54 protein-coding genes (2 of these 54 cut by a window edge) are annotated in these 57,671 nt (G+C 37.0%); 24 read left to right on the plus strand and 30 right to left on the minus strand.

Annotated elements, in window-relative coordinates:
- The 5 genes from rbbA to ppk1 all read left to right on the plus strand — a co-directional run.
- Positions 1-1,879, plus strand: the 3' portion of a protein-coding gene (gene rbbA, locus KNQ97_RS09865) for a ribosome-associated ATPase/putative transporter RbbA (protein WP_130114134.1). Its footprint begins 878 nt before the window's first position; only the last 1,879 of its 2,757 coding nucleotides appear in the window; the start codon falls outside the window, past its left edge; the stop codon is at positions 1,877-1,879.
- 1 nt (position 1,880) lies between these two features.
- On the plus strand, positions 1,881-3,005 hold the full coding sequence (locus tag KNQ97_RS09870) for an ABC transporter permease (protein ID WP_130114133.1): 1,125 nt from the start codon (positions 1,881-1,883) through the stop codon (positions 3,003-3,005).
- 141 nt (positions 3,006-3,146) lie between these two features.
- On the plus strand, positions 3,147-4,739 hold the full coding sequence (locus KNQ97_RS09875; RefSeq protein WP_253612165.1) for a Na/Pi symporter: 1,593 nt from the start codon (positions 3,147-3,149) through the stop codon (positions 4,737-4,739).
- A gap of 49 nt (positions 4,740-4,788) precedes the next feature.
- The gene (locus tag KNQ97_RS09880; protein ID WP_004907087.1) at positions 4,789-6,057 is read left to right on the plus strand and encodes an MgtC/SapB family protein; all 1,269 of its coding nucleotides are present in this window, start codon (positions 4,789-4,791) and stop codon (positions 6,055-6,057) included.
- A 112-nt stretch (positions 6,058-6,169) separates the two neighbouring features.
- Positions 6,170-8,248 (plus strand): polyphosphate kinase 1, encoded by a 2,079-nt coding sequence (gene ppk1, locus KNQ97_RS09885; protein WP_004907085.1) that lies wholly within the window; start codon positions 6,170-6,172, stop codon positions 8,246-8,248.
- Positions 8,249-9,144: 896 nt separating this feature from the next.
- On the opposite strand, the gene KNQ97_RS09890 is transcribed toward ppk1, so the two are convergent.
- The 5 genes from KNQ97_RS09890 to KNQ97_RS09910 all read right to left on the minus strand — a co-directional run bounded on the left by KNQ97_RS09890 (position 9,145) and on the right by KNQ97_RS09910 (position 12,176).
- Positions 9,145-9,891, minus strand: a complete 747-nt coding sequence (locus tag KNQ97_RS09890) for an ATP-binding protein (protein ID WP_004985725.1) — start codon at positions 9,889-9,891, stop codon at positions 9,145-9,147.
- A gap of 10 nt (positions 9,892-9,901) precedes the next feature.
- Positions 9,902-10,456, minus strand: a complete 555-nt coding sequence (locus tag KNQ97_RS09895) for a DUF1376 domain-containing protein (protein ID WP_057692702.1) — start codon at positions 10,454-10,456, stop codon at positions 9,902-9,904.
- A 68-nt stretch (positions 10,457-10,524) separates the two neighbouring features.
- On the minus strand, positions 10,525-10,773 hold the full coding sequence (locus KNQ97_RS09900) for a hypothetical protein (RefSeq protein WP_031977698.1): 249 nt from the start codon (positions 10,771-10,773) through the stop codon (positions 10,525-10,527).
- Positions 10,766-11,947: a site-specific integrase gene (locus tag KNQ97_RS09905; protein WP_004985718.1), complete on the minus strand. Its 1,182-nt coding sequence runs from the start codon at positions 11,945-11,947 to the stop codon at positions 10,766-10,768. The genes KNQ97_RS09900 and KNQ97_RS09905 overlap by 8 nt, the downstream gene beginning before the upstream one ends.
- A 13-nt stretch (positions 11,948-11,960) precedes the next feature.
- Positions 11,961-12,176, minus strand: coding sequence for a hypothetical protein (locus KNQ97_RS09910; protein WP_004985715.1), 216 nt, complete (start codon positions 12,174-12,176; stop codon positions 11,961-11,963).
- 110 nt (positions 12,177-12,286) lie between these two features.
- On the opposite strand from KNQ97_RS09910, the gene KNQ97_RS09915 reads away from it, so the two are divergent.
- Positions 12,287-12,505: a helix-turn-helix transcriptional regulator gene (locus tag KNQ97_RS09915; RefSeq protein WP_010588955.1), complete on the plus strand. Its 219-nt coding sequence runs from the start codon at positions 12,287-12,289 to the stop codon at positions 12,503-12,505.
- Between the two features lie 524 nt (positions 12,506-13,029).
- Here KNQ97_RS09915 and KNQ97_RS09920 read toward each other — a convergent pair.
- Positions 13,030-13,380: an HPF/RaiA family ribosome-associated protein gene (locus tag KNQ97_RS09920; RefSeq protein ID WP_001019316.1), complete on the minus strand. Its 351-nt coding sequence runs from the start codon at positions 13,378-13,380 to the stop codon at positions 13,030-13,032.
- A gap of 252 nt (positions 13,381-13,632) precedes the next feature.
- On the opposite strand from KNQ97_RS09920, the gene puuE reads away from it, so the two are divergent.
- From puuE to KNQ97_RS09945, 5 genes are all read left to right on the plus strand, one after another.
- The gene (gene puuE / locus KNQ97_RS09925; protein ID WP_174757667.1) at positions 13,633-14,598 is read left to right on the plus strand and encodes an allantoinase PuuE; all 966 of its coding nucleotides are present in this window, start codon (positions 13,633-13,635) and stop codon (positions 14,596-14,598) included.
- 97 nt (positions 14,599-14,695) lie between these two features.
- The gene (uraD, locus tag KNQ97_RS09930; protein WP_000477669.1) at positions 14,696-15,199 is read left to right on the plus strand and encodes a 2-oxo-4-hydroxy-4-carboxy-5-ureidoimidazoline decarboxylase; all 504 of its coding nucleotides are present in this window, start codon (positions 14,696-14,698) and stop codon (positions 15,197-15,199) included.
- Positions 15,196-15,519 (plus strand): hydroxyisourate hydrolase, encoded by a 324-nt coding sequence (gene uraH / locus KNQ97_RS09935; RefSeq protein ID WP_002068956.1) that lies wholly within the window; start codon positions 15,196-15,198, stop codon positions 15,517-15,519. Before uraD ends, uraH begins: the two co-directional genes overlap by 4 nt.
- Positions 15,520-15,543: 24 nt before the next feature.
- A complete protein-coding gene (locus KNQ97_RS09940) occupies positions 15,544-16,911 on the plus strand; it encodes a nucleobase:cation symporter-2 family protein (protein WP_078202421.1) in 1,368 nt (455 codons plus the stop codon).
- A 121-nt stretch (positions 16,912-17,032) separates the two neighbouring features.
- Complete coding sequence (locus KNQ97_RS09945) at positions 17,033-17,758, plus strand: outer membrane protein OmpK (RefSeq protein ID WP_001176274.1); 726 nt, start codon at positions 17,033-17,035, stop codon at positions 17,756-17,758.
- Positions 17,759-17,811: 53 nt separating this feature from the next.
- Here KNQ97_RS09945 and hpxO read toward each other — a convergent pair whose 3' ends face one another.
- Positions 17,812-18,969 (minus strand): FAD-dependent urate hydroxylase HpxO, encoded by a 1,158-nt coding sequence (gene hpxO, locus KNQ97_RS09950; RefSeq protein WP_031999740.1) that lies wholly within the window; start codon positions 18,967-18,969, stop codon positions 17,812-17,814.
- Positions 18,970-19,168: 199 nt separating this feature from the next.
- Between hpxO and alc the strand changes: the two genes are divergently transcribed.
- Together alc and KNQ97_RS09960 are read left to right on the plus strand one after the other, a co-directional pair.
- On the plus strand, positions 19,169-20,179 hold the full coding sequence (alc, locus tag KNQ97_RS09955) for an allantoicase (protein WP_052796282.1): 1,011 nt from the start codon (positions 19,169-19,171) through the stop codon (positions 20,177-20,179).
- Positions 20,176-20,679, plus strand: coding sequence for an ureidoglycolate lyase (locus KNQ97_RS09960; protein WP_253612197.1), 504 nt, complete (start codon positions 20,176-20,178; stop codon positions 20,677-20,679). Before alc ends, KNQ97_RS09960 begins: the two co-directional genes overlap by 4 nt.
- Positions 20,680-20,800: 121 nt before the next feature.
- Here the strand turns inward: KNQ97_RS09960 and parE are convergent, their stop codons facing one another.
- Both parE and KNQ97_RS09970 read right to left on the minus strand, forming a co-directional pair.
- Positions 20,801-22,684 carry a DNA topoisomerase IV subunit B gene (gene parE / locus KNQ97_RS09965; protein ID WP_000195974.1) on the minus strand — a complete coding sequence of 628 codons (1,884 nt, stop codon included), beginning with the start codon at positions 22,682-22,684 and terminating at the stop codon, positions 20,801-20,803.
- A gap of 14 nt (positions 22,685-22,698) precedes the next feature.
- Positions 22,699-23,280 (minus strand): YqiA/YcfP family alpha/beta fold hydrolase, encoded by a 582-nt coding sequence (locus KNQ97_RS09970; protein WP_001021725.1) that lies wholly within the window; start codon positions 23,278-23,280, stop codon positions 22,699-22,701.
- Between the two features lie 211 nt (positions 23,281-23,491).
- On the opposite strand from KNQ97_RS09970, the gene KNQ97_RS09975 reads away from it, so the two are divergent.
- Complete coding sequence (locus tag KNQ97_RS09975; RefSeq protein ID WP_001139636.1) at positions 23,492-24,835, plus strand: alpha/beta fold hydrolase; 1,344 nt, start codon at positions 23,492-23,494, stop codon at positions 24,833-24,835.
- 48 nt (positions 24,836-24,883) lie between these two features.
- Here the strand turns inward: KNQ97_RS09975 and KNQ97_RS09980 are convergent, their stop codons facing one another.
- The 4 genes from KNQ97_RS09980 to KNQ97_RS09995 form a co-directional block, all read right to left on the minus strand.
- Positions 24,884-25,417: a hypothetical protein gene (locus KNQ97_RS09980; protein ID WP_000770991.1), complete on the minus strand. Its 534-nt coding sequence runs from the start codon at positions 25,415-25,417 to the stop codon at positions 24,884-24,886.
- 149 nt (positions 25,418-25,566) lie between these two features.
- A complete protein-coding gene (locus KNQ97_RS09985; RefSeq protein ID WP_228153825.1) occupies positions 25,567-25,971 on the minus strand; it encodes a hypothetical protein in 405 nt (134 codons plus the stop codon).
- Between the two features lie 371 nt (positions 25,972-26,342).
- On the minus strand, positions 26,343-26,960 hold the full coding sequence (locus KNQ97_RS09990; RefSeq protein WP_000569740.1) for a hypothetical protein: 618 nt from the start codon (positions 26,958-26,960) through the stop codon (positions 26,343-26,345).
- A gap of 216 nt (positions 26,961-27,176) precedes the next feature.
- Positions 27,177-27,530, minus strand: coding sequence for a DUF5991 domain-containing protein (locus KNQ97_RS09995; protein WP_000787570.1), 354 nt, complete (start codon positions 27,528-27,530; stop codon positions 27,177-27,179).
- A gap of 144 nt (positions 27,531-27,674) precedes the next feature.
- Between KNQ97_RS09995 and KNQ97_RS10000 the strand changes: the two genes are divergently transcribed.
- Positions 27,675-28,331, plus strand: coding sequence for a haloacid dehalogenase-like hydrolase (locus KNQ97_RS10000; protein ID WP_103235928.1), 657 nt, complete (start codon positions 27,675-27,677; stop codon positions 28,329-28,331).
- Between the two features lie 164 nt (positions 28,332-28,495).
- On the opposite strand, the gene KNQ97_RS10005 is transcribed toward KNQ97_RS10000, so the two are convergent.
- The 12 genes from KNQ97_RS10005 to gshA all read right to left on the minus strand — a co-directional run bounded on the left by KNQ97_RS10005 (position 28,496) and on the right by gshA (position 43,278).
- The gene (locus tag KNQ97_RS10005; RefSeq protein ID WP_103235929.1) at positions 28,496-29,224 is read right to left on the minus strand and encodes an RND transporter; all 729 of its coding nucleotides are present in this window, start codon (positions 29,222-29,224) and stop codon (positions 28,496-28,498) included.
- 318 nt (positions 29,225-29,542) lie between these two features.
- A complete protein-coding gene (locus tag KNQ97_RS10010) occupies positions 29,543-30,268 on the minus strand; it encodes an SH3 domain-containing protein (protein WP_253612167.1) in 726 nt (241 codons plus the stop codon).
- A gap of 117 nt (positions 30,269-30,385) precedes the next feature.
- The gene (locus tag KNQ97_RS10015) at positions 30,386-31,186 is read right to left on the minus strand and encodes a hypothetical protein (RefSeq protein ID WP_253612168.1); all 801 of its coding nucleotides are present in this window, start codon (positions 31,184-31,186) and stop codon (positions 30,386-30,388) included.
- Between the two features lie 51 nt (positions 31,187-31,237).
- Complete coding sequence (locus KNQ97_RS10020) at positions 31,238-31,972, minus strand: lysozyme inhibitor LprI family protein (protein ID WP_253612170.1); 735 nt, start codon at positions 31,970-31,972, stop codon at positions 31,238-31,240.
- A 655-nt stretch (positions 31,973-32,627) separates the two neighbouring features.
- The gene (locus tag KNQ97_RS10025) at positions 32,628-33,536 is read right to left on the minus strand and encodes a hypothetical protein (protein ID WP_000800314.1); all 909 of its coding nucleotides are present in this window, start codon (positions 33,534-33,536) and stop codon (positions 32,628-32,630) included.
- Between the two features lie 170 nt (positions 33,537-33,706).
- On the minus strand, positions 33,707-33,895 hold the full coding sequence (locus KNQ97_RS10030; RefSeq protein ID WP_000266124.1) for a hypothetical protein: 189 nt from the start codon (positions 33,893-33,895) through the stop codon (positions 33,707-33,709).
- A 191-nt stretch (positions 33,896-34,086) separates the two neighbouring features.
- Entirely contained in the window at positions 34,087-34,617 is a 531-nt protein-coding gene (locus KNQ97_RS10035) for a hypothetical protein (protein WP_103235933.1), read from the minus strand.
- Between the two features lie 2 nt (positions 34,618-34,619).
- Entirely contained in the window at positions 34,620-37,058 is a 2,439-nt protein-coding gene (locus KNQ97_RS10040; protein ID WP_253612171.1) for a hypothetical protein, read from the minus strand.
- 2 nt (positions 37,059-37,060) lie between these two features.
- Positions 37,061-37,594: a hypothetical protein gene (locus tag KNQ97_RS10045; protein WP_000866182.1), complete on the minus strand. Its 534-nt coding sequence runs from the start codon at positions 37,592-37,594 to the stop codon at positions 37,061-37,063.
- A 7-nt stretch (positions 37,595-37,601) separates the two neighbouring features.
- Positions 37,602-41,003, minus strand: coding sequence for a type VI secretion system Vgr family protein (locus tag KNQ97_RS10050; protein ID WP_103235935.1), 3,402 nt, complete (start codon positions 41,001-41,003; stop codon positions 37,602-37,604).
- Positions 41,004-41,170: 167 nt separating this feature from the next.
- Positions 41,171-41,686 (minus strand): disulfide bond formation protein B, encoded by a 516-nt coding sequence (locus KNQ97_RS10055; RefSeq protein WP_103235936.1) that lies wholly within the window; start codon positions 41,684-41,686, stop codon positions 41,171-41,173.
- A 14-nt stretch (positions 41,687-41,700) separates the two neighbouring features.
- Entirely contained in the window at positions 41,701-43,278 is a 1,578-nt protein-coding gene (gene gshA / locus KNQ97_RS10060; protein WP_000082281.1) for a glutamate--cysteine ligase, read from the minus strand.
- A 168-nt stretch (positions 43,279-43,446) separates the two neighbouring features.
- Between gshA and KNQ97_RS10065 the strand changes: the two genes are divergently transcribed.
- From KNQ97_RS10065 to KNQ97_RS10085, 5 genes are all read left to right on the plus strand, one after another.
- Positions 43,447-43,986 (plus strand): DUF924 family protein, encoded by a 540-nt coding sequence (locus tag KNQ97_RS10065; RefSeq protein ID WP_000999587.1) that lies wholly within the window; start codon positions 43,447-43,449, stop codon positions 43,984-43,986.
- A gap of 59 nt (positions 43,987-44,045) precedes the next feature.
- Positions 44,046-44,609 (plus strand): hypothetical protein, encoded by a 564-nt coding sequence (locus tag KNQ97_RS10070; RefSeq protein WP_000876371.1) that lies wholly within the window; start codon positions 44,046-44,048, stop codon positions 44,607-44,609.
- Between the two features lie 13 nt (positions 44,610-44,622).
- Positions 44,623-45,933 (plus strand): DUF445 domain-containing protein, encoded by a 1,311-nt coding sequence (locus KNQ97_RS10075; protein ID WP_001055481.1) that lies wholly within the window; start codon positions 44,623-44,625, stop codon positions 45,931-45,933.
- A 27-nt stretch (positions 45,934-45,960) separates the two neighbouring features.
- Positions 45,961-47,115, plus strand: coding sequence for a pyridoxal phosphate-dependent aminotransferase (locus KNQ97_RS10080; RefSeq protein ID WP_000939862.1), 1,155 nt, complete (start codon positions 45,961-45,963; stop codon positions 47,113-47,115).
- 106 nt (positions 47,116-47,221) lie between these two features.
- Positions 47,222-48,589 carry an MATE family efflux transporter gene (locus KNQ97_RS10085; protein WP_253612173.1) on the plus strand — a complete coding sequence of 456 codons (1,368 nt, stop codon included), beginning with the start codon at positions 47,222-47,224 and terminating at the stop codon, positions 48,587-48,589.
- A 56-nt stretch (positions 48,590-48,645) separates the two neighbouring features.
- Here the strand turns inward: KNQ97_RS10085 and KNQ97_RS10090 are convergent, their stop codons facing one another.
- Positions 48,646-49,479, minus strand: a complete 834-nt coding sequence (locus KNQ97_RS10090; RefSeq protein WP_000787755.1) for an SDR family oxidoreductase — start codon at positions 49,477-49,479, stop codon at positions 48,646-48,648.
- Positions 49,480-49,675: 196 nt separating this feature from the next.
- Between KNQ97_RS10090 and KNQ97_RS10095 the strand changes: the two genes are divergently transcribed.
- The 3 genes from KNQ97_RS10095 to phoR all read left to right on the plus strand — a co-directional run bounded on the left by KNQ97_RS10095 (position 49,676) and on the right by phoR (position 52,681).
- Positions 49,676-50,347 (plus strand): TetR/AcrR family transcriptional regulator, encoded by a 672-nt coding sequence (locus KNQ97_RS10095; RefSeq protein WP_000224581.1) that lies wholly within the window; start codon positions 49,676-49,678, stop codon positions 50,345-50,347.
- A 255-nt stretch (positions 50,348-50,602) separates the two neighbouring features.
- On the plus strand, positions 50,603-51,313 hold the full coding sequence (phoB, locus tag KNQ97_RS10100; RefSeq protein ID WP_000650776.1) for a phosphate regulon transcriptional regulator PhoB: 711 nt from the start codon (positions 50,603-50,605) through the stop codon (positions 51,311-51,313).
- 9 nt (positions 51,314-51,322) lie between these two features.
- A complete protein-coding gene (gene phoR / locus KNQ97_RS10105) occupies positions 51,323-52,681 on the plus strand; it encodes a phosphate regulon sensor histidine kinase PhoR (protein WP_000273191.1) in 1,359 nt (452 codons plus the stop codon).
- Between the two features lie 69 nt (positions 52,682-52,750).
- Here phoR and KNQ97_RS10110 read toward each other — a convergent pair whose 3' ends face one another.
- The gene (locus tag KNQ97_RS10110; RefSeq protein ID WP_253612174.1) at positions 52,751-53,947 is read right to left on the minus strand and encodes an alpha/beta fold hydrolase; all 1,197 of its coding nucleotides are present in this window, start codon (positions 53,945-53,947) and stop codon (positions 52,751-52,753) included.
- A gap of 237 nt (positions 53,948-54,184) precedes the next feature.
- Between KNQ97_RS10110 and KNQ97_RS10115 the strand changes: the two genes are divergently transcribed.
- The gene (locus KNQ97_RS10115; RefSeq protein ID WP_253612176.1) at positions 54,185-54,943 is read left to right on the plus strand and encodes an AcfC family putative adhesin; all 759 of its coding nucleotides are present in this window, start codon (positions 54,185-54,187) and stop codon (positions 54,941-54,943) included.
- Positions 54,944-54,969: 26 nt separating this feature from the next.
- Here KNQ97_RS10115 and KNQ97_RS10120 read toward each other — a convergent pair whose 3' ends face one another.
- From KNQ97_RS10120 to KNQ97_RS10130, 3 genes are all read right to left on the minus strand, one after another.
- On the minus strand, positions 54,970-56,190 hold the full coding sequence (locus KNQ97_RS10120) for an acetamidase/formamidase family protein (protein WP_031977912.1): 1,221 nt from the start codon (positions 56,188-56,190) through the stop codon (positions 54,970-54,972).
- A gap of 428 nt (positions 56,191-56,618) precedes the next feature.
- Positions 56,619-57,470, minus strand: coding sequence for an archaetidylserine decarboxylase (gene asd, locus KNQ97_RS10125; protein WP_031977914.1), 852 nt, complete (start codon positions 57,468-57,470; stop codon positions 56,619-56,621).
- Positions 57,467-57,671, minus strand: the final stretch of a protein-coding gene (locus KNQ97_RS10130) for a sulfurtransferase (protein WP_000174475.1). Its footprint extends 644 nt past the window's final position; only the last 205 of its 849 coding nucleotides appear in the window; the start codon falls outside the window, past its right edge — the gene reads right to left on this strand; the stop codon is at positions 57,467-57,469. Before KNQ97_RS10130 ends, asd begins: the two co-directional genes overlap by 4 nt.

Raw genomic sequence — 57,671 nt, forward strand, 5'->3', positions numbered from 1 at the left:
AGATCATGTTAATTTTAAAATTAAGCGTGGTGAAATATTTGGTTTCTTAGGCTCGAATGGTTGTGGTAAATCCACCACCATGAAAGTGCTGACGGGACTTTTAGAAGCCTCAGAAGGTCAGGCGTGGCTGTTTGGTGAGCCTGTAGAGGGCAACAATATTGAAACTCGTCGCCGTGTCGGCTATATGTCGCAGGCATTTTCCCTATACAGCGAGCTGACCATTGTGCAGAATTTGGTCTTACATGCCAAATTATTTCATGTACCAAAAGAACAGATTGAGCCACGTGTACAGCTCATGCTGGAGCGTTTTGACCTGGAAGAAGTCAAAGAAAAACTGCCCGATGATTTGCCTTTGGGCGTGCGTCAGCGTTTATCGCTTGCAGTGGCATTGGTGCATAATCCTGAAATTTTAATTTTGGATGAACCAACTTCGGGGGTTGATCCGATTGCTCGTGATAATTTTTGGCGATATTTAATCAATTTATCACGCAATGATGGCGTGACCATCTTCATTTCTACGCATTTTATGAATGAAGCTTTGCGTTGCGACCGTATGTCGATGATGCACGCTGGGCGGGTACTCGATAGTGCATCTCCTGCACAATTAATTGAAAATCGTCAGGCTGAAACGCTTGAAGAAGCCTTTATTGGTTACTTGATTGATGCAGGTGCAGGCACGAAAGATCAGCCAACAGATGCTGAAGCAAATATTAGCGAAGTTTCCGACAATAAAGAAATTGACACAACACCGAAAAAATTTAGTTTGCTGCGTTTATTCAGTTTTGCATGGCGTGAAACTTTGGAACTGGCACGAGATCCCATTCGAGCGACCATGGCATTAATGGGGTCACTGATTTTGCTGTTGGTGATGGGTTATGGCATCACCATGGATGTAGAAGATTTAAAATTTGCGGTACTGGATCATGATCAAAGCAGTTTGAGTCAGAATTACAGCATGAGTATTGCGGGGTCACGCTATTTTATTGAAAAACCACCGTTGCAAAGTTATGACGATATCGATCGGCGAATGCGTAGCGGTGAAATTTCCTTAGCGATAGAAATTCCGCCTAATTTTGCTCGAGATGTGGCGCGTGGCGAACAGGTGCAAGTCGGGGTGTGGATTGATGGTGCAATGCCACAACGTGCAGAAACCGTACAAGGTTATGTACAGGGGATTCACACTTACTGGCTCATGCAAAAGACGTTGGAACAAAGCGGTGATGCAACATCAAGTACAGTGAATGTCGAAACGCGCTATCGCTATAACCCTGATATTAAAAGTTTACCTGCGATGACCCCCGCGGTGATGCCTTTATTGTTGTTACTGATTCCTGCCATGTTGACGGCTTTATCGGTGGTACGAGAGAAAGAACTCGGTTCAATTGTCAATTTATACGTCACGCCTGTGACACGCAGCGAATTTTTAATCGGCAAACAGATTCCGTATATCGTGTTGGCGATGTTGAACTACTTTATGATGTGTTTGATCATCGTGACTTTATTTGATGTACCTGTCAAAGGCAGTTTTTTTACCCTCACAGTTGCTGCATTTCTGTTTGTGATTTTTGCCACAGGGATGGGTTTATTGGCATCCACAGTGACCAAAAGTCAGATTGCGTCAATGTTTTTGGTGATGATTGGGACGTTGGTACCTGTCATGCAATTTGCAGGGATTATTAACCCTGTTACCTCCTTAGATGGTTTTGGGCGTTGGTTTGGTGAAATTTATCCTGCAACACACATGGTCAATATTAGCCGTGGAATTTTCAATAAAGGTTTAGGTTTTTCAGACCTAACACACGCTATATGGATTATGGCACTGTTGATTCCAGTCATCATGTTTGCAGCCATTGCCTTGCTGAAAAAACAGGAGCAATAAGATGTTCAAAAAAGTACAGAATATCTATCAGCTCGGATGTAAAGAACTTTGGAGCCTGTGGCGTGATCCTGCCATGTTGGTGCTGATTATTTACACCTTTACCATCTCAGTATATACCGCATCAACAGCGGTCAAAGATACCTTGAATATGGCACCGATTGCGATTGTGGATGAGGATCACTCTACCTTGTCGGAACGGATTTCTTCAGCCTTTTATCCGCCTAATTTTATCAGTAAAACCACCACGCTTGGCACGATGGATGCAGGCATGGACGCAGGTGAATTTACCTTTGCGGTCAATATTCCGAGTAATTTCCAGTCGGATGTACTGTCGGGTGATGCAGCAGAAATTCAGGTTAATGTGGATGCAACCCGAATGACCCAAGCCATGTCTGGCGCAGGTTATATTCAGCAGATCATTCAATCTGAAGTAAATGAATATGTACTTCGCAATCGTGAAATTAGCCAGCTACCGATAGATTTGGCAATACGTTCCCGTTTTAACCCGACACTGGAAAATATATGGTTTAACAGTGTGATGCAAATCATTAATAACGTGGCGATGCTTTCGATTATCCTCACGGGGGCAGCACTGATTCGTGAGCGTGAACATGGCACCATTGAACATCTGATGGTGATGCCCGTGACGGTGTTTGAAATCATGATGTCCAAAGTCTGGTCGATGAGTTTAGTGGTCTTGATTGCGGCATTTGTCGGTTTAAAAGTCGTGGTTCAAGGGGCATTGCATGTGCCGATTGAGGGCAGTTTAGCGCTGTTTTTCTTTGGTGCTTTTCTGACCTTGTTTGCCACCACTTCGATGGGAATTTATATGGCCACCGTGTCGAAATCTATGCCGCAGTTTGGCTTGCTAATGATGTTGGTACTAATTCCAATGCAATTGTTGTCAGGTGGGTCAACTCCACGTGAAAGCATGCCGGAAATAGTGCAGCATGTCATGATGATTGCCCCAACTACACACTTCGTCTCTTTGGCTCAGGCCATTTTATACCGTAATGCAGGATTCGATGTGGTGTGGCCATCATTTGTATGGTTGTTAGGTATTGCGTCAGTGTTTTTTTATGTGTCTTGGAAGCGCTTTAAAGACACGATTCATACCATGGCGTAAAGGGTTTCCCTTTTGCAGGCAGATGACTCCCCGAATAGTCTGCCTGCTTTTTTTTTATTCTTTGATAATAATTCAATGGCGCAAGATTTAAATAAATGTCATTGAATAGCATAATTTTTTTGAAATTTATAGGGGAATGTAGTGCTTCAAATTCTCTCTGAACTATGTGGCGGTGTCGGTCTATTTTTAATTGGTATGACGTTACTGACTGATAGCCTTAAAGAAATTGCAGGTCAGACCTTGAAGGAGTTACTGACAAGGTTTACGGCAACACCGTTTAAAGCCATGCTGTCAGGTTTGAGTATGACATTGCTGGTGCATTCATCTACAGCAACAATTGTCGCCGCCATTGGTTTTGTCGGAGCAGGGGTACTCAGTTTCACGCAAGCCATGAGTGTGGTGATTGGTGCCAATATCGGCACAACCAGTACTGGTTGGATTGTGGCATTTTTGGGCATGAAATTTTCCATTTCCATGTTGGCATTACCGATGATTGCTTTAGGCGCTCTGCTTAAACTCATCGCTAAAGGCCAAATGGCCTTATTGGGCCTTGTGATTGCAGGCTTTGGTCTGATTTTCTTTGGCATCGATGTTTTGCAAAAAGCCATGGCGGGGTTTGCTGTACACTCAGATTTATCCTTTTTTGGTTATGACAGCTTGTGGTCACAATTGGTTTTGGTGCTGATCGGCATCATTATGGCAATGCTGCTGCAGTCCTCTAGTGCATCTATTACAGCGACTATGGCTGCCTTAGTCAGTGGTGCGATTGACTTGCCGCAGGCGCTATATATGGTGATTGGGCAAAATATTGGTGCAGTCAGCATTACCGTGATTTCGGTGATTGGCGCTTCGATCAATGCCAAACGAACAGTTGCTGTGAACGTGATTTTTAATCTCGTGAGTGCGATTGCTGCATTTTTCCTGTTAGCACCGTTTTTTCTTTGGTTGATTAAACACAGTGCATTTTTCAGCAGCATTGATCAAGTGATTATGCTCGCGATGTTTCATACAGCATTCAGTGTGTTGGGGGCATGTATGTTTATGCCAAGTCTGAAATTTTTAGAACAGAAAATTATCCAATGGTTGCCAAGTAATAATCCTGCCATTTTAGACAGTCTGGATGATGCAAGTTTGCAAGTACCTGCCATTGCAGTACAGGCCGCGGAAAAGGCGGTATATTTCAGCATATTTGAGATTTTTAAAATTCTACAAATGGTTTTTCAGACCGGTACATTACCTAGACATCAACAGTTGAATACGCTGAATGAGATTATTCAGCATATTGAGCAGTATTTAGAAAAAATAGCGATTCCTGAGCATCCTGCACTCAAACAAAAATTCTTATCATTACTGCGAGTAATGGTCTATGTACGTGTCTTACATAATGATTTAGAGCGTTTAGATAATGCCATATTGCTACGAACACAGCCGGCAATTTTTCAGTTAGCACTAGATTATTGCAATATTTTAGAAAGTTACTTTTCACATATAGAACAGTTAGCAGATCGGTCAGTCATTGAAAATCTTAGAGCCGATTTAAATCAGTTAAAAAAATGGACCAGTAGCCATCGTGCCGAAACGCGTAAAAAAGTCATGGAATATACCGAAGTAAATCAATTAAGCGCATCCAAAGGGGTGGAATTATTAGCTGCACAGCGTTGGATGGATCGCTTAATTGCACATAGCTATCGTTTCTCTAACGTGATGTATGAGCGTCTTTTAGAGGAGTCTTGATGAATGTGGTTCATCGCATTTTTTATCCAGCTGTGTTGAGGCTAAGAAATTGAATACTGTATTACTAGATTTGTCCTTTCAAGAATTATTGAGAGTCATGGTATCTGCATTAGGCTGCGGTTTATTAATCGGTTTAGAACGGGAAAGGCATAATCGTAAAGAAAGTGAACCCAGTTTTGCCGGACTGCGTTCATTTACCATTTGCGCCTTGCTTGGGGCAGTATGTTTTTTACTACATCTTGCAGTAGGTATCTTAGGTGCATTTTCAGTCACGACTTTTTGTGTTTATAGCCTGATTAAACAAAAACAGGATATTGGTGCGACCACTGAACTGGCATTTTTGATGACCTATTTGATTGGTGCATTATGTGTGTTTAATGTGCCGCTTGCTGCAGGGTTAGCGGTAGTGTTGTGTCTGATTTTAATGGGCAAGCAGTCATTGCATTATTTTGCTGGCAATTGGATTCAGCATTTTGAACTGCGTGACGGTTTGTTTTTACTGGCACTGATTTTAATTGCCTTGCCACTGATGCCGGATCAGGCAATGTGGGGCACAGTACTCAATCCATATGTGATTCTAAAACTGCTGATCATGATTTTAGGCGTACAGTCCTTGGCACATATTGCTAAACGTCTCTTGCCAAACAATAAAGCCTTGATGTTGTCATCTTTGGCATCCGGTTTTGTTTCTAGCACCGCAACTATTGCCAGTTTGGGCATGGAAGTCCGTTCAGGCAAAGCAGAAGCCAAATCTAATGCTGGTGCAGGCTTAATTTCCTGTATTGCGACCCTGTTACAGCTGCTGATTATTGTCGCAGGGATTAATTTTGCTTGGTTTAAGGTTTTATTGTTGCCTTGCAGTATTGGCATTGCAGTGCTTTTGATCATTGCCTTGATGTTAATTCATTCATCCAAAGCGACGATGGGTCAACAGGCTACACCACAAAATGATATTACGCATATGGACAGTCGGATGTTCAGCATTAAGGAAGCCTTGATCATTGTGGTAACACTGACAGTGATTCAAGCAGCGGTATATGGCTTGAATGTAGTGTTGGGTGATAGCGGTTTGATTATTGGGGCATTCTTCGCTTCTTTATTTGAAGTGCATGCCGCCATGGCAACGGTGGTGATGCAAGGAACACCACAGCAGATGACGTTGGTCTACGCTATGATGATTGGTTTGGCTGCACATGCATTTTCTAAAAGCATCAATGCATTTTTAACTGGTGGCGGGAAATATTTTCTATATTTTGCCCCCGCACAAATGCTGCATATGGCGATTTTAATGGCGGTACTTTGGATGGTTATTCAGTAAATTTAGGATTTATTTTCAATATTTTAGAATGATATTTAAGTTTTTGTTTTGTAATTCTATTTATTTTTAGCCAACTAAAAATGGCATTGCTTTTAAGAAATATGGGTAGTATATGAATTCCGTAGTTACACAAGCCTCCCCCCCGGTATATGGTCAAGTTGAGCGATATATTAATCGCGAGTTGTCAATTTTAGATTTTAATTTACGTGTCTTAGAACAAGCGGTCGATCCTTTAAATCCACTCTTAGAAAAATTGAATTTTTTATTAATTTTTTCTAGAAATTTAGATGAGTTTTTTGAAATTCGTGTTGCAACTATGTTGGAACATTTTGTTCAAGAGCGAGACATACAAACGGCTGATGGTTTATCCCCACAAGAAATTTTACATCAAATTTCGGAGACAGCACATGCTGCGATTGAACGCCAATATCAAATTTTAAATGAGCAAATTTTTCCGCAGTTAAGAGAAGAAGGCATCAGCTTTTTAAGACGTGGAGAGTTAACTCAAGCACAATCTAATTGGGTCAAAAAATATTTTCAGGAACAGGTTGCACCAGCCTTAACACCAATAAGTTTAGATCCTGCGCATCCCTTTCCACGCTTGGTCAACAAATCACTTAATTTCATTGTGACTTTGGAAGGTAAGGATGCCTTTGGCCGTCAGATCGATTTGGCAGTGGTTCCTGCACCACGTTCATTGCCACGTGTGGTGCGTTTGCCAGATGAGTTGACCGAAGGCAAAGAGCATCATGTGATGCTCTCTTCAATTATTCATACTCATGTGTCTGATTTATTTCCGGGAATGACGGCAACGGGTTGCTATCAATTTAGAGTAACCCGAAATGCAGATTTAACGTTAACTGAAGATGTTGAAGACTTAGCGGAAGCCTTAAAAGACGAACTCAGTTCACGCCGTTTTGGTCGGGCAGTACGTTTGGAGGTCAATAAAAATTGTCCAACACATATTTATGAATACTTACTCAAAGAATTCGATTTGGATACGCATCAATTGTATCGTGTCGACGGGCCTGTTAATTTGGCTCGATTGGTCTCGGATTTTAAACGCCCATATTTACGCTATGAGCCACATACTCCTGTGATTCCAAAAATACTGAAAAAATCTGCAAATATTTTCAGTGCGATGCAGAAACAAGATATTTTATTGCATCATCCTTTTGAATCATTTTCCCCTGTAATTCGATTATTACGTGAAGCCGCGCAAGATCCGCATGTTTTGGCCATTAAACAGACCTTGTACCGTAGCGGTGCAAATTCAGAAATTGTGCAAATTTTGGCTGAGGCGGCAAGAAATGGTAAAGAAGTCACCGCAGTGATTGAATTACGGGCACGGTTTGATGAAGAGTCCAATATCGCTGTTGCCAATGTTTTACAGGAAGCGGGTGCCGTGGTGGTATATGGCATTGTCGGCTATAAAACTCATGCCAAAATGATTTTGGTGGTACGCCGAGAAAATCAAAAACTGGTGCGCTACGCACATTTAGGTACAGGAAATTATCATGCTGGCAATGCCAAAATTTACACTGATTACGGTTTATTAACGACCAATCAAGATTTGTGTGAAGATGTACATCGTATTTTTCAAGAATTAACCGGTATGGGCAAAATGGTGAAGTTAAAGAAACTTCTACATGCACCATTTACTTTGCATAGTCAGTTGATGAATTTTATTGAAAACGAGATTGTGCTTGCGAAAGCAGGGAAACCGGCAAAAATTATCATTAAGGTCAATGCACTAACCGAAGTTCAATTGATTAATAAATTATACGAAGCTTCTCAAGCTGGTGTGCAAATAGAATTAATCATTCGTTCTATTTGTTGTTTACGTCCAGGCCTAATTGGCTTATCAGAAAATATTCGTGTTCGCTCAATTGTAGGGCGTTTTCTTGAGCATACTCGTGTCTATTATTTTTACAATAATGGTGATACACGTGTGTATTGTTCTAGTGCTGACTGGATGGAGCGTAATTTATTTAAACGTGTTGAAGTGTGCTTTCCTATTGAAAATACTAGACTCAAAAAAAGAATTTATCAGCAAGGGTTAGAAAATTATTTAATGGATAATCAACAAGCATGGCTATTACAAAGTGATGGTAGTTGGAAGCGTAACTCATGCATAGAAAATGAAAAGCCACATAATGCGCAGCACTTTTTGTTAAGCGTTATAAAGTAAATGCTTAACTTAAAGTTAACTCTTTTTAGGCCTATTCAACAACATTTAAGAAATTATGATCTTTCGATACAGGTGGAATGCCACTAATTTTAAAGTAGCAAGCACTTTGCCACCTTTTGTCAAATAAAGTTATAGGCAGATATAATATTTTAAGTTGTTGGATGGTCATTGTTTTTTGATTTAACACATTTAAATAGGATAAACATTTTTGGGTACTTTATATTTTGATCAAGTCTTACCTGTCCAGATGCCGAAGTTGATCTTTTTGCCTTGGTAAAAATATTTCATTTGGCTTATTTTATTTCATAGCGAATGAGTACGATGAAACAATAATGACATAATTTGAATATATCTAAATTATGTCGGTTTTCATTTGATCTAAATTTTTTAAATTCTTTTCATATCATTATATGAAAAATTTCTGTATTAGCTGATAGTAATACGGTAGAGAATAATTAAAAAACTGCTGATTAAAATGATAAGAGTAAAGGGAATTAAAAATTTATTAGATGTGAGCTTCATTTTTTCATTTTCCTATCACAAGATGCTGTTTTATATATTATAATTATACTATAAGTTATGTTGAAAATAACAAAAAATATGTAATTTTTTAACATGATTTTAAAAATTTAACTGAAATTGATAAGGGTTATTTTCGATTTTTATTTTCTCAATTTGATGAAAAAATATGAACCAATTTTCATAAAAGGTAGTATAGATTTAACTCTTAAAAAAGCAATTTTTGATATTGTTAAATTAATTTTGTTATATTTGAAAATTAGATGGTATTGAATTTGGATGGAGAGAATTCTTACTACTTCTAATTATCTTGATATTAAGTGTAAAACCAATACTTATAGGTTTTACACTTATATAGATTCTAAATCTAAATTATTTTACTGATTAAATCTTAGATCATCCCAATAACATGGCACTACAATCAAATTGTTCTCATGTAACCGTGACCATAATCGGGCACCTAAATCCCGCTGCATATTTTGGATTGTGAAATTGGAAATCAGCAGTGTAGATTTCATATTGTCATAACGACTATATAAAACCTTATGCACCATCTCCAGGCGTTTTTCATGTCGGTCATGCAGGCCATATTCATCTATCACCAATAAATCAAAACTGGAGAAATGCTCGATAACTTCCTTTTCAGAGCGTGAAGCATCTGACCAGGTGTCCATCATTTTTTGAGCAATTTCTGCACTGGTATAGTAGCGTGCAGATTTTGTACTGTTATGCAGAATGTTGCGAATGATTGACGCACTCAGATGAGTCTTTCCTGTACCTGGTGTACCAATGAGCAGCAGGTTTGGATAATGGTCAGAAATAATTTGCTGTGCAAAAGCCTGACATAGTTTTATGGCATTGTCTTGAGCAGGACATGCAACTACATAATTCTTGAAGCCACGGTCCAGGTAGCGTTTATTGAGCCCTGAGTTTTTGATTTTCTGTTGCAGCAACCGTTGTTGCAGCTCATCTGCATAGGCTGCATGTGAGCGATGGACCATTTCTTTTGCACACAATTTGCAAAGCCTGTGACCGGCGATTTCCATCAGGGGTATATGATGGGTAGGGCAGAGTGCTTCTGTTGTTTCTGCGCGAAACTGGAGCGTTTTAAGCATGGTATTCATGATTGTTCTCCTAAATCCATTTTGAATTTTCTAAAAAACTCTCATTTTTTTCTTCAAAATTTGAAGATGAAGATGAAGATGAAGATGAAGATGAAGATGAAGATGAAGATGAAGGGCATGGTTCAAGCATGACTTGAGTAATACTCGGGCTCTTCTCAGGAGCTGCTTGAGCATTTACTTTTCGTTGCTTGGCTGATGCTTGAGCATTAGTTGCGGATTTTCCCCAACGTGCTTGAGCTGCATTTTTAGCTTTATCAGATTTCATTTGCTGATTTTGCAATGCCTGGCTTTTTAAACTGGTTAAAAAACTTGAATGAATTTGCTCAGATTCGATTTCAAACAATTCCAGGGCTATTAGCGTATTCAACAAAGTTTTAGCCTTGGTATGTTGCGATAATTTTGTGATGCTACATACCGTAGCTAGGTCATGAGGAATAGCACCGTTTTTCCAGAAATCCATCATTAACAGCAGTGCGGCACCAATTTGTTCTGCTGTCATTCGTGCAAATTTCGCCTGTAGGTCGCCAATATAGAGTGGCATCCAAATTGAAATATGTTTATGCATGTGTTCACCTTTTTTATAGGTATAGAGGGCTAAGGTCATCAATCAGATGACCTTGTATATTTATTTGATCAGGGAGCTAAGCTTATTAACCGGAGGCGAGCCTGTTGGGCTAGGTCATCGTAATGGGCTTGTCCATCATCCAGCAGTCGCTGTAGCCACAGTCTTAACGCCTGGTGATCATCGAAGCATTTGTTGATCTCCAGCAAAAACGCCAGATTGTGCAGTTTGGGAATGTGTAGCTCATGGATTAATTCACGAGCGACCGTATCCGCTTCAGGACTGACGACCACACCACCAAAGAAAGCTTTACTATTCATGTGCAAGCTCCTCTGTATTTAGTTTTTCCAGCATGGCTTCAAATGCACTGCCATCACGACGGGTAACATTGGGGATGTAACGGCTATAGACCCGGAATAGCATTTCAGTCGTTGAATGTCCCAATTGACGTGCGATCCATTCCGGATTCTCTCCTGCCGACAGCCAGAGCGTTGCTGCTGTATGACGTGTTTGGTAGGCTCTTCTAGGCTTTAATCCTAGAAAGCGCAAGATCGGATGCCAGACACGTTTATTCACCAAACGGTAATCGAGAGGTCCACCATCACGATTGCAGAAAACAAACTCTGATTTACCATTATTTAAGCTTTTCTGTTGCAGAAAGGCTTGGTAAACGCGGTCACTCATCTGGATTGTGCGGTCAGAACCATAGGTTTTGGTTCCACCCAGTTCCCCATTCACCAAGGCTTCACGAATATGGATTTCCCGACGTTGCAAGTCCACATTTTTCCATTGCAACCCATCAATTTCACTGGTGCGCATACCTGTGAAAAACCGAACAGTGTAATAAGGCTTAAAATCATCACGAACTGTGGCCAAGATTGCATGTACTTCCTTTAATGAAAAAGGCGTGACTTCAATTTTCCCTTGCTTTAAGTTCTTGATATTCTTATAAGGACTGTCAAAGTCATATCGTTCGGCAGCACTATCGAGTATCATACGAAGTGCTATCATAATCTGGTTGATTCTTGATGGTGAAAGGCATTCTTGGTTTTTCCCGTGAGTCACTTTGGCGAGGGATGAACGGAATCCAAGAATGTCTGACTTTTTGATATTAATAACCGGAATTGTGCCAAAAAAAGGAATTAAGTACTTTCTGATCACAATTTGAATTTTTTCCTTGTAGCTTGTACGCCATTCTATTTCTTTATCAGTGAACCAGATTTCACAGAACTTAGAAAATAGAGGTGTTTTTGAGCTGATTTCATTTACTCTGTTTTCTGCATTTTTGATTTCTTTCAAACGAGAACTTTTTGGAAAGTATTTAGCATAGTCAAAAATACCCAATAAGATTTCTGCCTCCATTCGTTCAATCGCTTTTTCAAGCTTTTTTCGATTTTGAGCATTGTCTTCAAGAGCGGTGGTTTCACGGCAACGGATACTTAAGTATCGAAAATCGACACATAACTTACCGTATCTAGTACGAATAGCAGCCATAATTATGTTCTCCTTACAGAAGTTGTAGGCTGTGTAGCGAGCCTAAAGTTGTTTTAGTCATATCTTCTTCAATACGCTCCCATACATATAAAATTTTGCGACCACCAAAAGGGCGAATGTAATGAATGCCTTCGATCAAAACGCTATCTTTTAACTGATTACGGATAGTACGTTCGTTATAATGGATTCGTTCCGCCAATTCTTTTGTAGTAATATAAGTAAGATTCATGTTTGTATCCTTTTATAAAGTATCACAATGGTGTTATTTAAGACCACAATGCGATAATAAATGCATTTAAGACACTATGCAAGTACTTTATTACACAATGGTGGTAATTAATGATAGTTTGTAACTTGCCAGTGCTTTTGGCAGAGCGAAGAATGAAAGTTGCGGATGTAGTTCGAGCGACTGGAATGAGTAAGACAACATTGCATAAGTTATATAATGGTCAATCGACTCGAATAGATTTTGAGACCTTAGAAAAATTGTGTGTATTACTTAATGTTGAAGTGGGTGATTTATTAAAATTTAAGAAAAATGAAGAGCAGAATGATTGATTAAAATTGAGTTTTTTGATCATAAGTAAATGTTTTAACTATGTATTTTTGGTGACCAAATTTGGTCACCATCAAAATAAAGCAAATAAAAAAATACTAAAATAGATGGAAAAAAGGGAAGTCAAGTGTATGGGGAAGGTGTTCTGATTATCTATACTGAAATTGATTAAAAAAATACCAGAATAGCGAATGAATTGATTCGTATATGATAAAGGGAAGGCACGTTTAGGGCACTTTTGGTCACGCAGCGAGCTTATACAATACTTTTTCTAAAATTTTTAGAGCTTCTTCCAAAGCTGGAACATATAGGTTTTAGAAAAAATATTATTAATAATCAACAAGAAAAAAGCCCCCATCTTTCGATGAGGGCTTTTTGAATCTGGAGCGGGAAAGGAGACTCGAACTCCCGACCCCAACCTTTTAGAGGTCAACGCTATTGCATTGCAAACCTAAAGTTGTGAAGAGTTTTTATTGGACTTTTTATGTATTCATAAAAAAAGCCCCGAAGGGCTTTTTAGTGTTTTTTAAACTTCATCATCAATGAATTCTGGTTGACCACCTCTCGGGTGTTCTTTTTTCTCAAAGGTATGTTCAAGGCTACGTTTTAGCTTTTCAATCGCGCCATGAATTGAAGCGTCAATATTTCCTGCTTTATGGTGCACTGCAACTGGTTTTAAGCCAGAAGGACGTGCTTCGATCATACAGTGGATATCTTTGTCTCCACCTTTGTCCCCATTTTCATCACTAAAATGAACCGAGAAATGTGTAATACGTTCGCTATGACGTTGGAATTCTTGAGTAAGTTCTGCACGTACATAAGTAATTAAACGTTCACTATTATGGATGTTTTTATCTGTGCGGATTTCAATATTCATAAATACCATCCTCTCTTTCTTACTGTGGATCTTTTCTATGCAAAACTTTTTTATGTTGGCATGTTTTAAGCATGCATGAACTGACTTCAATTGTACATTTTGATGGTGTAATGGTTTGTTATCTCCTGACTTAAACGTACTGCTTTTAATTTATTTTGAAGATCTTCATACCTTCAATATCAGTCCATCTATAAAAATATGCAAGCTGATTTTTTAAATTTTTATGAAAAATTGAACAAAAGGAGAGCAATTGTGCCCGAATCTTATCTATCTGGAGCAGAACTTATTGAGCAGATTCAAAAGTCTCCTTATTCACGTGATTTAGTCGGTTATCACGGACAGCCTCCAGAGGTGAAATGGCCTAATAATGCTAAGGTTGCCGTGCAATTTGTGCTGAATTATGAAGAAGGTGGTGAAAAACATATTGAACACGGCGACGAAGGTTCAGAGCAGTTTTTATCCGAGATTATTGGCGCTGCAAGTTACCCAGCCAAACATATGTCGATGGACTCTATGTACGAATATGGTTCACGTGCTGGTTTTTGGCGCATTCATAATGAGTTTCAACGGCGCAAGCTCCCCATGACCATTTTTGGAGTAGCAATGGCACTTGTTCGCAACCCTTATATTGTAGAGGCAATTAAACAAGCCGATTACGATGTGGTTTCTCATGGCTACCGCTGGCTTCATTATCAAGAGAGTGATCTTGAAGTCGAAAAACAGCATATGGAACAAGCTTTATCTGTTTTAGAAAACTTGTTTGAAAATAAAACCATAGGTTGGTACACCGGACGTGATAGCCCCAATACGCGTCAGTTGCTTGCTGAGTTCCCGCAAATACAATACGACTCTGATTATTATGGTGATGACCTGCCTTTTTGGACGACACTTACCGATACGGCGGGTGCGTCACGACCTCATCTGATTATTCCTTATACTTTGGAATGTAACGATATGAAGTTCTGCTCACCAGGTGGATTTAATAGTTCAGAACAGTTTTTTCAATATTTAAAAGATAGTTTTGATGTGTTGTATGCCGAGGGAGAAACTGCACCAAAAATGATGTCTATTGGAATGCACTGCCGTATTTTAGGGCGTCCGGGTCGTTTTAAAGCATTACAAAGATTCTTGGACTATATTGAAATGCATGATCGTGTTTGGGTATGTCGCCGTCAGGATATTGCAGAATATTGGTATAAAAATCACATAAATCAATAATTGATTATTAATTTTCCAACTTCTTAAGCAAATCTCACATCACTCTTGGCACTGTTATTGCTAAAACTCTATCACGACAACGAGTTTAGGAATAACAGTGTTTTTAGCCGAGTTTAATCAAGCCCCGCCCGACCAACTCAAGACTCTGTTAAACAACTGCGTCCATATTCCTGTATGGGCCGAAAAAATTATTTCAGAACGTCCCTACTCATCAACATCAGTACTTTTAGGGTATGCAGAACAATTAAGCCACACATGGTCATGGCAAGAGATTCAGGCCGCATTAGCCACCCATCCAAAAATTGGTGAAAGACAGGCAAAAAAGCAGCTCAATGCAAAGGAGCAAAATTTTTCAGCCCAAGAACAAGCTGGCATTTCCTTAGATGAACAAACACAACAAGCCCTGCTGCAAGGTAATATCGAGTATGAGCAGAAGTTTGGTTTTATTTTTCTAATTAAAGCCGCAGGTCTCAGTAGCGACGAGATTTTAAAAAAACTCCATCAACGTCTTCAAAACAACTTAGCTATTGAAAAAACAATTGTACATGAGCAACTCGCTGCAATTGCTCTATTACGTCTATCTCAGGAAGTACAAGCATGATCAGCACTCATATTTTAGATACGAATTTAGGTAAACCGGCGGCACAGATCGAAGTGAAGTTGTTTCATGCAGCCACTCATGAACTGATAGCGGCTGCAATTACCAACCAAGATGGGCGAGTGAGTGATTTTGGAATAAAAAACTTAGGTAAAGGTGCTTATCAACTTGAATTTGAAGTTGCCCCTTATTTTTCATCACAGCAAATCAAAACTTTTTTCCCCCGTGTTTGTATTCAATTTTTCATAGAAGACACCAATCAGCATTACCACATTCCATTACTGATCAGCCCGTTTGCTTACTCCACTTATCGCGGCAGCTAACTCAAATATAAATAGGAGAAAAATATGAATCATCAGCAAAAGAATACGATTTCTCCAGAGCATGAATATTTAGGAATTTCCAAAAGTTTTGCTTACGGCTTACAGCATGTACTCACCATGTATGGGGGTATTGTAGCCCCGCCATTGATTATTGGAACGGCAGCTGGCTTAAGCGCAGCACAAGTCGGAATGCTCATTGCAGCAGCCTTATTTGTAGGCGGGTTGGCAACTCTCATACAAACCATCGGAACCAAATATCTAGGGGCAAAATTACCTCTGGTGCAAGGTGTGTCTTTTGCTGGTGTGGCAACCATGGTTGCTATTATCACTACAGGCGGTGGTTTACCTGCTGTCTACGGCGCGGTTATTGCCGCATCTCTAATTGGACTATGCCTTGCACCTTACTTTTCAAAAATTATTCGTTTTTTCCCACCTGTTGTGACCGGATGCGTCATCACGATTATTGGGCTATCGCTATTACCCGTTGCGATTCGCTGGATGATGGGTGGCAACAATAAAGCACCTGATTGGGGTAGCGTCGAGAATATCTCTTTAGCTTTGCTGACCTTAGGCATTGTGATTATTCTAAATATGCTGCCACAGGCAAGTATTCGCCGTTTATCAATTTTGTTGGCTATTGTTGCTGGTACTACCCTTGCCTACTTTATGGGTTTTGGAGATTTTAGTCAGGTGAGCTCAGGCGCATGGCTGCAATTTCCACACTTATTTGCATTTGGTTTACCAACCTTCGAGCTTAGTGCAATTTTATCGATGCTAATCGTTACTTTGGTGATTATGACGGAAACCACAGCCGATATTATTGCTGTCGGAGACATTGTAGGAACCCAAGTCGATTCAAAGCGCATCGCCAATGGTGTACGTGCAGATATGTTTTCAAGCGCGATTGCCCCTATCTTTGGTTCATTCATGCAAAGTGCTTTTGCCCAAAATGTTGGACTGGTGGCAATTACAGGCATCAAAAGCCGCTTTGTCGTAGCAGCAGGCGGAGTCATTCTGATTATTTTAGGTCTATTACCTGTTATGGGCCGCCTTATTGCGGCAATTCCTATGCCAGTACTTGGTGGTGCGGGTTTGGTCTTATTTGGGTCGGTTGCAGCAAGTGGAATTCGCACTTTGGCAAAAATTGATTATAACGATCAGAAAAATTTGATTATTGTAGCAACTGCTTTATCAGCTGGGATGATTCCAATTATTAACCATGAATTTTATGCTCATTTCCCAGTTTGGGTACAAACTTTGTTCCATTCGGGTATTAGTTCGACTTGTATCTTTGCTATCTTATTGAATTTGTTATTTAATCACTTACCTTCATTTCGCAGCTCGCGTACCCCTCATTTAAGCCAAACAATAAACACACGAAATACACATTAATGAGTTAGTTTTTTAGCGCCCCACTTCGGTGGGCTTTTTTTAACCGTTGATCAAATTTGGCTTCATTTTTGCTTAAGACCCTGTATCCTTAGCGTGCTTTATTTGGGGGGAGATCATTTAAATGCAATTAAAGCAACTTGCGGCGACTTGTGCCTTGTTATCTGCAACTGCCATGGTTCAGGCAAAACCAATCTGGCAAGATTTTAGCGTGACTGGACTTTATGGTGAAAACTATGAAGTTGTAGATGACAAAGAAACCACCATTACTTTGGAATATGCAGCAAAAGTTAAATATGCTGATGTATTTTTCTTTATGGACCGCATGCGTGGCGAAAATGACCACAAGAGTACTTATTTTGAGTTATCACCACGTTTAAGCTTAGGCGAAGTGTCTGGCAAAAAACTGGCGTACGGCCCAATTAAAGATGTACTCATTAGTACCACTTGGGAAAGTAATAGCGAAAACGGCAATAACTTTGACAACTTCTTGTATGGTTTTGCAGTTGATTTAGATATCCCATATTTCCAATATGCGAATTTAAACTTCTACCGTGCGAACAATGAAAAAACTGACGACGATTATCAAATGACGTTCGTTTATGGCATTCCATTTAAAATCGCATCTGAAGATTTCTTGGTAGATGGTTTCCTAGACTGGTCAACCGCTGAAGGCGACCATGCGAGCGAGTTGAACTGGACAACTCAATGGAAATGGAATGTAGGTAAACACATTTCTCCTGATACACGTCTATACCTCGGTATTGAGCATTCAGTGTGGAATAATAAATTTGGTATTAAAGGTGCCGACGAAAATAACGTCAGTGCTTTGGTTAAATACCACTTCTAAAATTTTTATTTAGAAGATAAAACAGCAAGGAAAACTCCTTGCTGTTTTTGTTTTTAATCGAGTGGATTACCCACAATATTGCTAATAATTCCCTGCATAATATGTCCGCCTTGTTCACGGCGTAGTTCTGCATACCATGCCTGCGTGACCGTTTCATCTTTCATATGCGTTACGTCACAGCGTTTGCGCGCACGAAGCACCAATTCATTGGCACGTTCATTACGCTTGTTTTGATAGCGGCGTAAAGCATCTTCTAGACCCAAAGTGTTAATTTGCAAAGACCGCGCTAAATAAATCGCGTCTTCCATAGCTTGGCAACCGCCTTGCCCAATATCAGGTGTCGTGCTATGTGCAGCATCACCTAAAATCACCACACGACCTTTATAAAACTGTGTGAACGGTTCAATATCATGGATTTCAACCCGATTGGTTTTTTGCGGGTCTAAGCGCTCAATAAGCTGCTGCACTGGTTGACACCAATCAGCAAAATATTGTTTTAAAAGTTTTTTATATTCATCCCGATTATTCTCTAACCCTGCTGGTAAAGGTACATCTAAAAAGAAATAAAAACGTCCATCCGCAACTGGCATCAGAGACGCGCGCTTGCCCTCTCCTACATAAGTCGTCCATTGCTGAGCTGGTGCTAAATCTTCGGATATTTCAACCAGACCATTCCAGTTCACATAACCTGCATAGCGACGTTGTACCTGCTGACCTAACACATAGGCTCGAGTCATTGAATGCGTACCATCTGCCCCTATGAGTAAATCAGCCTGTGTTGAGCTACCATCAGCAAAATGTACCTCTACAAAATCAGCTTTATCTTCAAGGCTGACCATTTTTTTGCCTAAATAAATCTGATCTCGACCAAACTCATCCATTAACATATTTTGTAAATCGGCACGTGCAACCGGATAAGGGCGTTGTCCTACTTCTTCAATTAATGGTCGTAAACTGAATTGTGTCATCACATCTCCAGTTAAACCATCTACATAGGCCAAGTCATCCATTTGTCCACCAAGTTTGGCGATTTTGTCAGTTAATCCCAGATAGTTCAGACATTTCACCCCATTCGACCACAGTGAAATTGCGGCGCCGACCGGAAGAATCTTTTCAGTTTGCTCAAAAATACGAACTTGGTGACCAAATTTCTTTAATGCAATGCCTGTGGTTAGACCTCCCATTCCCGCACCAATAATCACCACATTCATAACACGCTCCTATAGATATTCACCTATAGGGTGCTTATGCTAAAAACATGCCATCGTTCAAAATTTATTTAGCTTTTCCACAAAACTGGCATGCACCATGCTTATATATTTATGTATAAAACTCATCTCAACACGCTCAGTGTGAGTGCAGTTTTAAATGAAAAATCATGTTTTTAACAAGAAATACGGATACTCCATTATGGCAACATTGCACGCTCCAGCTTTTGAACTTCCTGAAATTTTGAATACTAAAACAAATTTGGCAGATGCCCGAATTGGTGCACAAGTAATTGAGTGTTCAGATGATTTCTTTGCAGAAGCAAAGCGTATGCTGCAATTTGAAGCACCTATTTTTGTTGAAGATAAATTTGATGATCATGGCAAATGGATGGACGGTTGGGAGACCCGCCGTAAGCGACATGCAGGCTATGACTGGTGTATTGTGAAACTAGGTGTGAGTGGAAAAATCAGTGCACTTGATATCGATACCACGTTTTTTACAGGAAATTATCCTGCATCTGCATCATTAGAGGCATGTTATGCACCAAATGGTGACCTTACTGGGGTAACGTGGCAGAGTATTTTGGAAAATACAGAGCTAGGGCCGAGTCAACATCATATTTTTATGGTCAATAATGATGCAATTTTCACGCATATACGCCTCAATATTTTCCCAGATGGTGGTGTTGCCCGTTTACGCGTTTATGGTGACGTTCATATTCAGGTGACCGACCACGAGCAGACTCTCGATTTATTGGCGTTAGAAAATGGCGGTCGTGTAATTGCTTATAGCGATGCGCACTTTGGACATCCACGTAATTTGATTAACCCAGGCCGTGGCGTCAACATGGGAGATGGGTGGGAAACCAAACGCCGCCGCGCACCAGGTTATGACTGGTGTATTCTTGCATTGGGTAAAAGCGGAAAAATTGAAAAAATTGAAATTGATACGGCGCATTTTAAAGGTAACTTTCCTGCTGAAGTTTCTATTCAGGCGGTCTACCTTGAAAATGCAACCGATGCACAGCTGATTCCACAAAGTATGTTTTGGTCTTACTTACTTGAAGCCCAACCTATGCAAATGGACCATATTCATGAATATATGAATGAAATTTTACAGCATGAAAAAGTCTCGCATATCCGTATTAATATGATTCCGGATGGTGGTATTAGCCGTGTCCGTTTATGGGGAAAAATTGCCAAGTCATGATCATGAAGAATATTCAAATTCAGCCTTTAACCATTGAGAACTTTCAGCCCTTCGGAGAAGTCATTTGTTGTGACGGGCATGATTTTTTTCATATTAATGATGCACACACCGAACGCTACCATGCGCTCGTCGAAACTGAAATTGAAGGCGAAGCAAAGGCAGGAATTAGTATTTTCCGAAATATTAAGGCCAGTGTGTTACCTATGGAAATTTCAATGCTAGAGCGCCATCCGAAAGGCTCTCAAGCATTCATTCCATTACAGGAACAAAAATTTTTAATTATTGTGGCCCCTGCTTTAGATGAAAATACTCCTGATATTTCAAAACTATGCGCTTTTGTTTCGGATGGCAAGCAAAGTATCAATTATCGGGCAGGTACTTGGCATCATCCTTTGCTTACCTTTGAAGCGCCGAGTGATTTTGCAGTAGTGGATCGAATTGGAGGCGGTGCAAATTGTGATGTTTTTCAATTTCCAGAAGCTATAAAAATTACTGTCTAAATTAAAATAGACAGATCTGTCTATTTTTTAATTTAATAGTAGAACCCGTTGTGATGATTTTCAACAATTTAGATTTACACAAAAAATCCCCGCCATTTGAGCGGGGATTTTTCATTCATTTTTAAACAGTAATATCAGCTAAGTTGCCCTTCTGCTCAAGCCATTGCTTACGGTCTGCTGCACGTTTTTTTGCAAGGAGCTTGTCGAGTAAACCTGCCGTTAAATGTGCATCATCTAGATCAAGCTGAACCAAACGACGGGTGTTCGGATCCATTGTTGTTTCACGTAATTGAATTGCGTTCATCTCACCCAACCCTTTGAATCGGGTAATTTGCGGATTCTTATTGCCTTTAACATTTTTCAAAATGGTTTCAAGCTCTTCATCATCTAGCGCGTAATGGACATCTTTACCAATGTCGATACGGAACAATGGTGGCATTGCTACATACAAATGCCCTTCTTCAACCAATGCTGGAAAATGTTTAACGAATAAAGCGCAAAGCAAAGTCGCAATGTGTAAACCATCCGAGTCGGCATCGGCCAAAATACAGATTTTGCCGTAACGTAATTCAGATAAATCATCACTACCTGGGTCTACACCAATTGCAATCGCAATGTCGTGAACTTCCTGAGAAGCAAGTACTTCATCTGAAGAAACTTCCCATGTATTTAAGATTTTTCCACGAATTGGCATGATGGCTTGAAAGTTCTTATCACGCGCCTGCTTGGCACTACCGCCCGCAGAGTCACCCTCGACAATAAAGAGTTCACTTTCTTCACGTGTTTGGCCCACGCAGTCTGCCAACTTACCCGGTAAAGCCGGGCCAGAAACAATCTTTTTACGCTCAACTTTTTTTGCAGCTTTTAAACGTCGTCCTGCTTTAGAAATTGCCATTTCAGCAAGTTGCATGGCAATTTCAGCATGCTGGTTGAGCCAGAGCGCAAACGCATCTTTAGCAATGTTTAAAACAATATTGGCAGCTTCACGACTCGAAAGACGCTCTTTGGTTTGACCAGAGAACTGTGGTTCTTGGAACTTAAGCGATAAAATATAGTTCACGCCATCCCAAACATCTTCAGCCGAAAGTTTAAGATTACGTGGTAATAAATTACGTAACTCACAGAATTCACGTAGCGCTTCGGTCACTCCCGAACGCAAACCGTTCACATGAGTACCACCTTGTGCAGTTGGAATCAGGTTGACATAACTTTCTTGAACCTGTTCGCCACCCTCTACATTCCAGCAAATCGCAAATTCACATGCCGCACGGTCTGCTTGCCCACTGCTTACAAATGCAGGGTTTGGTAGAATTTCACGGTCTTGCAATTCATCCATCAAATAATCGACAAGGCCATTTTCAAATTGCCATTCGATTTTTTCATCATTAATTTGATCGATATAAGTGATTTTTAAACCAGCAGCTAAAACAGCTTTGGCTTTTAAATTATGTTTAAGTGCTTTTAAAGCAAATTTTGGGCTATCAAAATATTTGGCTTCAGGCCAGAAACGTACCGTAGTTCCTGTCGCACGTTTAGGTGCTTTACCTTCTAACACCGCTAAAGGTGCAACAGGTTCGCCTTGCTCAAAGGCCATCTGGTATAAATTACCCTGACGCTGAACTTCTACTTCAACACGTGTAGATAAAGCGTTTACAACCGAAATCCCCACACCATGTAAACCACCTGAAAACTGATAGTTATCAGTACTAAACTTACCACCAGCATGCAGCTTGGTTAAAATGATTTCGATACCACTTTGGCCATATTCAGGGTGAATATCGACTGGCATACCACGGCCATTATCTTCAACCGATAACGAACCATCTTTATAAACCGTGACACAGATTTTGTCGGCATGACCGGCTAAGGCTTCATCGACAGCATTATCAATAACTTCTTGGGCTAAATGGTTAGGACGAGAAGTATCGGTATACATCCCCGGACGACGACGAACAGGGTCTAAACCGGAAAGAACTTCAAGCGATTGAGCCGTATATTGTGTCACGTTGTACGTTTTCCTTATTTGATGGTGTGCGCAAAGAATTCGATCACTAAGGGTAATTTTTCTTCAAAATCTTCCATGGCATGATTGCCATGAGCATCCGTCAAAATCAATGAGGATGGTGTTGCAGCACTATAATAGCGTTGTGCTTGACGATAATCCAAAATTTCGTCGCCTTGTTGCAACAAGACGAGTATTTTGTCAGCATTTTCAGGCTGTTTCAGTTCCAGTTGTTCTAACTGTCGTAACTGAACATGATCAATTGACCATTGATCGTTCACCTTATAAGGCATGCTTTCAACTTGAAATAACTCATCAAACAGCTTCCATGGTTGCATAGCAGGGTTAATCAGTACAGCCGGAATATTATATTTCGCGACAAAATATGTCGCAAAAAATCCACCAAGACTACTGCCGACTAAAGCCACCTCTTGTAAAGACTCAATCAGCTCTGAAACCTGTGCTACTACCTGTTCCGGAGATCTATTTAAATCTGGCAAATGCACATTTATGCCCAATTCGCTACAATACTGCTTAAGGCTGAGCCCTTTAATTGAAGAAGAGCTACTATTAAAGCCATGGAGGTAGATAATATTCATATATTTTCCCTCTAAATTGAGAATAAACTCACATTTTTGTTCTCAGTTTGTATATAAAAACACTATTGTCAGACAAGAAAAACCACTCAACTTACCATTCATCAGTATTTTAAAAACATGTGTTATTTAAACTACTAAGATGGAAACGTTAGCTGCCGTTCATAAAAAGTACAGCTTAAAACGTCGGTTATAACGTAAATGGGGAAAAGATATGCCGAGCTTAACACCGTTACATGAAACTTATTGTAAATGGGATCGTACGCCACCTAGTCAGGCCGACGTACTAGAAGGTTTAGCTCAACTGTTCAGTACCAGCTTAAATGGTGTACATGAATTAATACAAGTCATTAATATTGAAGTATTAAAAAATGCTTTTGGTATTAGCGCCCAAAATGCTAAAAATTTCCAAAAACGGCCTTCTGTCCAAAAGGCATATCAGTTTTCTTATGGTGCCTTACAAAAATATGGTAGTTGTTTTTTAGCACCAGGGTTACGTCGTATTATTGAAAAATTTCCAACCCTTCATGAGAAGCCATTAACGCCAACCCTTCATTTTTTAGTAGGAGTGTTAAATGGTATTTTCGGAGACTATCTGCTTAAACAACATAGTCCCCTCGCCTTGCCAATGGTTCTATACGACCACTACGGTGCAATCCAACAAGGCGAACTTGCAGGCCGTATTGTAATTTTAGTTCATGGTTTGTGCATGAACCATCTTACTTGGTCAAATGCACATTATGGCGGGATTGGTGAGCGTCTGTTAGCGCAGCGTGATCACAACACGATGCTGTATTTAAATTACAATACAGGCCGCCGTATTTCAGCCAATGGCCGCAGTTTCTCAAATTTATTAGAAGATTTAGTACAGCGTAATCCAAGAATTACCAGCATTGATTTAATTGGTCATAGCATGGGTGGATTAGTTTCCCGTAGCGCACTGTTTTACGGTAAACAAAATATGTACCAATGGATTCATATGGTCGAAAACCTCGTCTGTATTGGATCTCCCCACCACGGTGCAGTACTTGAGCGTTTTGGATTTGCACTACAAGATCGGCTAGGCGCTTTTCCATTTGTTGGCCTAATTGGTCAGCTGGTTAACATCCGTAGTAATGGGATTTTAGACCTACGCCATGGTAGTGTTCGAGATGATGACTGGGAATACATGGATGCCCGTATTGGTATGATGGATGACAACCGTGCTCCGGCTCCTCTACCTTCCCATATCAATACCTTTTTAGTGGCAGGAACACTCGAGTTTGAAAAGGTGCGTAATAAAGCGCTTACTGTGATTGGCGATTACTTAGTCAGTGTGAAAAGCGCACTGGGCGAACATCCAAATCCACGTTTTCAGCTTAAAGTTCCAGACTCACATAAAGCGGTGTTTTATGGCTTAAATCACTTTGAAATTCAGTATCACTCAAGTGTTGCCGAACAGATTACTCGTTGGTTATATCCTCATGTGAATGATTATGTGCAAGACGGTATTCAAACCCATATTATTGATATGCCGAACTATACGCTCGAAGATTTAGAAGGAATTGTAGAGACTTAAAAAAAGCCCAACTTTTGTTGGGCTTCTTCTAAATTGTATAGTTTACAATCATTTAAATCTGTCATAAATTTTATATTTAGAAATATTCTTAATCGATGTTTCCTTATGTAAATATCCATTTAAGACAGATATAATATTTATATCTTCCCCTATTTTACCGCAAGACAAATTTACGTCGACAGAGTCCTCTATTTTGAATCCTTCTTTAATTTTTTTTTGATCTAATGCTCTTGAGTAAGCAAATGAATTATTAGGACTATAAATCATAATAAGATCAGTTTTATTATTTTTCATATCAGCCCAATAAATATAATAGTCTTTAGTTTTATACTGGATATGGCTACATGAACCAGTAGAAATCCAATTTTTATCTTTTAGATTAAATCCTATTTGTTTTACTAGTTTTTTATTTTCTAGGCTAAAACTATCATCCCAGACATCAGAACATTGGACGTCTGGCAGCACACTCACTTGTACTGCTGGTTTACTCCAATACTTCATACATTCTTTCGCACTTTCTGCATATAAATTTATGCTATTTAATAAAAGATATATCATTACTGCTATCTTTAATAATTTCATTATTAACTTAGACCTTTATTCTAAAATTTTCAAAAAAATTTACTACTATCTTACATTCAAGCTTATCTTATATTTTAGAAATCAAATAATATTTTTAGATAGCATTCAAGTTAGCTAAAACATTTTACCCTCCACAATCAATCATTTTATTATTCACAAGCTTTCTTGATTATTTTATTAAAGTATAAACTAACACCATTTTTATCAACATCTGCTAACATTGCTACTAAATGTAGCTGTCCTTGATCATCAAAATATGACCTTTCTTGAAATGAGTTATATATAGCAACATCGATTGGAACAATATTAAATTCTTTGTTTTTCAAATCAACGATCATTTTTTTATTTTTATTAAAAAGTTTTCTAGCATAAATAAGATTTCGTTTAGAGTCACTTTCAACTAGGCAATTATTATTTTTATCTAAAGTAATAAACTCTTTAGTCTGATCTTCCTGTGTTTTACTTATAAAAAAGTGATATTGACATGGTGAGCCACAACTACCATAAGCATGAAAAATATTTTCATTTACTTTATCAACCTCCGGGTATCTCATGTCTCTTAAAATAAAATTAGTTTTATTATCAGCGTTTTTTTACGACATCACAATATTCTTGATCATGCCCTTTACATTTCAATTCAACATTAAATGTATCTTTTGCATAGATGGTCGATCCAATAATAAATCCACAAAAGGTAAGAGCGAATATAGTTAGCTTCGTAATATAAAAAAGGTAAAATTTTATAATTTTATTTTTTAAATCTTTAAGCACGTTTATGCTTTTCTCTATAACCATGAACACTAATCTCTTAATTATCAAAAGACTCAATTTTCCAACCAAAAAATTAATTCTGATACTTTTTTTAACACTTACACTAGACCTAAAAGAAAATTAGTATTTCTATAAATTAAAGGCACTAAATAAATTATTTCTTATCACCACCACAAGGATTTTTTATTTTCTTTTTAACCAATATTTCCCCATAATCATTTGCAATTAAATTTAAACTACCATCAGGTGAGAAAAAACTCTCCTCCTTAAAATAACTATAATAATCAAATCTTTGTAACAACCCATTAAATTCTTTAGTTTTTAAATCGACAATTTTTCTAGGCTTATTTGTAAACAATTTTCTAGCATAAATGACTTTTTTCTGACTATCACTTTCAATTAAACAATTATTTTTATTATCAATAGTAATAAATTCGTCTGTGGAATCCTCTTTATTTTGACTATAGAAAAGCGTAACTAAACATGGAGACCCACAAGATGTTTTCACTTTATATAAGTTTTTATTTATTTTTGAAATATTTAAAAGTTTGACATCTTTTATAACTATTTCATTCTTACTATTTATAGTTCTCACAATGTCACAATTAGAACTATATTCATCCTTACATTTTGCAGAAACTACAAAAGTATCATCATTTGCATATATATTAAAACTAAAAATAATTCCACTTAATAAAAAAATTGATATAAAAGTCTTTTTCATATTAAATCCTGTAACTTCCCTTATCTTTCGTTTAAATATTTCAATCATGTTCTATCCTATAACTACTTCCATCAACATCTTCATCACTTAGGTATTAAAACCTTTATCTTAGATATGCCGAGCCATATGCTTAAATGTTAACAATGAACTGTAAAGATATATAAAAAGTGAACTTATGTTAGGCTTTTTTATAAAATTTTAAAACTTTTCTTACTTTTTTTAAATATTAAAAAATAGAAAAGGTTATAAAGAACCCTATATCAATTATTTATCCTTATAAAATAGATTATCTTTGATATCTAAAACTTCATCGGAATAAAGATAATATTTTCCTTTCTTAAAGACTACTTTTCCTAACTTTTCACCAGTTTGAACTTTAAAGAAATATAGTTCGTTATTTTTCTCTTTCACTTTACATATATAAGATTTATCAACCTGAAAGCCAGCAATAGAATACTCACACTTTTTGGGTGTTAGCGTTAAAACCGATTCTATCGTCGCAACATTACCACCCGGCAACTCTTCTGAACTATAATAATGATAAGTACCATTCCACTTATCTGCATTTGCAAATGTGGTAACAAAAAGAGCCAGCAATAATAAACAAAAATTTTTCATTTAATTAATTTATAAATAATCAAGTCAAACTATTATAACCAAATTACAATACAATAAAATATTTTATTGTTTTATAAATCAACTATTAAAAATACTCTTTTTGAAAATTAATTCTTACCACAATTACCAAATCTAGAGAAATATATGAAAGAAATTGTTGTTTTTGACTTGGATGGGACATTACTATCGGGTGACTCTACAAAGGCATGGTTAACAGATAAATTGAAGTCTAATATTTTTAGATTTATCGCTGCACTTATTGTTACACCCATCGCTTTACCTCTTATGAAATTTAAGAAATATAAATCTAAAGGCGCTTCATTGTATTTATGGATTGCAACGTATAGTTTGAACGAAGAAGAATTAAAATACAGCTTTAAAAATTTCTCTAATAATATCAAAAACTCTCCCTCCAGTTCATTATATTGGTTTGAGCAAGGTATAGCCGAAGTTAAAGATCATTTAAACAATGGAAGAATTGTGTTTATTGCCACGGCTGCACCAGAAAAGTTAGCGAGCATTTTACTCGAGTCTACCAATCTAGATGTACGAATTATTGGTACTCCTTTACAAAATAAACTAGGAGGATGGGTAAGTGGAACACATTGTAGGGCTGAAGAAAAAGTAAAAAGATTGAATAAGCTTGATATCAAACAACCTTGGTTTGCAACATACAGTGATGATATTGATGATGGCTTACCTATTTTGATGGGCGCCAAAAAGCCCTACTTAATTAATAGTGATAACAACAAAATTAAAAATATTAAAATCAAAAATTTAAAGCTATTAAATTGGTTTTAAAGTTATGATATGAGTATTGTTTATATAAGCTTTCTACCGACTAAATAAAGATAGTATAGGCACTTTTATTACTAAAAGTGCCTATAAAAGTGATTTTTACCGGTTAATCTGGCACTAAATTAAATATAATTACACACTTAAGAATTAAGTAAAATATTAAAGCTCTATTTTATTTGATGAATTTGCATAAAACCTTCATTGCATTCTAAAGTTGAACCTTTTAAATTCTCACATTTAATTTTATTACCTTTTGTTAATCTAAATTTAAAACCATCATTAACTTTATAGCCTGATTTAAATTCTTTTGACATCACTCCCCAAACAGTAGGATTGTTTTGAACATATATAGAATTTATAGTATAAATATTTAAAGAATCATCCAGAGTAATTTTCTTTATATGATTTTGATCAAGAAAATTATAATCATATTGACCTTTTTTATTTGGTAAAACACTTGTATCCATTAGTTTAACAACAGCAATTTCTTTTGCTTTTTTATTAAAAATATAAAATTTATTTATGATATAAAAATCACCTCTTAATACATTTTCCGTATATTCCACAAAACCAATAAAATTATTATCTGAAAAATATGATGAAATAATATATCGATTCAAACCATATATTTTATTATTATCCAAAGTATATATATTATTTCCTTTCCTCAAAAGAATACTATAAGAATGAGCATTTTCATCACTAGAATTAAAAGAATTTTCTTTAGTTAGAATTTCATAATCTTGATCTATTTTTACAGATTGACCAATTTCATTAATACTTTGATATCCTTGAGAAATAAAACTATTTGAATCATCATATAGAATAATATTTTTTGCTTGAGAAAGGTCTGGTATTAATAAAGCTAATATTAAAAATAATTTACTTCTAGACATCTAATATACTCAATTTATCGACATAACATTATTGAATTTAAATCAATTATTTATTCAAGCTTATAGTTACAAACTCATATAAAGTAATGTTTTTAGTTTAAAGTATTCTTAAATTCAGTACCACTTAATTTTTCTAAAAAATACTTGTTAGCAGTTTCCTCATGTACATAATTATGTGCAAGAAGGTATTCAAACTCATAATTAATGAATTGAACTATACATTCAAAGATTTGGAAGGGATTGTAAAGACGTAAAAGAAGCCCAACTTTTGTTGGTCTTCTTTAATTAATTGGCTTTTGTAGAGGGAAGAAAATATTTTTAAATTTCAACTTTCCAAGCTTTATTGGCAACTACTTTTCCATTTTTCATATTTAAAACAATGTTATAAGCTGCTGTACCACCATTATTAAAAGTATTTAAAATATAAATATTATTATTTAAATAATATATTTTAAAATCAGCAAGCTCATTCTTGCCTCCATCGACACCATCTTTAGGGAAAAAATATTGCTCGAGCTCAGTTCTACTGATTTCTATTCTGTTATCTTTTTCTTTAACAATAATTTTATCAAGTTGTAAAAAATTATTGTTAGGTAAGCTACCATCTGTACCAAAGAACTTTTTATCATTAAAATACTTATATTCACCTTTAAAAGTTTTATAAAGTTTAGGATCTAAAATAGCTTTTTTTGCATACACTTCTACTATTATATTTTTATCACTATAAACAGCTTTTTCTCTAGAATATTGAGATAGTTTAATAGAAGTGTAACCACCAAAACTATTTATTCTATTTTTATAGACAAATCCAGTTACACCATTACTTGCATTAACTAAACAAAAATTATTAGTCTCTTCATCCATCACACAAGAAACAATTTCATTATTATTTAATTTGGTTGTAACTTTCGAACTTAAACTTGAATTTTCCCTTACATTCACATACCCATCTTTATCTTGAATAAAACCAAAATCAGCATATGAAGCCTCAGTAGATCCAATCATGAAAGTGGTAAAAACTATAAATTTAAGATATTTAGTCATTCGGTATTAACTTTTATTAATAAGAAAATATTTTCAATATTACCAATTATTTATAAGCAGCAAAAAATTATATTAATTTATTACTGCTTATAAGAATATATTTATATTAAAATATTTCTATTTTAAAAAATATGAATACATATCATTATTTTCAATTTTCGAAACAATATTTTTATCACCCTTTCTCTTTTCAATAATATCTTTAATTAAAAAAAGTTTATTTTTATCAGGAATCAAGGAAAAAGAATATTGAATTGGGAAATTCTCATAATTAACTTTTCCAGTTAAAGTAAAATCTTCAGTTACTTTCTGAAAATCATATACCACTTGATATGACTTATCTTTTTTATTATACTTTATAGATGATAATTTTGTAAATTTCATTGAAGCATCATTTAAACTTCTTAATTTAACATTTATTGATAAAAATGATGGATTGTATATTCCTAAACTTTTTTTATTAAATACATATATATCACTTTTAAATTTTTTTGAATCATTATTGGATACAGGATTTGTATAACTTTCAATTGAAAAAATAGAAATATTATTATCATTATAAATAATACTAGTACCAATTGCTCCAACATCTGAAATAACAAAAGGAAGTTTATACTGACTTTCCCCTAATAGAATTTTAGGTTGATAGCTTATAAAGTAATAATTCTTTCCTTTTATTTCATTATTATTATTCAAAACCGGATTTAGTAAAACTGTAACTTCGCCATATGGAACAGTAATGATATTTTTTTTCAAATCTACATTTTTGCTGACATCAGTATATATAAAGGAAGAATTTAAAACACTCCGGTACCCTAATTTGACATTTACTGGCTGATCTTGATTATTTTCTATATTAAACTCAGCATTAGCAGCATTAGTCCAAGCTAACATACCAATTAAAAAAAATTTAAACATGCAGTTTTCTCAGTTTACAAAAAATATTAATCTTTAAATTTAAAATTTACATCAGTCAACTGAACATACTAGTTTCATCTCTTTAAGATTATTATCTGTTGTATAATTAATTGCAAAATTTAAATTTATTAAATCTTCTTTTCTAAAGATTTTCGGAACTATATTCCAAACATTTTTACCGTTAGTAACGAATGCCAAATTAAATTCCGGAACTTTATTATTATTCATATCAATCTGATATTCCAAAGAAAATCCGTCTTTTTTCTTACCAACAATATTATATATACGTGGCTCCTTTAACCCTTGATCACAAGCTTGATATATATAAATTTTGTTTTTTAAAATTTTAATTGTACTTTCACTACAATAACATTCACCTGTTTCTAACTCTTTCACAATACCATTTGTGTATTTAAATGGTTTTATTAGGTTTCCCTCTAAACTATCAAGGTCCAGATATGACTTTTTCAAATCTTTTATTTTAGAATTATTAAAATCACTTAAACATTTATAGTTTTCACTACTTGCTTCTTTCCCATTAAATTTACATTTTAAATTTCTATTTTTCAACCAAGAACGTTGAGTATCTACCAGATACTTAACTTCATTTTTATTATCACTGATATAGCTTTTTATATCTGAATATATACTATTCAGATCATGCTCACTATTACTATATATTGTTTTCTCGTCTAATCGTTGTGGTTTATAATCTGCAGCATTTGAGTAAATACATACGCTGGAAACCAATAAAAAATTATAAAATTTAATAAAACTAGTTCTCACTATATGTACCTTCAATAAAAATTAATAAACTCACCATGTGTAGGCGTATCAAATTTAACAGTAACAATATTATCTATTGCTTGTAGTATACTAAATTTACCTATATCATCTTGTGCATTACTTAAAATATTAAAATTTATATTGCACATGCTATTTAAATTACTTCTACACTCATAATCTTTTACTAGCATATTTGTTAATTGATTAGCAAAAAACCTAGAAATAGTTTTTCTATCAGCACTCTCAATAATTTTCTCACCATCTGTAGGATAATTTTTATACAAGTTTGTGATTAATTTTTTGAGTCTTTAAAATATTTATCATCATTACTTGCATTTGTAACACTACATAAAATAGATAGAAAAATAAATGTAAATAATTTGTATTTCATAAATTATACCTAAGCTGATAACCTATTTTACAAGAAAAAATTATAAAAAACTTCGCAACATTTTTTATTTTTCATTTACATTTTTTTGAAACTAATAGGGGAACATTTACTCTTTAAATATCTTCCTCGTGAAAAATACTTTGATATTTATGTAACAATAAAAAATATTACTAATTTTTTAAAAGGTTCATTAAAAATTTCTCTCTGTACCCCAACTATTGGGGTACAATCAAAGTATATATTAGTCTAATTTAAGTCCTTTTTTTATTTTAAATTTTTCTTTAAAATTTTACCATTTTTATCTCTATAACTTATTACGCCTGAACTATCAATTGAGTAGTAATCTCCTATTTTTTCCACTTTTAAATCAGGCTTTATTTTTATTAAATAAAATTCAGAACTAGAACTTTCATCTGTATCAATATATTTTTCAGCAATAGAATAAAAGCTATCTTTGAATTGAGGTAGGAATCTAAATGTATTTATATTTAACGAATCCACTTTTGTGTCATTAAGTACATTTATAAAATCAGGAGATATTTTTTCTAATTCAGAGAAAGAGTAAGCCCGATTATTAGAATTTTCAAGTTGCGTACATTTCTTAGCTGAGTTCTTCTCCCTACATTTAGAAAAAAAATCTGACGAAATTGGTAAATTGAGTTTTTTTATCACATTATTAGAACTAGAATTATTATATTTATTTATGCCTTTATCTATTTCAACTCTAGATTTAAAATCAAAACTTCCATTGCTATATGTATAACAAGTTTTGACTGCGCTATAAGAATTCCGATATTGATTAAAGTCACCATTTAAACAAAATGAATTACTATCAGACGAGAATTCTATAGGTTTGATATTTGACATCACACTTAATGAAGCAGGGAATGTGAAAACCTTAAACTTTTCTAAATCAATAACTGCAAAATATAAATAGTTTTTTTCTTTAAAATTCATTAAAATTTTGTTTTTATCAAAATTCGATATTTTGTTTTTTAAAATATTATTATAATCTTTTAATCTTTCTTTGGAACAAAAATCCACCTCATCATAATCGATTGAGCAGTCCTTGACATCGATTTTATTGATATCCTTAGCTACAGATGTATTACTTGAGTATCCTAAAATTAATAAAACTACAAGTATAGTTGAGCTAACAGATACATTTTTCATTTTTTCACCATTTAGTCTATTTTTACAGATCGGCCAATTTAATTAATATTTTATATGCTTAAAAAAATACTATTTAAATCACCATGGAGAATAATATTTTCCCTGTGAAATTTTTGGCACTAACAGAGCTGATATTAAAAAATACTTTTTTAAATATATATCTAATCTCATCACTTTTCTTTACTTAAAGATAATGGGTTTTTAAGCAAATGGTATGGATCAAAATGCCCCACCAATCCTCTACTATCTTGATCCTTTGCTGGTAATGATTTATTACCTTTCCCATGATCTTTCAAATACCAAACATCAAAACTTTGATCCTTTTCTAATTCGATCACTAACAATAAATATTTCCACAAAATTCAATCTCCCTTAAATCTTAAAGGATTGCCAATCTCAATTTATACTTCTTGACTTAAATAGCTGTAAAATAAAAAAGGGAATTCTATCTTTAAGATAATATTCCCAAGTTAACTTGATTTTAAAAACTATCAGACTATTATTTCTAAATAAGACGAATGACCTATTAAAATTTATTTAACAATATAGATTAATCCTCATAGCAACTTATATAATCTTTAGAAAACAATCCAATAGAATCAATTTTACCTTGGTGATTAGCAGTGTAAATATAATAAGAATCAGAGTGCTGTGAGAGAAATTTATATTCATAATAGCTACCTCCCTCTTCCGCATCCATTTTTTTTGTTTTGGTAATATTTTTCAGCTTCAATAATTTTTTTTCATTTTCTCCAACGCTTATTCCATTAGCATCTATAGCATTAGGTTTTGTTGTATTTATTGCTGTTACCACTCCTCTTTTATCAACATCTACATTAGTTTGGTTATCATTAATAATAAGATTTTTTGATTTTTCACAATCTTTTACATTACTAATATCTTTATAATTTTGCACTATTATATTATTTTTATTTTTTTTAAAAACATCATCAAACTTATCTCCTAAATGAATACCATCAAGTTGATTAAAAGCTAAATTACTATTACTTAAAGCATGAACTTCTTTTTCTGCACATCCAGCAAAAAAAAGTATCAGCACAAATAAACTCTTTTTTTTCATCCTCAAATATCCTCTATATTTGCTAATAATCCTTGCATATGCAAATGATTATTATGTCTTGGCTTTTTGCTTTTTAGTTGAAAACACTTTGGAAAAATATAATTATGCTCTACACCTGCTTTAGCATTAGTGAAATATTCACTTATCATTAATTTGGATTTCCCCCATCCAAAGCTTATGAAATTATTTATTAGCTCTAAACTTCTTTGGTGGTCATACATTTCATCCTGTAAAGTCACAGCTTTAGCTTTTTTATCTTTTCTAAGATATCTTATATCTCCCGCTTCTCCATTAATATGGGATGCGCTCTCTCCGGGCGATCCATTGACTGTACTAAAACCATTGAATGAAATATCATCATAGCCCGATTTGCATAATCCACCTAAAAAAGCAGCCATTTCCACACTAGCAAGATAGTATCTTTGCTGTCCACTATTCATTAACATTTTATATCCGACATCACCCTGACGGTACGATGAGAAAGGTCGGACATCTATTAAGAAAATATTACCATTACCTAGTACATCCTTTTTTTCCCATCTCTTAGCAACTACATATCTCGATTTTCCTAAATTATGGGATTTCCCTTTTTGATCATAATAAATAAACTCAGCAAAACCTGTTGCAGCTTTATTCTCTCTTTTTATTTTCCCATTATGATAAATATGAAATCTAGTTGTATCACTTGTAATACTAGCTTGATTACTAACAGTTGTTAATGGCTTACCTCCATTTTCAGTATAAGTATTACTTTGTTTTACTTCATTTTTATTATTTTTCTGAGTTTTAGCTTGATCAGCTTGTTTTTTGGCAGTTTCCTCCTGCTTTTCTTTCTGATGCTTATTTAAATTTACATTTTGCTTCTGTTTTGCATCATTAGCTTCATATGCTTTTGAAGCATGAACCGCACTCCCATTCACTGTAAAAGCTTTTGTTACAGTATTTTTTTCAACTCGACTTAATATTAAACTTTTTCCCTTTATACCGAAGCCAAAAACAAATCCTGTTAACATTCGAACATTCAGTATACCGCGGCTATCTGTCCTTTTAGAGATTTCTCTACCTCTGTAAAAAATACTAAACAAAGTATTTGGAACAGGTTTATTATCCTGAGTTACTGAAATATTAAAAGAATGTACAGGAAGACTTACTTTTACAGTTTTATTTTTTAATGCTGCATTTGCTGTAAAATGATGTATAACTTGTTTATGTCCAGTACCCTGTACAGAAACTTCAATGTCTTGGCCTATCTCTGCAATAATATTTTGCTTGACCCCATGACTATCAGCAGTATGCTTTTTAATATTACCTTTATACGTAATAAAAAAATTCATATTAGAGATTGCTTTACCAGAGTCACCTTCAACTATTTGAATATTAAAGTCTACATCTTTAGATGAAGAGTCTTTCTCTTTTTCCGGAGCAGTAGAAGGTTGTGATTTTTCATTTCTTACTTCTTGTGGTGTTTTATTAGTTTGCGGTTTTGGTTGTGGTGTACTATTTTTTTCTAGAGTTGCTGGATGACTTGAAACCTTAAAATCACTTAGAATTGCTTTTTGTTTTTCATTTGCTTTTTGAATAATAGTATTTGACTCTTTTCCGTCAGCACAAATTTTTATTTCTGTATTGGGACTTCTAACAATAACAGGTAAATTACCATTCTCATCGCTCTTAACTTTAACCTTTGTTTCTCCAGAAACATATTTACCCTTATTTTGAGAAACAATTATTACTTCTTTATCCTTTAATTCCAAACCTAAATTATCTTTTAATGTAACGTAGATTTTTCTATTACAACATTGCTCCAAATCAAACCCACCAAAATTTTCAATATATTTTTTAATGTGGGTTCCATTACCATCTGTTTGTTTTTTACCATGAAATTTTGGGATTCCTAAGAAAGCTCCTAGTCCCCCTATTCCAACAAGATGCATACCAGCTATTGCACCCGATTCTGTTATTTCTATATTTTGAATGGTTGTACCGAAATATTCATTAAAATTATTATTTCTAAGTTGATTACATAAATATTTAATCCATTCCTTGATAATTTCATATTGAATTTCAGGATGCTTTAAAAAATCTTTTTTTGAATTTATATTTCTTTTTCCTGACCATTTCCCTACCCAGTTATTTGAATTAAATTGATTTTTCCAACTTATACGCAAAGAGGAATTCTTATCTGTATTTTTAATATCGGTATAGGATATACCTTGATCTCCTAAATAATATCCTAAATCATATAAGGCTTCTTCACCCCATTGGAATAATCCTATAAATCCCATTTCATTTGTTATACTGGCTGCTTCCATATTTATAGGGTGTGTTAAGGGTAGTAGTAAATTTGATGATGATTCTTTAAAACTAACAGCTTCAATAAATCCAGCTAGATTAGTCTCAAAACTTTTACTATCTTTTTCAAATTTAATCGTTTTTTTCATAATTAATCCCCCTTGTACCAATCCCCTACTTTATAATAGCTCATACTAACTGAAGTATTATTTTTTAAATAAGTATTTAACACAGATCTGGCTTCATCATATTCTCCATTTTTTGCACAACTTAAAGATACTTTAGAATTTTCTCCTTCTTTTTTGGGGGAACTTACTTTTCTGAAATAAGAAAATGAGCTTTTATCATTATATGCAATCCATATTTCATCTCTATCTTCCTTATAATATGCGCGGTAAATATAATAATTGTTTTTATTATATGAAACTTTAGAACACTCACCTGTTGACATCCATTGATTATTATTCGGTTTTAACTTCAATTGATTCAATAGCTTCAAGCGACCTTGGGTCACATTACTTTTTCCATACTCCCAAATATTTTCACATTCCACCTCTCCCAAAACCTTGAGAGATGCAGCAGATTTTTCACTCCAATACTTCATACACTCGTTTGTACTTTCTGCATATAAACTTATACTGTTTAATAGAATATATGTACCTATTACTATCTTTAATACTTTCATTATCAGCTTAGTCCTTGATTCTGAAATTTTCAAAATCTGATTTTAAATCATCATCTTCAATTTGTTCATTACTATCGTGGTCATGGTTATGCTCATCATCACCTCCACAGCAGGGTTCATCTGAACTTTTTCCTTGACCATCATTGATTATTTCTTCAATGAGTTGTAATTTATCTGAATGCACATCATTTTTGCCTAATAAAAGAATTTCAATATTATCTGGATTATCACTAAAGATTCGTCTAGTCCTTGCGAACTCATCAAGGAAGCCAATATATTCTGTTTTTTTCGTGTGATTAATGACTTTATATTTAAATCCATCTTTTAATAAATTAGTATTAATTAATTCACTAAAATCAAATCTTCGACTAAAAATTCCACTCTCAGGCATTTTCGGCAACTCAGCATTTACTGTTGCCCCACCCGTAAACAAATGCTGCCCAGCTTTACTTTCAAACTTACCACCTGTTGTCGAAAATACGCCATTGGCATTAATTTTGAGCTGTGAACCACCTGCCGTTAATACAATTTCTTTTGGACTCGTAAGCTCGATTTTTTCTTCGGTAGAAATGAGCTTAATCACCTTCTTCGCAATTGCTTCAATAGCATCATCTTGTGCTTGTAGTTCGAGCTTTCCTTTTGCTGCATAAGCACGCAAACCTTTTTGAGCAGCGAACAAACTAATTTTGTCTTGTGCGTGCCCAATAATATTTTTTTGCGCACTTAAATTAATAGAACCGCTGGCACTTTCGGCAATATCTTGCGACGCTTGTAAAATAATATTTTCAGGTGTCGTCAAGGCAATGCCATTTGGCGATGCTAATAACATCAAGGCTTGTCTAAAGATTTTGCCTTGTTCTTGCTGTTTAGTATCGGAACTGCTTTCTAAACCTTGGGTATAACCCTCCATAAAGCCTTGTAAAGAACTCAATGCTTTAGAAGGTGACACTTCCAATTTACTGCCTTTACTAAAAGTTCCACACGTACTCATCAAATCAAAGTCTTTAGTCTCGACATTTGCTAAGACTTTCCCGACCTCTTGAATACTTTCAAATGGATTTTTATGAATTCGGTCTTTAATACTTGCGAGTTTTCCTTTAACAATATCAGGGCCATGTTCTTCAACGTTTTCGATGAATGCTTTTAAATTTTCTACCGCATCTTTGGCATCGCTAAAGAAAGAATTGAATTCATCTACAACGCCTTTTGCGTTTCCTCCTAGTGCACCAATGTCTTGAATAAAGCCACCACAGTCTTTTAGGGCATGGATAGGATCGTTATTAATACCTTCTTTGAATAGGTTTACCGTACTATTTAATGCCTGCCCTGTGGTTTTTAACTCAAGCGACTGGATGAATTTGGGTAAGCGATTAATTACATTCAAAGCATCAGTTTGTTGCTTGGCTGCAACTTCACTGAGCATTTTCATGCTTTCATAGCCTTGTGAAAGTAAGGATTGTGCTTGTGCGGCCTCTAAATGGTCTGCAATCGCTTGCTCTTGTGCATAGGTACTAATGAGCATGCCTTTACCCGCCCGCACAGCTCCCCAAGCGTCTGTTCTAAGCTCAAAGCCTTCACCACGGCCTTGGCTTGTCGCTTGTTCTTTCGGATGGCTTAAATTACCCAAATTCAGCTGTGTTGCTGCATGGCTACTTTGGAGTTGGGTACTAATTTGTCCTGTTGTGTCATCAAAACGTAATTGGTTAAAGCCGCTCCCGTTTATTTCCTGACTGCGAATTCCACTCAGTTTTTTAGTTGCTGGAAGCTGACCTTTTACATCGAACTTGGTGGGTGAGCGCTGCGCTTCATGGATGCGCCCAGTCACAAATGGACGGTCGATATTGCCATCAAAAAAGTCAATAACAACCACTTCACCAATACGCGGTAAGAAACGTGCGCCATAACCTTCTCCTGCCCAAGGAGTCAGTACATCCACCCAAGCCGAGTCGGTATCGTTGTCATTGCTACCTGCGCCACCATCATGGCCATGATCATCACTACGGGTAAATAGAAAACGTACTTTAATGCGCCCCCATTCATCGACATGAATGGTTTCTCCTTGTGGCCCCACGACTTTTGCTCGTTGTGGATAGGCAATTGGTCGGTGCTGTTCTGGATTATATTCAGGTGCAGTCTTGATTTGACGGCGTATTAGAGTCAGTTCATTACCTTGACGCTCTATATCATCATAACCGTGTTGGTCCCAACGACTTTGGGTTAATAACTGGCTAACTTGCTGATGTAAATCTTTAGGTAAGTTATTTTGGTTATAGAAGTTTTTAGCAATAATCAGGAACTCTTGATCTGCCCCTTCATGCTGATCAATTTCAGGGTGTTCACGTAGATTAAACCAATAGCCGACTTGGCTATCGCGGACACTACTATAGGCTTTAAAGTATTTAGCCCGACTCGCATGCATATCGGTGAAGTGCTGATTTAGTTTTTCTAACTGACTACTACCCGAAGCGGTTGCCTGATCTTCCCCTTTTAAATCTTGCATCCAAGCGGGGCTTACGTGCCATGCTTGCTCAAGACTTAAAGTGGCGGAGTCAAAGCTGTCTGAATGTGTATGCGTAGTAACAACCGAACCATTACCCTCTTCTTGTGCAAGGGCATCGGGTTGCCAGCGCTGCACATGTACCGCTGTTGGTTGCAAACTCCGCACTGCAACAAAACCAGTAATACTATCTTGATATTCGGTTGCGCTACTTCTGTGATAGCGAATACTACGACGCTCTAAAGCCTGATACTGGCTATTGTCATCAATTAATCTTAGTTTTTGAGCTTGTATTGGCGCAGTAAAATGCGGAACAAAAAGCTCTGACTCATCAATGAGCCAACTAATGCCTTCACTTCGCCATAAACGAGTAAGAAAGTCATAGTCAGACTCATTGTGCTGCATGGTGAAAGGTCGAATATCATAATTTTGACTTAACCCACTCAAGTCAAGACTTAAACTCGCAGCAAACAGTGGACTTTTTTCTTGCCACTCTTTAAATAAAACTTCGGTAATTTCTACGATACTTTTATTCATAAAAACACGACTATTACGGCGTTTGTGCCATAAATTTGTCGCGTCTTCTATAGTCAGCTTATAAAGCGTTAAAGCACCATCACTTTGTCCATAACTGGCCTCAGTCACAATACCTGTTGTTCGGAACAATTGGCCCGAATCTGTGACCTGATCAACAGCGACTTGAACGCCAATAAATTGCTTCAATGCAATTTGGGCATTGGTTGAAAGGCAAATCAACTCTGCCATTAGACCACCATTCAGCTGATGTTGGCCTTCTATACGTTGTAAGAATATTTGGTTATTGAGTAGTTCATTAGAAAACTGTACATGGATAGCACGTTTCTGAGCATTTAGCCCTATTTTTTCCAAGACACTAAATATATTAAAAAGCATTTTTTTATAATCATAAGGATATATAAACGGCTGCACTTTATAAAAAACAGAACTATCTGTCTACAAAATTATGCGTTATTTTTATCAATTTTTCTTATATTCTCACTTATTCTAATATGATTAAAAAAAGCCCAACTTAAGTTGAGCTTTTTTTAATCGCGTTAAACTCACTTTTTAGCAGTCTTAAATACTGGATAAAAACGGAATAACTGCCATAAACAGACCAGCAAAAGCAAAACGAAATAAACCAATGACCAAACTGGTAAAGACTGACCTAAAAAAGTCCAGTCAATTGCCGCACACTCACCTGAGCCAGAAAGTACTTCTTGTAAAACGGTTTTCATTGGTAAAGCATCAATGAGGTAATTTAAACCAGGACCACAGCTTGGTACTTGATCTGGTGGTAAATGCTGTAGCCAAACATGTCGGCCCGCCACCCCTACTGACCATAAAATTGCAATACCTGCCAAAAATGCATAAAAGCGTTTAATCGCATTGGAAACGGGGTTATGCAAAAACGCAATAAGAGCCACAAAACCCATTGCCATTAAGCCAACACGTTGAAAAACACAGAGCGGACATGGCTCTAACCCTTTTACATGTTCCAAATACAACGCAAAAGACATGCCGACAATGCTTGCCAGAACAAGCAGTCCACTCACCAAACGGTAACTTAATCGCATGTAAAACCTCATTTTTATCTATATTGTTCAAGATATTGATCAAAACTGATCTGACTATCTTGTTCAAGTTGTTCTTGCTGCTGTAAAGATTGCACAGCCAATTGTTCAAAATATTGCAAAGTCTCTGCACTAATCTCATGCTTTTCATAAGTTTCAGCATGTAACTGTGCCATATGACTACCAAAGCTCCAGGTTCCACCATGCTTTAATGTGTCATCAATCACATGAGCAGATAATGTTTCATCTACTTCATCAATACGTTCTTGCATCACAGCCAAAGCCGAGCTGTATAGATCTGTTGCATAGGTCTGATCGAGTAAGCGAGCACAATCCTGCATTTTAGAAATATGCTGACGTGCCCAATCTTCAATATGGTAAGACCCATTTAAATCAGTAATGGTTGCGTTTGGTGCTCGACCACGGTTAACCACTTCTGTCTGGTTTTTCTCAATCAAATCTTGCTCAGGGCATAACAGTTCAGGACTATCGCTTAATAAACAATAAAGCGCTAATGCCTCAAGGAAACCTGCTGTTGTTTCATTGACTCCAATTGCCGAATATGGATTTACGTCCACTGCACGAAGTTCAACATAACCCACCCCTCGATTTTTCAAGGCTTGAGACGGTGTTTCACCCGCTTGAGGAACTTGTTTTGGACGCACGAGACTGTAATATTCATTCTCGATTTGTAAAACATGATCATTAATTTGCAATGGTTCACCAGAGGCATCATTTAACCCTAAACGGCTAAATGGCGGGTATGGAGAATGTACTGCTTTTTGTAAACCATCCAAATAACCAGTTAAGTTGTTATAGTGAATGCCTAAACTTTTTTGTGCCGAGTTTTGGTAGCCTAAACGTCCCATACGCAGAGCTGTAGCATACGGTAAATAATATGACCCTTTGATTAAAGGCAACAAATGATGTTCATGACCCGTCAGAAAACAACGGCAAACCGATGGGCTCGCTCCCACTAAAAACATAACTAGTGGCGTTAAACGAATAAAGTTACGAATCAGACCAAAATAGCGATGACTACGATAATCTTGCAGACTAAGTGCTTTTAATTTTTCGTCAGTTTCATGTGCCTGCAAAGCAGAAAAAAGAGAATCAGGGAAAGATAAATTATAGTGTACGCCCGAAATCGTCTGCATACGGCGACCATAACGAATACCTAAACCACGACGATAAAGCGTCTTGAAACGGCCAATATTAGAAGTACCATATTGAGCTAGACGAATACGTTCTTCATTGTCATCTAGCATACATGGCATAGACAACGGCCAGAGCTTTTCACCATTTTCTAAATGACGGTGCACAACCGCATGAATATCGGTGAGCTCATGCAAGGCATCACCAATGGTTGGCTGTGGTGAAGTAATAAACTCCATCAACGCTTCAGAATAATCTGTGGTGATTTTCGGATGTGTTAAAGCTGAACCTAATGCCTTTGGATGTAACTCTTGTGATAAGAACCCATTACTTTGCATACGTAGGCTTTCACGTTCTATTCCACGTAACATGCCTTGTAGTAGCGACGAATCCACCCAAGCAGGAATAACTGATTGAGATGGTGTAGTGGGTTGACTCATGCATTTGCTCGCTTATAAAAGATCACTATATACAAAATCGTGACATGATACGGCTATTGATATGATCACATCATTTCAGTTTGGCAATTTTTATCACAATCTTGTTATTTAAGACACGAAAGAATTGTGATTTTATTGAAGAATAATTGCTAAAGAGTTGTCAATATCATGAACGATCAAGACATTTTAAACTTCTGGTTTTCACCTGAACACCGTTCACTCTGGTTTGCAAAAAGTGAGGATTTTGACGCAAAAATTCGTGATCAATTTGCAGACGTTCATCGACAGGCAACTCGAGCAGAACTTTGGTCTTGGCGGAAAACACCAGAAGGTCGTCTTGCAGAGATTATTGTGCTAGATCAGTTTTCTCGCAACATTTATCGTGATCAACCCGAATCTTTTGCTTATGACGGTCTTGCTTTAGCCTTGTCACAAGAAGCAATTAGTTTGCAACTCGATGCACAACTTAACCCAGAACAGCGCTCGTTTTTATACATGCCATTTATGCATAGTGAATCAAAGTTGATTCATGAGTTTGCTTTAAAATTATTTCAACGCCTCGGCAATGAAATTAATTTAAGCTTTGAGAAAAAACATAAAGTGATTATAGATCGCTTTGGACGTTATCCTCATCGCAATGCCATCCTTGGACGTGTCTCAACACCAGAGGAAACCGAATTTTTATTAGAACCGAACAGTAGTTTTTAAGACTTCTCTATTTTTAATGCTGACGCATCCATTCTTTTATGCTCAGCTGGGAGTTCACCATGAAATATCTCTCTCTTTGTTTAGCTTTAGGCACTGCCATAACTTTAAGTGCTTGTTCAACTGTACCCAGCAAACCAAAAACTTTCGATCAGCTTGGCCAGTTTTCAGCCTATCCGTTAAATGCTCAAACGTTTCGAATCAGCTTTCAGGCTGATCCAAACATGAGCTATGGAGCAGCCGAAGAAATTACTTTAGTGAAATCAGCACAGACTACAGTACAAAAAGGTTTCCGCTTTTTTAAAGTGCTGAACGACCCAAGTAATCAAAGCCAAAAGCCACCGCGTCAAGCTGTAGTTTACCCATCTGCACCAAGCTTTTACCCGTATGGTTACTACCGCCGCTATCCGGGTTTCTGGCATGATCCGTTCTATGATTTCCCGCAAGTGGTCAATATCGACCCTGTTCAAGTGTCGTATACTATTGAATGTTATCGGGATCAAAAGCAGGCTCCTCAAGATGCCTTTGATGCAACGTTAATTCTCAAATCTATCGGACAAAAATATGGTTTAAGCCCGACAGGAGAATTGTTGCCGCCACCTGAGCCGCCAGTAAAACAAAAATGAATAGGATGACCGTATGAATATGGCAGAAGAAGTACACCATGCACCCAATCTGAAGCGCAGCAAATATTTCGCTACGATGGCACTTATTATTGTGGTGGTGCTGTGGATTGGGTTATTGATCGCCAATCGCTTTCTGCCAGAGTACACAGACTTAATTCATATTTTAATGCTAGGTGCCGAAGCTGGTGTAGTGGGTGGACTAGCAGATTGGTATGCGATTACCGTTCTGTTTCGAAACCCATTTGGTAAGCTTCCCATCCCTAAGTTTTTGCGTGATCATACCGAAATTATTCCACGTAATAAGGCACGTATTGCCGAATCAATGGGTCGATTTGTGCAGGAAAACTTCCTGTCGCCTCAGGTGGTCGAACGAAGCCTAGAAAAAACCGATTTAAGTCTTGCCATTGGCCAATGGCTTGCCAGTCCACAAAACAATACTCAAGTGGTACAACTCATTCAGCAAACTGTACCTAAAGTTTTTGAATTTGTGAGCCAAGAACAAATTGCCAATTTCGTGCAAAACAACAGTGTGCAATGGGTGCGTAACACTCAAGTCAATAAACTTGCGAGTGAAATGCTGCGTGCAGTATTGGAAAATGACTTCCACCAAGATGTACTGCAACGTGGCCTCGATATCGCGCATGAGTGGGTGGTACAAAATCCGGATAAAACTCGCGAATTGACAAGAAAAATGTTTAAAGCGCTGGGTGTCTGGTCTCTTGCAAAAGGTGCAAGCTGGATCGGTATTGATGTTCAGCAGCGCACCATTGATTCACTGGTTGAAAAAGTAGAATCAATGCTGGCTGACCATGAACACCCATGGCGACAGGAAATTGAAACTATTGCCCACTCGCTCATGCTGGAGTTGGCAAACCCTGAGAGTATTGCCAGCCAACGTCTAAATAGTGGCAAAGATGCGTTGCTAGATAGTCCTCAAGTACTAAATTTCATTAGTGGTGCTGTCACTATTTTATGTGATGCCATTAAAGAAGATTTAATGAAAGAAGACTCTGGTATTGCAATGAACCTCAGAGCTGCCATTCAGCAGTTGGGTGAAAACCTTGTCCAAAATGTAAAAGTACGTGAAGTTCTCAACAAAGAAATGACAGGACTTGCGATGAACTTTACGGACCAATATAGCCATAAAATCATACGCTATGTGAGTGAGCGCATTCATGAGTGGGACTCACGTGAAATGATTGGAAAAATTGAAAATGAAGTCGGTGGCGACTTACACATGATTCGTGTGAATGGCGTTGTGGTAGGTGCATTTATCGGCTTAACTCTAGGTGTAATACGAGCAGCGATTGAATCAATTTTATAACGTTAATAATTTCCTTAAGAGAACAATATGCTACAGCTTCAGTCCAAATTGCCCGCACAAGGGGTGACTATTTTTAGTACGATGACGGCAATGGCACAGCGCTTGGGTGCACTTAACCTTTCACAGGGTTTCCCGGATTTTCCTGCACCCCCTGCTTTGCTCGAAGCCCTATCTCAGGCAACTTTGGCTGGACACAATCAGTACCCACCTGGTGATGGCATTCTCGCACTACGTGAACAGCTCGCTTTACAATTTCAACAGCGTGACCAGCTTCAACTTGATCCTGTAACTCAAATCACGATTACGCCCGGTGCAACCATAGCAATTTTCTGTGCCATACAAGCTTGCATCAACACAGGGGATGAAGTCATTATTTTTGACCCGAGTTATGACAGCTATGGACCTTCTGTCGAGTTAGCAGGTGGTAAAGCAGTACATATTGCCTTGCAAGCACCTGACTTTAAGGTGAACTGGCAACAAGTTAAAGATCGAATTAACGATAAAACCCGTATGATTGTGGTAAATACTCCCCACAATCCAACAGGTACAATCTGGTCCAAACAAGACTGGTTAGAACTGATCGCACTAATTCAGGATAAAAATATTGTAGTTTTATCTGATGAAGTCTACGAACACTTAGTTTTTGATGGTCAACAGCACTTTAGCGCGTTGCATTTCCCTGAGCTTAGAGAACGTAGTTTTGTGATTGGTTCTTTTGGAAAAACCTTCCATGTCACAGGCTGGAAAACCGGTTACTGTGTTGCTTCACCTGATTTAATGCGTTTGTTCCGCCAGATTTATCAATATGTTAATTTCTGTGGCACAACACCATGTCAGATTGCGCTTGCGCAATATATGCAGCAACACCCAGAACATATTCAGGAACTTTCACAGTTTTATCAGACTAAACGAGACCGATTTAATCAGGCGATTCACAATAGCCGTTTTTTGCTTAAACCATCGCAAGGAACTTATTTCCAAAACCTTGATTACAGCCAGATTAGACCTGACTTAAACGATGTGGAAATGTGCCAGTTTCTTGCCGAGCAACATAAGATTGTGGCTATTCCTGTTTCGGTGTTTTACCAACAAGCCCCAGAGTCTTTACGCCTAATACGGTTCTGCTTTGCAAAAAATGATGAAACACTGCAAAAAGCAGGAGAAATTCTGAATCAATGTTAATAAATTTAGTCACTTAGCATAGTAAAAATACTACAAGAAGTTCCCTACAACTATGCTAAGTTGAATATCCGACCCGCTCATCAAAGAGATGGGCGATGGAGAATACATGCCACCAAGACAGTCTTTAATTCATCAGCAAAATCTTTGGAAAACATTTTTTGTTTTCTTATTGCCCCTGATTGCAACCAATATCTTGCAAAACCTGTCCGGTACCATTAACACCATCTTTGTTGGACAAATGATGGGGGTCGATGCCATTGCTGCAGTTTCTGTATATTTCCCCATTTTGTTTTTACTGCTTGCGTTTATTATCGGTATTTCAACGGGTACCACTGTTTTAGTGGGTCAGGCTTGGGGCGCACAAGACATAGAAAAGGTTCAAAGTGTGGTGGGTTCTACCCTATTTATGACCATCATTGGCGGTATCATTACCGCAATCATTGGTGTGTTTTTTGCCCACGACATTTTAGAACTTTTAGGTACGGACCCGAAGGTGATGCACCTCTCTTTGCCTTATGTGCAATGGATGTTGGCAGGTAGTCCTCTTCTCTTTGTTTATATTATCTATACCTCAATTTTACGTGGTGTAGGAGATAGTACTACCCCTTTACTTGCACTGGCTTTAACCAGCGTGATCGGCGTAATTATTACACCAATTCTGCTGAAAGGTTATTTTGGCTTTCCTGCCCTCGGTATTATTGCACCGGCTATAGCGTCAATTATTAGTTATATTGCCATCTTAATTTTTCTTGCGATTTATCTAAATAAGAAAAAGCATCCACTTCGGCCAAACCGTCAGCTTTTGCAACATATCCGTCATAATTCGGCATTGAGTAAAATCATTTTACGCCTAGGTGTTCCAACCGGTATTCAAATGATTACCACTTCAATGGCCGGTTTAGTCATTGTGGGTTTAGTGAACCGTTTCGGAGCTCATGCCACAGCTGCGTATGGTGCTGTGAATCAGGTACTCAACTATATTCAGTTTCCAGCGATTTCGATCTCTATCGCGGCCTCAATCTTTGCAGCACAAGCGATTGGTGCTGGTAAGTCGGACCTACTCGCACGTGTTACACGCACCGCTTTGGGAATGAACTTTTTATTTACAGGTGCCTTAATTGCACTCGGCTATCTATTTTCAAAATATTTGATGGCTTTATTCATCACAGATCCAACTGTGGTGGTGTTAGGGCAACAGCTTTTATTTATTGTACTTTGGGCAATTTTATTCTTTGGTGCAGGTGCCATTTTTGCATCAATTATGCGTGCCAGTGGGACTGTAACCGTACCAATGCTGATTAACATCTCTGCCATTTTATTTATTGAAATGCCATGCGCTTACTGGTTTAGTTCGATGTGGGGGCTTAAAGGCATTTGGGTCGCCTATGCCTTGGCATTTGTCAGTTTATGTATTATTCAAGGCTTGTATTATCAATTTATTTGGAAGAAAAAGAAGATCAAAATTCTTATTTAGAATGCATTAAACCTTATAAAAAAAGCCATCAATTGATGGCTTTTTTCTTTTAAATCTTATTTCATCCATTTGGTTACAATGGTTGAAGCACGTTGATATCCCGTTGGGAATAAACGCTGGAATGCATCCAGAATTTTTGCATCGCTACCGATGAGTAAACGGCGTTTATTTTTCAAAACTGCATCTAAAATTTGACGAGCTGCTTCCTCTGGTGGGGTACGCAATAACTTGTCAAAGTTTTGAATCGATTTAGTTGGGTCCATACCCAAACTACTCAAGCTATCACTCATTTTTGCAGCTTTAGCGATATTAGTACGAATACCGCCCGGATGTACGCATAGCGAACTTACGCCGCATTTTTCAATATCTAACTCTTGACGCAATGACTCAGTAAAACCACGTACCGCAAATTTAGTCGCATTATAGCCAGACTGAGTTGGCTGAGCTGTTAAACCAAATAAACTGGAAACGTTAATAATATGGCCATCTTGTGTTTGCTTAATGAACGGTAAGAATTCTTTAGTACCGTAAACCACGCCCCAGAAGTTAATTCCCACAATCCACTCTAAATCTTCGTAAGTCGCGCCTTCTACAGTTGAGCCTAAAGCTACACCAGCATTGTTAAAAATCAGGTTAACACAGCCATGATCTTGAACAGTTTCCTGTGCCCACTGCTTTACAGCCTCACGGTCAGAAACATCTAACTTCTTGGTTGTTACAGTAATATTACTGTACGGTTTTAATAGCTCAACAGTTTTCTCTAAGCCCTTTTCATTAATGTCACTTAATGAAAGATGGCAGCCCTGCTTTGCCAGAAGAATTGCTAATTGTTGCCCAATGCCAGAACCCGCACCCGTAATTGCAGCGACTTTGTTTTTAAAATTTTTCATTGTCCATCCTTTGTTTTTCGATTTGCACAACTGGTTCATTGCATGTGCAATTTAGACTCTTTCAATATAATTTTGACAATATACATTGTCAATATAGTACACTGTAATTTCAGATAGATTGGCACAATTCTGCTGACGGCTTTATCATAGGGCTCATATTTGCCGAAAAACCGATAAATTAGGAAACCATTTATTTATGGCGACAAACGACTCAACCAGTAAAAAGAAAACAAAAACTGTGAGTAAAGAACGTCAGTTCAAAGGGTTATCTCTGTCTGAGCGCAAAGAGGCACGCCGCGAAAAACTCATTGAAGCCGGTATTGCAACTTATGGAACCCTTGGCTTTTTTTCCGTGACGGTAAAAGATGTCTGCCAAGAAGCAAAACTCACCGAACGTTATTTTTATGAATCATTTAAAAAGAGTGAAGATTTATTCCAGACTATCTTTTTAAAAATGATTGAAGAATTACAGCAAAACTTGATGCAAGCCGTCATTAAAGCGGCTCCAGACCCTGAGCAAATGGTCGATGCTGGTTTACGTGCTCTACTGAGTACTTTAAAAGACGACCCTCGTTTGGCTCGTATTGTGTATGTCGATGCAATTTTGGTCCAAGAATTACATAATCAAGCCACCATTCAGGAAACTCTCGCCCAGTTTGATCGTATGATTCAAGCTTTTGTGATGCTAACCATGCCGCAAATCCAGCATAACGAAAATGAACTCTCATTAATCGCTACTGGTTTAAATGGATACGTGACACAAATTGCCGTTCGATGGGTGATGGGCGGGTTTAAGCAGTCTCTAGAGCAAGTTTTAGCGGCCTGCCGTATCGTTTTTTTAGCTTTGCTCGCGAAAGTTTCAAAATAATATTAAAGTTTTTTGACAGTGTTTTTGTTTTAAAAACCTCGTTTGAGATAAGCTTGTAACACACTGAATGGTTTTAAGAAAATTTATATCGCCCTGTCATCATTTGGTCATGCGCTTGCCGTATTTTTGTCACAAATTATTGCTAAATTCGATTTTATAGACTTTTCTGCAATGAAATTGTCATAATTAATCTTTGTAATAAGCCTGTCATAACTACAAAACGGTTCACCGTTAAAATCTACAAGGTATTACGCTGTGAAAGATGACTATATTTTAATTGTCGATGATGAGCTTCCTATCCGCGAAATGATCCATACCTCTTTGGACATGGCAGGCTTTCAGTGTTTACAGGCAGAAGATGCCAAACAGGCTCATCAAATTATCGTCGACCAACGTCCGGCGCTTATCTTGCTCGATTGGATGTTACCCGGGGGCGTAAGTGGGGTCGACTTATGTCGCCGTTTAAAACGAGATGAAAACTTAGCAGAAATTCCTGTCATTATGTTGACCGCTCGCGGTGAAGAAGACCACAAAGTACAAGGTCTAGATGCTGGTGCAGATGACTATATGACCAAACCATTTTCAACCCGTGAACTGGTTTCTCGTATTAAAGCTGTTCTACGCCGAGCAAATGCATTAAGCGGTGAAAAAACAATTGATGCCAATGGTTTGATTCTTGATCCTGTAAGCCAACGCGTAAGCTTTGGTAACAGTATTTTAGATATGGGACCAACAGAATACCGTCTGCTTGCATTTTTTATGACCCATCCGGAACGGGCCTATACACGTGCCCAGTTGCTCGATCAGGTGTGGGGCGGTAATGTATACATCGAAGATCGTACTATCGATGTGCATATCCGTCGTTTGCGTAAAGTCTTAGAACCTTTTGGTGTAGATCGATTTGTTCAGACTGTACGTGGTACAGGTTATCGTTTCTCAACACGTGCAGATTTAGCCGCAGGTTAACCAAAATTTATGTATGAACCCTACCCCGTCCCCGAACAGGTACGTGAACAAAAGCTTTCCCGCTACAGTAGTTTATGGACGTTTGCTAAACAAGATTTACGACTTTTATTATTTTTCCTGATTATTGCAGGTTTAGTCGGTTTAGGAATTGGGTATTTCTGGAGCTGTATTTTTATTGCCTTTGTGGTGTTTTTTACACTTCAGTTGCGTTCTTTATATTTGGTCAATGACTGGATTGCCAATAATCCATACGATGTCCCTCCGAACCTCAACGGAATTTGGGGGGCATTATTATTTAACGTTTACCGTGCCCAGCGCCAAGAACGTATCGTTCAAGCGGAAATGGTAGGACTTATTGACCGCGCTCAATCTTCATTAGTTGCACTCGCCGAAGCGGTAGTCTTGATTGATGATCAACATCAAATTGAATGGTGGAACCCAGCCGCAGAGCGTTTACTAGGAATTAGTCCACTTGACCGTGGTCGCAACTTATTAACCATTTTGCGCCAGCCAACTTTTATTGAATATTTTAACAATATTGATCAGGCACCCGATGGGATTAAACTCCATTCAAATCTTGATGATGACCGTTATGTACAGGTTAAGCTCACACGATTTGGTGGGGAAAGTCGCTTACTTGTGGCATACGATGTGACTCGTATGCATAATCTTGAGCAAATGCGTAAAGACTTCGTCGATAATATTTCACATGAACTGCGCACACCATTAACCGTCCTGAGTGGTTATATCGAAACATTTACCGACCAAGAAGATATTAACCCGCGCTGGAAACGTGCATTTGACCAGATGCAATCTCAAACCAAACGTATGAATGCGTTGGTTAATGATTTACTACTGTTATCAAATTTAGAAAATAATAAGAAAATCGCAAAAAATCAGATTATTGAAATGCCGAGCTTAATGAATCAATTATTTGATGATGCTCAGGCCTACAATGCCGATTATGGGCATACACTCAATTTACATATTGATAGCCACTGTGACCTCATCGGTTCTGACATGGAAATTGCCAGCGCATTTAGTAATTTAATTACTAATGCCATTAAGTACACACCAAAAGGCGGAACCATTACCATTGGTTGGCACGATGACGGTGAGCATGCTTACTTTAGCGTACAAGATACCGGTATCGGCATTAACCCTAAACATTTACCGCGTCTGACTGAACGCTTCTACCGCGTGGACAGCGACCGTAGTCGTCAAACCGGTGGAACAGGTTTAGGCTTGGCGATTGTAAAACACGTACTCATGCAACACGGCGCCTATTTAGACGTGCAATCTAAAGAAAATGAAGGATCAACCTTTACCGCAGTTTTTCCAAAAGAAAGACTCTATAACATGACTTAAAATCATCTTTTTTCAAATATAAAAAGCCGACTTATGAAAAGTCGGCTTTTTTGTAGCATTTAAATCCATTTATTTAAAATTTGAACAATAAGATTTCGCCTGTTTTTTCTCTATTGTATTTAAAAAGTCAGTGGCAAAAGTATTACTCTGACGTAGTGCATCGCGATGATCTCCACCATCAATCGTTTGGTAAATTGTTGGTTTTTTTAATTTACATAGCTGTTGGTAATAAGCATATGTTCCTCTAGGGTCAACTAAATGATCTTTAGAACCCTGAACAATCATTAACGGTACAGTCGGCACCATATTTTCAATAGACTGCTGTTTTAAATAAGACAAAAGAGGTTTTAAATCTGCATTAGGTCGAAATATGCTAGAAGGAGATTTCTTCAAATCAGATTGAAGTTCAGATAAACAACGGCTACGTGCTTGAGTCAGCACATTGCCCATTTCAGGACTGACTAAATTCTCAGGAATAATACTTGGCTCTGCTGCTTGCGCTCCCAATAACACAATTGGGAAAAATGCTGCCACACTTGGTTCTGGGCTCGGATTAGTTTTCACATATTCTGCAATGCCTTCATATTGATAGCCACCTGGCGCAAGAGCAATTGCCCCTTTTAAATCTAGTTCGGGAGCATCTTTTTGACCATAAGCCGCCACGGTAATAGCAGCAGCACCGCCTTGGCTATGCCCCATCACCAACCACTGTTTATTAAAATCTTTTGGCTTAAGCATATGTAACGCCCGCACTGCATCTACTATTGTATGCAATTGGCTCTTTGCATTCATATAAGGATGTGCACCTAAAGTACCCAGACCTTGATAATCAGGTGCGACTACTGCATAGCCTCGTGCAAGCCAACCATCTAACGCTTTTGAAGCAACTTCCTGATATGAATGAACTGGTCCACCGGCATAATCACCCGAAGGTGCACAAGTATCGGCTACTCCTGTTGTACCATGCGCCCAAGCTAGTACGGGCCAGCCATTTTTTGGTGGTGTTCCTTTCGGTAATAAAATAAACGCTGAGGCAACGATAGGCTCGTTATTCACACCTCGACTACGATAATTTACTAATAAGCGCTGATCTGCATGCAGAAATAAATCCGTCACATCTTGTTGCGCTATAGAAAGTATTGAGCCCGGTTTTTCACTCACAATTTGCTTACTCAAATCTGTAATTGGAGCAGCCATAGCAGAACCAGATATCAAACAAATACTGCTAAATAAAATTTTTAATAAAGAATTACTTTTTCTAATCAAGGGATTACTCCTCTATTATTTACATTACATCTATTTAAATAATCAATTTATAAAATATAAATTACCATAAAATTATCTATATTTATATTCGGTCAAAAATATATTGAAATATAATCACTGAAATTTAATAAAACTATATTTTAAAAATATCCAGTATAAATATAGTTGCAAAAATTAATCCAATTTCAATGATAAAAAATATATGCTGATATTTTCTTAATTACTATAGCGATTAAAATGTCAAAACAAAAATTTATACCCTACCTGATTTTTCTTATTCTCGGTTCTCTATCCATCCATAGCTTTGCAGACGTACAAGTATATGGTCCGGGTGGCCCAGCACCCGCCATGAAAGAAGCCGCCAAACAATTCACCAATAAAACCGGCATAGCTGTTCATGTGAATTCTGGTCCTACTGCTCAATGGTCTGAAAAAGCGAAACTAGATGCTGATGTTATATATAGCGGTTCCGAAGCCATGATGTCTGATTTTGAAAATGCTTTTTCTGAGCAAATTATAAAAGATTCGGTGGAACCTTTATATTTACGCCCCGCAGCCATTTTAGTACGCAAAGGAAATCCTAAAAATATTAAAGGATTTAAAGACCTAGCTAAATCTGGCGTTAAGGTTTTAGTTACACATGGTGCAGGTCAAGTCGGTATGTGGGAAGATATCGCTGGCAGAACCGGAAATATTCAACTAACAAAAGCTTTTCGAAAGAATATTGTCACCTATGCAGCCAACACAGGTATTGCCAAGAAAAACTGGGAAGAAAATAGCAGCTATGATGCTTGGTTAGTCTTTAATATTTGGGGAATCAGTAACCCAGACGTTGGACAAATTATACCTATCGAACCAGAGCTAGTTGTCTATCGCGACACAGGCGTAGCTTTGACTAAACATAGTTTAAAAGTCGCTGAAGCAAAACGTTTTGTAGAATTTTTATCGTCTCATCAAGGTAATGCTATTTTCAAAAAATATGGTTGGACTAAATAAAAAAGGGAGCTTGGCTCCCTTTTTTATTATTTACTCTCAAACTCTTTAAAATCAGCTTTTCTGATTTTTGCATGAATACCTTTGGTTTTATCTACTACTTGTGAAACTTCAAAATCAGTTGCGGCACTTAAATAGGCATACGCTGTTGCTTCGTCAATACCGTATTCTTGGTTTAAGAAACGAATGGCTTCATGTGTAGATTTCTTCATCGCTTCATCTAGATCTTCATCAAGTCCTGGTGTAATCCAAAACTCAGCATTTTCAGCTAAAGGTTGTTTCAACTCTTTCCCCGGTATTTTGTCCTTACCCGCTTTGAGTAAGGTAAATTTCAACGTGGCACGGGCTGAAGCTTCTAGTGCCGTTAATGCCACCTCTCCATCGCCTTGCGCGAAATGACTATCACCCGTATAGAATAATGCACCTTTAACCTGAACAGGATAATAAGCGGTTGAACCTGCACCTAATTCATTAATATCAATATTTCCGCCATACATTGCAGGTGGTACAGAGTGAACAGGCTCAGAAGTATTGGCTGCTACCCCCATAATTCCCATAAAAGGATATAGCGGAAAACGTATTGATTTACCCGATTCTGTTTTTAATACACCTTCGTACTCACCTTTAGCATTTTTTTCAATTGGTGTGAAAATTGAGACATTTCCATAGCGTTCAGGATGCTCAGCCGATGCATTTTCTTGTATTGCTTTTTTAGGAAATTCCCCTACTAAAGCACCTTTACCATGTCGATTTGAAATAACACCGTAAGGTACACGCGGCTCAACTTTAAGTACCTCAACTTTCAAAATATCGCCGGGCTGTGCGCCTTCAATTGCAACAGGACCTGTCACAATATGCGGCCCATCTTTATGAAAATCATGCTTTAAATTTGATTGCGTAATTATTTTTGCATCTTCTAATATTTGATTAGAATTTACACCCTTCGATTTAAAGAACTTTTCAGCATTACGCCCTTGGTCTTCAAGCAAACCTTCATGAGAAATCGTATCAAATGTTACGACACTACCCGACGGAACAGTAAGCACGGGTTTAGCATCTCGATTTGGTAAATAGCCCCATGTAATGGTATTTAAAGTAGATGGAACATAATAATTCCCTTTATATTCCCCAGTTTGAAGTTGAGTAGGTTGTTTTGAAATTTGATTTAAAACTTTAAAATCATTGGCATGAGTGAGTGAAATACAAAGTACAGATAAAACTGAAGCTGTCAGACATTTAACTTTTAACATGATTTCAGAACCTAAAAAATATGAAAGTTACAGTAAGGTTCTGAATAGTTAGCAAGCATTGTGCCAAGGCTAAAGTTGTGTAATATCTAAAAAGCGCTTCATGCTTATAAAAAAACTAAATAATTTTTTTAGATTTAATAACTTATCTTCAAATAAAATTAAAACCTCGACTTAAGTCTAACTTAAATATTTCATTCTGTTTTTATTTATTAATTTTCAGTCATATTAATATTTTTGCTCTCTCCAGATACATATTTATACACTAGCTTATATAACGTACTCATTTAGATCACTTAATAATAATTATATTTCTATATAATATAAATCCAAACATAATTATATATTTTAGGTTTATATAATTTAAATCAAAAAAAACCCTGAATAATTAAAGTCAGGGTTTACTTGTTTTTAGGGAGCAATATAATGGACTAAATGGTATGTCCCATACGTTCGCCCATGACAACAACGGACTCGGCTTTATAACGTTTTTCCCACTCGATTTTATCTTTTTCAAATAAAATAATTGCAGTAGAACCTAAATAAAAACGTCCAAGCTCAGCACCTTTCTCTAACTTCAACTCATGATGCTGTAATTCAATACGACCCGATGGTTTTACTTTACCTGTTGCCACAGTTTCAATACCTGCCACAATCATAGCGCCGACCAAAACAACGGCCATACGACCAAGCTCAGTATCAAACAAACAAACCATACGCTCATTACGGGCAAATAATCCCGGTACATTTTCAGCAGTCACCTGATTTACTGAAAATAACTCACCCGGTACATATAACGTTTCAGTTAATGTGCCTGAAAATGGCATATGAACACGGTGATAATCACGTGGAGAAAGATAAACCGTTGCAAACTCACCTTCTTGGAAAGGCTGAGCAAGTTGTGGATCGCCAATTAACTTTTCTACAGAGAAACTTTGGCCTTTTGCTTGAAATACTTCGCCCGCAGTGATTTTACCAATTTGAGAAATCGCGCCATCCGCTGGTGAAACAATACTATCCGGATTTTCATCAACTAAACGTACGCCGTCTTTCAATGCACGGGTAAAGAAATCATTAAAAGATTTATATTTCAGTGCATTGCCTTGTTCAGCAATCGATAAATCAATGCCGTATTTGGTTTTAAATGCATGAATAACAGCAGCTTTTAAAATTGGATTTTCACTTGCAGCAACTTTACCCACTACACGACTTAACTGATGCTGAGGAACAAGATTTTGTGCCTTAATAAATAATTCTTTTTTTAAGCGAGATGTAAAACTCAAGACGGCGATTCTCCAGTAATGATAGGACTATCGAGGCGATTGCCCCATTCACTCCACGCACCATCATAGGCTTTTGCTTCCCAACCTAAAAGTCTAGCCAGAATATAAGCCAAACCAGAACGGTGATGTGACTGGCAGTATACGACTACAGGTTGCTTTAAATCGAACCCAAGTTGTTCAAGACGCTGCCGCGTGCGTTCA

Origin of the sequence: Acinetobacter sp. UC24323, assembly GCF_024151445.1 — a bacterium.
Classification (GTDB): Bacteria; Pseudomonadota; Gammaproteobacteria; order Pseudomonadales; family Moraxellaceae; genus Acinetobacter; species Acinetobacter baumannii.

Coding starts and splice junctions, on each gene's coding strand:
- KNQ97_RS10015 (WP_253612168.1), bottom strand. CDS start 31,186: ATGTTTAAATTTTTTTTAATTGGTATGTTAGCTTGGACTAATGCTGCT.
- KNQ97_RS09905 (WP_004985718.1), bottom strand. CDS start 11,947: ATGGCTGCTATTCGTACTAGATACGGTAAGTTATGTGTCGATTTTCGA.
- KNQ97_RS09960 (WP_253612197.1), top strand. CDS start 20,176: ATGATCATGAAGAATATTCAAATTCAGCCTTTAACCATTGAGAACTTT.
- KNQ97_RS10005 (WP_103235929.1), bottom strand. CDS start 29,224: ATGTCTAGAAGTAAATTATTTTTAATATTAGCTTTATTAATACCAGAC.
- KNQ97_RS09940 (WP_078202421.1), top strand. CDS start 15,544: ATGAATCATCAGCAAAAGAATACGATTTCTCCAGAGCATGAATATTTA.
- KNQ97_RS09945 (WP_001176274.1), top strand. CDS start 17,033: ATGCAATTAAAGCAACTTGCGGCGACTTGTGCCTTGTTATCTGCAACT.
- KNQ97_RS09915 (WP_010588955.1), top strand. CDS start 12,287: ATGATAGTTTGTAACTTGCCAGTGCTTTTGGCAGAGCGAAGAATGAAA.
- KNQ97_RS10010 (WP_253612167.1), bottom strand. CDS start 30,268: ATGACTAAATATCTTAAATTTATAGTTTTTACCACTTTCATGATTGGA.
- KNQ97_RS09910 (WP_004985715.1), bottom strand. CDS start 12,176: ATGAATCTTACTTATATTACTACAAAAGAATTGGCGGAACGAATCCAT.
- KNQ97_RS09920 (WP_001019316.1), bottom strand. CDS start 13,380: ATGAATATTGAAATCCGCACAGATAAAAACATCCATAATAGTGAACGT.
- ppk1 (WP_004907085.1), top strand. CDS start 6,170: ATGAATTCCGTAGTTACACAAGCCTCCCCCCCGGTATATGGTCAAGTT.
- KNQ97_RS10000 (WP_103235928.1), top strand. CDS start 27,675: ATGAAAGAAATTGTTGTTTTTGACTTGGATGGGACATTACTATCGGGT.
- KNQ97_RS09980 (WP_000770991.1), bottom strand. CDS start 25,417: ATGAAATTATTAAAGATAGCAGTAATGATATATCTTTTATTAAATAGC.
- KNQ97_RS10120 (WP_031977912.1), bottom strand. CDS start 56,190: ATGTTAAAAGTTAAATGTCTGACAGCTTCAGTTTTATCTGTACTTTGT.
- gshA (WP_000082281.1), bottom strand. CDS start 43,278: ATGAGTCAACCCACTACACCATCTCAATCAGTTATTCCTGCTTGGGTG.
- KNQ97_RS09890 (WP_004985725.1), bottom strand. CDS start 9,891: ATGAATACCATGCTTAAAACGCTCCAGTTTCGCGCAGAAACAACAGAA.
- KNQ97_RS10025 (WP_000800314.1), bottom strand. CDS start 33,536: ATGAAAAATGTATCTGTTAGCTCAACTATACTTGTAGTTTTATTAATT.
- KNQ97_RS10065 (WP_000999587.1), top strand. CDS start 43,447: ATGAACGATCAAGACATTTTAAACTTCTGGTTTTCACCTGAACACCGT.
- KNQ97_RS10095 (WP_000224581.1), top strand. CDS start 49,676: ATGGCGACAAACGACTCAACCAGTAAAAAGAAAACAAAAACTGTGAGT.
- alc (WP_052796282.1), top strand. CDS start 19,169: ATGGCAACATTGCACGCTCCAGCTTTTGAACTTCCTGAAATTTTGAAT.
- KNQ97_RS10075 (WP_001055481.1), top strand. CDS start 44,623: ATGAATATGGCAGAAGAAGTACACCATGCACCCAATCTGAAGCGCAGC.
- KNQ97_RS10070 (WP_000876371.1), top strand. CDS start 44,046: ATGAAATATCTCTCTCTTTGTTTAGCTTTAGGCACTGCCATAACTTTA.
- phoR (WP_000273191.1), top strand. CDS start 51,323: ATGTATGAACCCTACCCCGTCCCCGAACAGGTACGTGAACAAAAGCTT.
- KNQ97_RS09970 (WP_001021725.1), bottom strand. CDS start 23,280: ATGAATATTATCTACCTCCATGGCTTTAATAGTAGCTCTTCTTCAATT.
- KNQ97_RS09870 (WP_130114133.1), top strand. CDS start 1,881: ATGTTCAAAAAAGTACAGAATATCTATCAGCTCGGATGTAAAGAACTT.
- KNQ97_RS09900 (WP_031977698.1), bottom strand. CDS start 10,773: ATGAATAGTAAAGCTTTCTTTGGTGGTGTGGTCGTCAGTCCTGAAGCG.
- KNQ97_RS10035 (WP_103235933.1), bottom strand. CDS start 34,617: ATGAAAAAAAAGAGTTTATTTGTGCTGATACTTTTTTTTGCTGGATGT.
- KNQ97_RS10080 (WP_000939862.1), top strand. CDS start 45,961: ATGCTACAGCTTCAGTCCAAATTGCCCGCACAAGGGGTGACTATTTTT.
- KNQ97_RS09975 (WP_001139636.1), top strand. CDS start 23,492: ATGCCGAGCTTAACACCGTTACATGAAACTTATTGTAAATGGGATCGT.
- KNQ97_RS09995 (WP_000787570.1), bottom strand. CDS start 27,530: ATGAAAAATTTTTGTTTATTATTGCTGGCTCTTTTTGTTACCACATTT.
- KNQ97_RS10090 (WP_000787755.1), bottom strand. CDS start 49,479: ATGAAAAATTTTAAAAACAAAGTCGCTGCAATTACGGGTGCGGGTTCT.
- KNQ97_RS10115 (WP_253612176.1), top strand. CDS start 54,185: ATGTCAAAACAAAAATTTATACCCTACCTGATTTTTCTTATTCTCGGT.
- KNQ97_RS09985 (WP_228153825.1), bottom strand. CDS start 25,971: ATGAGATACCCGGAGGTTGATAAAGTAAATGAAAATATTTTTCATGCT.
- KNQ97_RS10055 (WP_103235936.1), bottom strand. CDS start 41,686: ATGCGATTAAGTTACCGTTTGGTGAGTGGACTGCTTGTTCTGGCAAGC.
- hpxO (WP_031999740.1), bottom strand. CDS start 18,969: ATGAATGTGGTGATTATTGGTGCGGGAATGGGAGGTCTAACCACAGGC.
- KNQ97_RS09895 (WP_057692702.1), bottom strand. CDS start 10,456: ATGCATAAACATATTTCAATTTGGATGCCACTCTATATTGGCGACCTA.
- uraH (WP_002068956.1), top strand. CDS start 15,196: ATGATCAGCACTCATATTTTAGATACGAATTTAGGTAAACCGGCGGCA.
- KNQ97_RS10045 (WP_000866182.1), bottom strand. CDS start 37,594: ATGAAAGTATTAAAGATAGTAATAGGTACATATATTCTATTAAACAGT.
- KNQ97_RS10085 (WP_253612173.1), top strand. CDS start 47,222: ATGCCACCAAGACAGTCTTTAATTCATCAGCAAAATCTTTGGAAAACA.
- KNQ97_RS09990 (WP_000569740.1), bottom strand. CDS start 26,960: ATGATTGAAATATTTAAACGAAAGATAAGGGAAGTTACAGGATTTAAT.
- KNQ97_RS10050 (WP_103235935.1), bottom strand. CDS start 41,003: ATGCTTTTTAATATATTTAGTGTCTTGGAAAAAATAGGGCTAAATGCT.
- KNQ97_RS10040 (WP_253612171.1), bottom strand. CDS start 37,058: ATGAAAAAAACGATTAAATTTGAAAAAGATAGTAAAAGTTTTGAGACT.